General features: G+C 29.0%; 52 protein-coding genes, 6 tRNA genes, 1 riboswitch and 1 other annotated feature (2 of these 60 only partly in view). Of the genes, 53 read left to right on the top strand and 5 right to left on the bottom strand.

The genetic code is table 11. The features are described from left to right. The 4 genes from ARA19_RS14300 to ARA19_RS14285 form a co-directional block, all read left to right on the top strand. Positions 1-526 carry the 3' portion of a homoserine O-acetyltransferase/O-succinyltransferase family protein gene (locus ARA19_RS14300; protein ID WP_055071615.1) on the top strand. The gene continues 332 nt to the left of window position 1, outside the view, so the window shows 526 of its 858 coding nt (coding positions 333-858); the start codon falls outside the window, past its left edge; the stop codon is at positions 524-526. 183 nt (positions 527-709) lie between these two features. After that, on the top strand, positions 710-2,599 hold the full coding sequence (locus ARA19_RS14295) for a tetratricopeptide repeat protein (protein ID WP_055071614.1): 1,890 nt from the start codon (positions 710-712) through the stop codon (positions 2,597-2,599). A gap of 24 nt (positions 2,600-2,623) precedes the next feature. Continuing rightward, the gene (locus ARA19_RS14290; RefSeq protein WP_055071613.1) at positions 2,624-3,184 is read left to right on the top strand and encodes an RNA polymerase sigma factor; all 561 of its coding nucleotides are present in this window, start codon (positions 2,624-2,626) and stop codon (positions 3,182-3,184) included. Continuing rightward, positions 3,177-3,467, top strand: coding sequence for a hypothetical protein (locus ARA19_RS14285; RefSeq protein ID WP_055071612.1), 291 nt, complete (start codon positions 3,177-3,179; stop codon positions 3,465-3,467). Before ARA19_RS14290 ends, ARA19_RS14285 begins: the two co-directional genes overlap by 8 nt. Positions 3,468-3,689: 222 nt before the next feature. Here the strand turns inward: ARA19_RS14285 and thrS are convergent, their stop codons facing one another. Both thrS and ARA19_RS14275 read right to left on the bottom strand, forming a co-directional pair. Next, positions 3,690-5,621, bottom strand: a complete 1,932-nt coding sequence (thrS, locus tag ARA19_RS14280; protein WP_055071611.1) for a threonine--tRNA ligase — start codon at positions 5,619-5,621, stop codon at positions 3,690-3,692. A gap of 107 nt (positions 5,622-5,728) precedes the next feature. Next, positions 5,729-5,936, bottom strand: a binding site (T-box leader). Between the two features lie 135 nt (positions 5,937-6,071). Next, entirely contained in the window at positions 6,072-6,470 is a 399-nt protein-coding gene (locus ARA19_RS14275; RefSeq protein ID WP_055071610.1) for a hypothetical protein, read from the bottom strand. Between the two features lie 200 nt (positions 6,471-6,670). Here ARA19_RS14275 and ARA19_RS14270 point away from each other — a divergent pair, with 200 nt between their 5' ends. The 9 genes from ARA19_RS14270 (at position 6,671) to ARA19_RS14230 (ending at position 10,619) form a co-directional block, all read left to right on the top strand. Further along, positions 6,671-7,336 carry a hypothetical protein gene (locus tag ARA19_RS14270; protein WP_055071609.1) on the top strand — a complete coding sequence of 222 codons (666 nt, stop codon included), beginning with the start codon at positions 6,671-6,673 and terminating at the stop codon, positions 7,334-7,336. 144 nt (positions 7,337-7,480) lie between these two features. Further along, positions 7,481-7,557: transfer RNA gene (locus ARA19_RS14265), tRNA-Arg, on the top strand. Between the two features lie 3 nt (positions 7,558-7,560). Further along, positions 7,561-7,635 (top strand) — tRNA-Gln (locus ARA19_RS14260). 4 nt (positions 7,636-7,639) lie between these two features. Then, positions 7,640-7,713: transfer RNA gene (locus tag ARA19_RS14255), tRNA-Gly, on the top strand. Positions 7,714-7,740: 27 nt separating this feature from the next. Continuing rightward, positions 7,741-7,814 (top strand) — tRNA-Gly (locus tag ARA19_RS14250). Between the two features lie 25 nt (positions 7,815-7,839). Further along, positions 7,840-7,913: transfer RNA gene (locus ARA19_RS14245), tRNA-Gly, on the top strand. Between the two features lie 23 nt (positions 7,914-7,936). After that, positions 7,937-8,013: transfer RNA gene (locus tag ARA19_RS14240), tRNA-Lys, on the top strand. A gap of 75 nt (positions 8,014-8,088) precedes the next feature. Next, a complete protein-coding gene (locus ARA19_RS14235) occupies positions 8,089-8,928 on the top strand; it encodes a pyridoxamine kinase (RefSeq protein WP_055071608.1) in 840 nt (279 codons plus the stop codon). Positions 8,929-9,026: 98 nt separating this feature from the next. Continuing rightward, a riboswitch (SAM riboswitch) is annotated at positions 9,027-9,147 on the top strand. Positions 9,148-9,221: 74 nt separating this feature from the next. After that, complete coding sequence (locus tag ARA19_RS14230; RefSeq protein ID WP_278321702.1) at positions 9,222-10,619, top strand: Na+/H+ antiporter NhaC family protein; 1,398 nt, start codon at positions 9,222-9,224, stop codon at positions 10,617-10,619. An 88-nt stretch (positions 10,620-10,707) separates the two neighbouring features. Here the strand turns inward: ARA19_RS14230 and ispF are convergent, their stop codons facing one another. Further along, complete coding sequence (gene ispF, locus ARA19_RS14225) at positions 10,708-11,175, bottom strand: 2-C-methyl-D-erythritol 2,4-cyclodiphosphate synthase (protein WP_055071606.1); 468 nt, start codon at positions 11,173-11,175, stop codon at positions 10,708-10,710. A 302-nt stretch (positions 11,176-11,477) separates the two neighbouring features. Between ispF and ARA19_RS14220 the strand changes: the two genes are divergently transcribed. The 27 genes from ARA19_RS14220 (at position 11,478) to ARA19_RS14090 (ending at position 42,135) form a co-directional block, all read left to right on the top strand. Continuing rightward, positions 11,478-12,503, top strand: coding sequence for an anti-sigma-I factor RsgI family protein (locus ARA19_RS14220; protein ID WP_055071605.1), 1,026 nt, complete (start codon positions 11,478-11,480; stop codon positions 12,501-12,503). A 204-nt stretch (positions 12,504-12,707) separates the two neighbouring features. Further along, positions 12,708-13,415: a DUF3298 and DUF4163 domain-containing protein gene (locus tag ARA19_RS14215; protein ID WP_055071604.1), complete on the top strand. Its 708-nt coding sequence runs from the start codon at positions 12,708-12,710 to the stop codon at positions 13,413-13,415. A 159-nt stretch (positions 13,416-13,574) separates the two neighbouring features. After that, the gene (locus ARA19_RS14210) at positions 13,575-14,951 is read left to right on the top strand and encodes an aldehyde dehydrogenase (RefSeq protein WP_055071603.1); all 1,377 of its coding nucleotides are present in this window, start codon (positions 13,575-13,577) and stop codon (positions 14,949-14,951) included. Between the two features lie 210 nt (positions 14,952-15,161). Beyond that, positions 15,162-15,869: a GntR family transcriptional regulator gene (locus ARA19_RS14205; RefSeq protein ID WP_055071602.1), complete on the top strand. Its 708-nt coding sequence runs from the start codon at positions 15,162-15,164 to the stop codon at positions 15,867-15,869. A 645-nt stretch (positions 15,870-16,514) separates the two neighbouring features. Then, entirely contained in the window at positions 16,515-17,195 is a 681-nt protein-coding gene (locus tag ARA19_RS14200; protein ID WP_055071601.1) for a type 1 glutamine amidotransferase domain-containing protein, read from the top strand. Positions 17,196-17,427: 232 nt separating this feature from the next. Next, positions 17,428-18,228, top strand: coding sequence for a transglutaminase domain-containing protein (locus ARA19_RS14195; protein ID WP_055071600.1), 801 nt, complete (start codon positions 17,428-17,430; stop codon positions 18,226-18,228). A gap of 125 nt (positions 18,229-18,353) precedes the next feature. Continuing rightward, positions 18,354-19,421: a mannose-1-phosphate guanylyltransferase gene (locus tag ARA19_RS14190; RefSeq protein WP_055071599.1), complete on the top strand. Its 1,068-nt coding sequence runs from the start codon at positions 18,354-18,356 to the stop codon at positions 19,419-19,421. 396 nt (positions 19,422-19,817) lie between these two features. Next, positions 19,818-20,390 carry a DUF3867 domain-containing protein gene (locus ARA19_RS14185; protein WP_055071598.1) on the top strand — a complete coding sequence of 191 codons (573 nt, stop codon included), beginning with the start codon at positions 19,818-19,820 and terminating at the stop codon, positions 20,388-20,390. Between the two features lie 93 nt (positions 20,391-20,483). Beyond that, entirely contained in the window at positions 20,484-21,068 is a 585-nt protein-coding gene (locus ARA19_RS14180) for a zinc dependent phospholipase C family protein (RefSeq protein ID WP_055071597.1), read from the top strand. 13 nt (positions 21,069-21,081) lie between these two features. After that, the gene (locus ARA19_RS14175; RefSeq protein WP_055071596.1) at positions 21,082-21,738 is read left to right on the top strand and encodes a GntR family transcriptional regulator; all 657 of its coding nucleotides are present in this window, start codon (positions 21,082-21,084) and stop codon (positions 21,736-21,738) included. Between the two features lie 406 nt (positions 21,739-22,144). Beyond that, positions 22,145-22,507, top strand: coding sequence for an ArsR/SmtB family transcription factor (locus tag ARA19_RS14170; protein WP_055071595.1), 363 nt, complete (start codon positions 22,145-22,147; stop codon positions 22,505-22,507). A gap of 30 nt (positions 22,508-22,537) precedes the next feature. Beyond that, positions 22,538-25,303 (top strand): heavy metal translocating P-type ATPase, encoded by a 2,766-nt coding sequence (locus tag ARA19_RS14165; RefSeq protein WP_084764514.1) that lies wholly within the window; start codon positions 22,538-22,540, stop codon positions 25,301-25,303. Positions 25,304-25,761: 458 nt separating this feature from the next. Further along, positions 25,762-26,400 (top strand): redox-sensing transcriptional repressor Rex, encoded by a 639-nt coding sequence (locus ARA19_RS14160; RefSeq protein WP_055071594.1) that lies wholly within the window; start codon positions 25,762-25,764, stop codon positions 26,398-26,400. Positions 26,401-26,596: 196 nt separating this feature from the next. After that, a complete protein-coding gene (locus ARA19_RS14155) occupies positions 26,597-27,379 on the top strand; it encodes a short-chain-enoyl-CoA hydratase (RefSeq protein WP_055071593.1) in 783 nt (260 codons plus the stop codon). Positions 27,380-27,445: 66 nt separating this feature from the next. Further along, positions 27,446-28,585 (top strand): acyl-CoA dehydrogenase, encoded by a 1,140-nt coding sequence (locus ARA19_RS14150; RefSeq protein WP_055071592.1) that lies wholly within the window; start codon positions 27,446-27,448, stop codon positions 28,583-28,585. Between the two features lie 19 nt (positions 28,586-28,604). Beyond that, positions 28,605-29,384 carry an electron transfer flavoprotein subunit beta/FixA family protein gene (locus ARA19_RS14145; RefSeq protein ID WP_055071591.1) on the top strand — a complete coding sequence of 260 codons (780 nt, stop codon included), beginning with the start codon at positions 28,605-28,607 and terminating at the stop codon, positions 29,382-29,384. Positions 29,385-29,405: 21 nt separating this feature from the next. Beyond that, the gene (locus tag ARA19_RS14140) at positions 29,406-30,413 is read left to right on the top strand and encodes an electron transfer flavoprotein subunit alpha/FixB family protein (protein ID WP_055071590.1); all 1,008 of its coding nucleotides are present in this window, start codon (positions 29,406-29,408) and stop codon (positions 30,411-30,413) included. A 46-nt stretch (positions 30,414-30,459) separates the two neighbouring features. Further along, a complete protein-coding gene (locus tag ARA19_RS14135; RefSeq protein ID WP_055071589.1) occupies positions 30,460-31,302 on the top strand; it encodes a 3-hydroxybutyryl-CoA dehydrogenase in 843 nt (280 codons plus the stop codon). 370 nt (positions 31,303-31,672) lie between these two features. Further along, positions 31,673-32,260 (top strand): phosphatase PAP2 family protein, encoded by a 588-nt coding sequence (locus ARA19_RS14130; protein ID WP_055071588.1) that lies wholly within the window; start codon positions 31,673-31,675, stop codon positions 32,258-32,260. Between the two features lie 391 nt (positions 32,261-32,651). Continuing rightward, positions 32,652-34,865, top strand: a complete 2,214-nt coding sequence (locus ARA19_RS14125; protein WP_055071587.1) for a YhgE/Pip family protein — start codon at positions 32,652-32,654, stop codon at positions 34,863-34,865. A gap of 201 nt (positions 34,866-35,066) precedes the next feature. Continuing rightward, positions 35,067-35,957, top strand: coding sequence for a sulfide/dihydroorotate dehydrogenase-like FAD/NAD-binding protein (locus tag ARA19_RS14120; protein ID WP_055071586.1), 891 nt, complete (start codon positions 35,067-35,069; stop codon positions 35,955-35,957). Next, positions 35,957-37,342, top strand: a complete 1,386-nt coding sequence (gene gltA / locus ARA19_RS14115) for an NADPH-dependent glutamate synthase (RefSeq protein WP_055071585.1) — start codon at positions 35,957-35,959, stop codon at positions 37,340-37,342. Before ARA19_RS14120 ends, gltA begins: the two co-directional genes overlap by 1 nt. A 638-nt stretch (positions 37,343-37,980) precedes the next feature. Next, a complete protein-coding gene (locus ARA19_RS14110) occupies positions 37,981-38,430 on the top strand; it encodes an urease accessory protein UreE (protein ID WP_055071584.1) in 450 nt (149 codons plus the stop codon). Further along, the gene (locus ARA19_RS14105) at positions 38,408-39,118 is read left to right on the top strand and encodes an urease accessory protein UreF (RefSeq protein ID WP_055071583.1); all 711 of its coding nucleotides are present in this window, start codon (positions 38,408-38,410) and stop codon (positions 39,116-39,118) included. The genes ARA19_RS14110 and ARA19_RS14105 overlap by 23 nt, the downstream gene beginning before the upstream one ends. A gap of 319 nt (positions 39,119-39,437) precedes the next feature. After that, positions 39,438-40,649 carry an ammonium transporter gene (locus tag ARA19_RS14100; protein ID WP_055071582.1) on the top strand — a complete coding sequence of 404 codons (1,212 nt, stop codon included), beginning with the start codon at positions 39,438-39,440 and terminating at the stop codon, positions 40,647-40,649. Positions 40,650-40,747: 98 nt separating this feature from the next. Continuing rightward, complete coding sequence (locus tag ARA19_RS14095) at positions 40,748-41,158, top strand: C-GCAxxG-C-C family (seleno)protein (RefSeq protein ID WP_055071581.1); 411 nt, start codon at positions 40,748-40,750, stop codon at positions 41,156-41,158. Between the two features lie 44 nt (positions 41,159-41,202). Further along, entirely contained in the window at positions 41,203-42,135 is a 933-nt protein-coding gene (locus tag ARA19_RS14090) for a DNA-3-methyladenine glycosylase family protein (RefSeq protein ID WP_055071580.1), read from the top strand. A 101-nt stretch (positions 42,136-42,236) separates the two neighbouring features. Here the strand turns inward: ARA19_RS14090 and ARA19_RS14085 are convergent, their stop codons facing one another. After that, entirely contained in the window at positions 42,237-42,536 is a 300-nt protein-coding gene (locus ARA19_RS14085; RefSeq protein ID WP_055071579.1) for an HNH endonuclease, read from the bottom strand. 245 nt (positions 42,537-42,781) lie between these two features. Here ARA19_RS14085 and ARA19_RS14080 point away from each other — a divergent pair, with 245 nt between their 5' ends. After that, the gene (locus tag ARA19_RS14080) at positions 42,782-43,495 is read left to right on the top strand and encodes a TVP38/TMEM64 family protein (RefSeq protein ID WP_055071578.1); all 714 of its coding nucleotides are present in this window, start codon (positions 42,782-42,784) and stop codon (positions 43,493-43,495) included. Positions 43,496-43,539: 44 nt separating this feature from the next. Here ARA19_RS14080 and ARA19_RS18330 read toward each other — a convergent pair whose 3' ends face one another. Continuing rightward, positions 43,540-44,082 (bottom strand): TIGR01906 family membrane protein, encoded by a 543-nt coding sequence (locus ARA19_RS18330; protein ID WP_423230618.1) that lies wholly within the window; start codon positions 44,080-44,082, stop codon positions 43,540-43,542. Between ARA19_RS18330 and ARA19_RS18020 the strand changes: the two genes are divergently transcribed. The 12 genes from ARA19_RS18020 to ARA19_RS14020 all read left to right on the top strand — a co-directional run. Next, a complete protein-coding gene (locus ARA19_RS18020) occupies positions 44,012-44,197 on the top strand; it encodes a hypothetical protein (RefSeq protein WP_055071577.1) in 186 nt (61 codons plus the stop codon). The two genes, ARA19_RS18330 and ARA19_RS18020, sit on opposite strands and share 71 nt — an antisense overlap. Positions 44,198-44,555: 358 nt before the next feature. Further along, positions 44,556-44,840 carry a co-chaperone GroES gene (groES, locus tag ARA19_RS14070; protein WP_055071576.1) on the top strand — a complete coding sequence of 95 codons (285 nt, stop codon included), beginning with the start codon at positions 44,556-44,558 and terminating at the stop codon, positions 44,838-44,840. Between the two features lie 17 nt (positions 44,841-44,857). Further along, a complete protein-coding gene (gene groL, locus ARA19_RS14065) occupies positions 44,858-46,477 on the top strand; it encodes a chaperonin GroEL (protein ID WP_055071575.1) in 1,620 nt (539 codons plus the stop codon). A 237-nt stretch (positions 46,478-46,714) separates the two neighbouring features. Continuing rightward, complete coding sequence (locus ARA19_RS14060) at positions 46,715-47,482, top strand: prepilin peptidase (protein ID WP_055071574.1); 768 nt, start codon at positions 46,715-46,717, stop codon at positions 47,480-47,482. 189 nt (positions 47,483-47,671) lie between these two features. Then, a complete protein-coding gene (locus ARA19_RS14055; protein ID WP_055071573.1) occupies positions 47,672-49,366 on the top strand; it encodes a GspE/PulE family protein in 1,695 nt (564 codons plus the stop codon). A 58-nt stretch (positions 49,367-49,424) separates the two neighbouring features. Then, a complete protein-coding gene (locus ARA19_RS14050; RefSeq protein WP_055071572.1) occupies positions 49,425-50,636 on the top strand; it encodes a type II secretion system F family protein in 1,212 nt (403 codons plus the stop codon). Positions 50,637-50,691: 55 nt separating this feature from the next. After that, the gene (locus ARA19_RS14045; RefSeq protein WP_055071571.1) at positions 50,692-51,102 is read left to right on the top strand and encodes a pilus assembly FimT family protein; all 411 of its coding nucleotides are present in this window, start codon (positions 50,692-50,694) and stop codon (positions 51,100-51,102) included. Positions 51,103-51,372: 270 nt separating this feature from the next. Continuing rightward, on the top strand, positions 51,373-52,572 hold the full coding sequence (gene pilM, locus ARA19_RS14040; protein ID WP_055071570.1) for a pilus assembly protein PilM: 1,200 nt from the start codon (positions 51,373-51,375) through the stop codon (positions 52,570-52,572). Positions 52,573-52,586: 14 nt separating this feature from the next. After that, complete coding sequence (locus ARA19_RS14035; RefSeq protein WP_055071569.1) at positions 52,587-53,156, top strand: PilN domain-containing protein; 570 nt, start codon at positions 52,587-52,589, stop codon at positions 53,154-53,156. After that, positions 53,143-54,429 carry a type 4a pilus biogenesis protein PilO gene (pilO, locus tag ARA19_RS14030; protein ID WP_055071568.1) on the top strand — a complete coding sequence of 429 codons (1,287 nt, stop codon included), beginning with the start codon at positions 53,143-53,145 and terminating at the stop codon, positions 54,427-54,429. Before ARA19_RS14035 ends, pilO begins: the two co-directional genes overlap by 14 nt. Before the next feature lie 28 nt (positions 54,430-54,457). Next, positions 54,458-55,459: a prepilin-type N-terminal cleavage/methylation domain-containing protein gene (locus tag ARA19_RS14025; protein WP_055071567.1), complete on the top strand. Its 1,002-nt coding sequence runs from the start codon at positions 54,458-54,460 to the stop codon at positions 55,457-55,459. Between the two features lie 16 nt (positions 55,460-55,475). After that, a protein-coding gene (locus ARA19_RS14020; protein ID WP_055071566.1) for a hypothetical protein crosses the window boundary here: on the top strand, positions 55,476-57,671 show its 5' portion. Its footprint extends 159 nt past the window's final position; 2,196 of the gene's 2,355 nt are visible here — the first part of the coding sequence; the start codon lies at positions 55,476-55,478; its stop codon lies off the right edge, out of view.

The raw sequence follows: 57,671 nt of genomic DNA, 5'->3' as shown, positions 1-57,671 counted from the left end.
GGATGTTGATTATATAGATGAATTAAGAGAAGTTTTAGATTATACAAAAAATAATATAAAACACTCACTTCATATATGTTGGGGAGCACAGGTTGCATTAAATCATTTTTATTCCATAAGAAAAGAATTAAAAGAAGAAAAGATATTTGGATTATTTTCTAACGAAATATTAGAAAGAGATGAAATTTTAGATGGTATAGATAATGGATTTAAGGCACCACAGTCAAGGCATACATCTTTAAATAAAAATGATATAGAAAATTGTAAGGAATTAAAACTTTTAACAGTAACAGAAGAGGGAGAACAGCATCTTCTGAAAGGAAGTCATAATGATTATTACATTCTAGGTCATATAGAATATGATAAGGATACATTAAAAAAAGAATATTTAAGGGATTTAAATAAAGGTTTAAAAATAAATCTTCCTAAGGGATATTTCAAAAATAATAATGTAGAAGAAGGCGTTAATTATACTTGGCATGAAGATGGAGTTAAGTTATATAAAAATTGGGTAAAATCTCTTTAGAAATATGAAATTAGCTATCCATATGATTATATAGGTAAAAATAATTATCTATATAGCATATGGATAGATTTTTTTATTTAAAATTTATCCTTTTTTTGAAACTTATCTTAGATTTCGAATCTCTAATAAAATAAGAAGAGAATTTTAAAATAAGTTTATTTAAATAATTTTAGGGGGAATTTTATGAAGGGGTTGAAATTAGATAAGAAAGGTAAGTTTATTAGAATAAAAGTTAAGCATATTTTAATGGGTTTAGCTATTGTTTTTATTTTTATACCTAATTTAATAATTGGAATATCTTATACTATTTTTGATATGAATTGGAGAGTTACTAATAAAGAAATACCAGCAAGTTTTTTTACACAAGGATTTTTGAATATTTATGTTAAGATGCCTAAATTATCTCCCTTTGAAGATATTGCTTATTATATTATGGGAAAAAATTATTATAAGACAGATACAAATAATTTTATTATAACAAGAGAAGTATTCAAAAATATTGAACCACAATATAGTTCTTATAAAGGATTAGAAAATGCAATACTGTGCCATGAAAAAGCTATTAAGGGGAAAAATAGTGAAATTTATTACAATAAAAATGCTCAGGCATTAATTGAACTTTATCATATAAAAGGGGATATTGAAGGAGCTAAAGCAATTGTTGAACAAATGAAAAATTCAGCAAGTAGATACACAAAAAATTTAGGATATTTAAATGAATCTATATTATTTGTAAAGCTTCAAGACTATGATAAAGCTTTGTTTTCATTAAATAAGCTTGAGGAAGACTATAAAAAGAAAGGGAAATTTGATTTTTATAGATATTTAGGTCAGATATATATGTTGAAGGGCGAAGAAAAATTAGCAAAGGAAGCATTTTATAAATCCTTAAATTTTTCATATGGATTAGAAAACAGAAAAAGCATTTGGCAAGAATTAAATTATGAAAAAATTTATTTTAAAGATTTTTATTATAGGGATTATCTTATAAGAGATAATGAATATAAAAAATTATTAGAGAAAAGAAAAAAAGTAGTTTTAGAAAATATAGTTAGTGCTGAAAATAGAGGGGATGTAAAAGGATATTTTATTATTGATGGAATGCCTATGGAAGGTGCTTTAATTAAGTTAATTCCACAAGGAGGTGGGATTTATACAAATGATGATTCAAAAGAATATCCTTACGAAATAACAACTTTTTCTTATGTAGATAAAAAAGGTGAGTTTTATTTTAATAATGTTCCAGAAGGAATATATGAGGTTAATATAGTTTTACCTTACTATAAGGCATTAAATAGTGGATTAGAGTTAATAGATAATACAAAGCAAGGAAGAATGGTGTTTATAGCTAATTATTTAGAAGTAGTATCTAAAAAAAATCTTGAAGAAGGAAAAGAATATAACGAAAAATATATTGTTATTAGTGATAATAAAAAATACTTAAGAATTTCAGATAATAAAAATATATTTAATGAAAAGTATGATGAAGATGAAGAGGCAAATAAGGAGATTAAATTAAGAGAAGAAGGAAATAAAATTATTTTGAGTACTACGAGTAATCATAATTTCGAAAGAGATATTTTAGGTGTTGATGTTAGTAAATACTTTGCTAAAGGTCAAAGTGTAGAGCTATCTAAAAATTTTCTTTTAGAAGAATTTAATGTGGATACTTCAATAAGTTCTAAATTTAAGAGTGCTGTTAATTTAAATAACATTGTAAGCATTGCACAATACTTTATTGAAGAGATGGATGATTATAGCTCAATTAAAATTTCATATAATGAAAAGGAAAAAGAATATATAAAGAATGATGACTTTGAAGGTTTATTAAAATATTATGAGGGGCTTTATGAAAAAGGAAATAGAGATATAGATATGATGGAAAGACTTATAAAGTTATATGTGCTAGGAGTAGATAATTTAGGGAATGGAAAGAATGTAAATAAAGCTATAGAACTAAATGAGGAACTTAAAGAAATTACTAAAAGTGAAACTATATATACACAAATAAAAAGATATATTACTATTCATAATCAGATAGAATTTTATTTAGAAAAAGACTTAGGGTATTAGCTTGATGTAAAAGGGGGAAGCAGCTTGGATGAAAGGCAGTTAATCAATGGTTTGATAAATGGAGAGGATGAAGCCTTTGATAAATTAGTAGAGTTATATGGTAATGATATTTTAAGATTGTGTTATATAAGGACTTCTCAAATGGAAGTAGCAGAAGACTTAACACAAGAAACTTTATTAGGGGTTTTTAAGTATATAGGAAAATTTAAAAATAAGTGTTCACTTAAAACTTGGATTTATAAAATAGCTATAAATAATTGTAATAAGTATCAAGGAAAGCTATGTAAAGAAAAATCTACAGTGACCTATGTTGATTTTTCAGATGATAAAGAAAAGGATATAGCTTATGATGAATCTGGATTTGAGGAGTACTTAGGAGAATGTAACAAGAATATCATTCTAGATGGATTAAGTAAGATAAATAAAAAATATCAAGATGTCATTTATATGTTTTACTATGATGATATGTCTATTAAAGAAATTAGTAGTGTTTTAGAAAAAAGTGAGAACACTATAAAAACTTTTCTTAGAAGAGGAAGAATTGAGCTTTCAAAAAATATAAAAAAGGAGGATTTATATGCATAGTGACTTTGAAAATATAAAGATTAGCAGTAGTCTTAAGAATAGAATAAAAGAAGAATATAAAGAAGAGAAGAAAAAGCCACAATATAAGCTTAGAAAAGCATTAAATTATGAAATAGAAGTACCAAAAGTTATTATAGCTGCTCTCTTAATTGTTGCAGTAATGACTCCTGCTATAGAATCTGTAAATAAAATGAAAGATTTAACTTATTATAAGATAAAAACAACTGAGGTTGGAGAAAAACAAGATAATTTTTCAAGTAACAATAGTAGAAATGAAAATTGAATATGGGAAATTTGTATTAATTAAGAACCTGTAAAATATTTTGTGTAATTTAATTATATTAATGAAAAATTATAGTATAAGATTGGAATAGAAAAAATATTAGAGCTTCTTTACGTAGGAGAGTGGTCACAAGTGATGAATCTATATAGCTAGATAAAAGGAAGAGAGGATGTATCTAATTTGATACATCCTCTTTAGTATTTAATATAATATTATTTTGAATTATCTTTCTTTGTTAGCTATTTCAGTAGTAATTCTTTCGATGAAGCTATCTAGAGACATTGCTCCTTCTTCACCATTCTTTCTACTTCTTACAGAAACTTCTTTATTTTCAGCTTCTTTTTCACCAACAACTAGGATGTAAGGAGCTCTTTCTAATCTAGCTTCTCTTATTTTGTATCCTATTTTTTCAGTTCTGTGGTCAGCTTCAACTCTAACTCCTCTGTTTCTTAAGCTTCTAACAACTTCATCAGCGTAATCAGCATATTTATCTGATAGAGGAAGAACTTTAGCTTGAACTGGAGATATCCAAGTTGGAAGAGCACCAGCATATTTTTCTATAAGCATAGCAAGAGTTCTTTCGTAACATCCAATTGAACTTCTGTGGATGATGTAAGGTCTCTTCTTTTCTCCATCCTTGTCAACATAAGTCATATCAAATCTTTCAGCAAGAGCAAAGTCTATTTGAATAGTTATGATTGTATCTTCCTTTCCGTGAACATTCTTGAATTGGATATCAAGTTTTGGTCCGTAGAATGCTGCTTCATCATCAGCTTCTTTGAAGTCGACATTTAAGTGAACTAAGATTTCTCTCATTATATCTTGAGTTTTTTCCCAAGCTTCTGGGTTATCGATATATTTTTCTTTATTGTTAGGATCCCATTTTGAGAATCTGTATGAAATATCATCAGCGATTCCTAGAGTTTCCATAACATATTTTATTAAGTTAAGAGTTTCTTTAAATTCAGTTTCTAATTGTTCTGGAGTACAAACTATATGACCATCTGCAAGAGTAAATTGTCTAACTCTTATAAGTCCGTGCATTTCTCCTGAAGCTTCATTTCTGAATAGAGTAGAAGTTTCACCGTATCTTATTGGAAGATCTCTATAGCTGTGTTGTTCAGCATTGTATATTTGGTATTGGAATGGACAAGTCATTGGTCTTAAAGCAAATACTTCATCGTCCTTTTCTTCATCCCCTAAAACGAACATTCCATCTTTGTAGTGATCCCAGTGTCCTGAAACTTTATAAAGGTCACTTTTAGCCATTAAAGGAGTTTTAGTTAAAACATAACCTCTTTTTTCTTCTTCATCTTCTATCCATCTTTGAAGAGTTTGGATAACTCTAGCACCTTTAGGCATCATTAATGGAAGACCTTGACCTACTTTTTCATCAGTAGTGAATAATTTTAATTCTCTACCTAATTTGTTGTGGTCTCTTTTCTTAGCTTCTTCTAAAGCTTCTAAGTGAGCATCTAAATCAGCTTTCTTAAGGAATGCTGTTCCGTAAATTCTTGAAAGCATTTTATTTTTTTCGCTACCTTTCCAGTAAGCACCAGTAGCTTTTTGTAATTTAACAGCTTTCATTGGTTTTAATGACATTATATGTGGACCAGCACAAAGATCAACAAAATCACCTATTTGGTAGAATGAAATAACTTCATCTTCACCTAATTCTTCAATAAGTTCGATTTTATAAGGCTCATCTCTCATAAGCTCTTCAGCTTCATCTCTTGAAAGTGAGAAGTATTTTATTTCAGGGTTCTCTTTTATTATTTTTCTCATTTCATCTTCAAGCTTTTCAAGCTCAGCAGCTGAGAAAGAACCTTCTTTATCAAAGTCATAGTAGAAACCATCTTCTATAGCAGGTCCTATAGCTATTTTAGCCTCAGGGAATAATCTTTTAACAGCAGCAGCTAAAACGTGAGAAGCTGTATGTCTTAAAGCATCTTTACCTTCTTGAGAATCAAAAGTGCAGATTTCAAGCTCACAATCAGCATTTAATGGGAATCTTAAATCTTTAACTTCACCATTAACCTTTCCGCACATAGCATTTCTTGCAAGACCAGCACTTATTTCATTAGCAACATCTAAAATAGAGCTTCCTGCTTTAACTTCTTTAACTGAACCATCTTTTAAAGTAATTTTAATCATAGTAAAATCTCCTTCCTGTTTCTTATATATATATTAATGACAATTTGAATTCTAGGTACTGAGAACAAAATCGGATATAAAAAAACTCCCGTTCCTTTTCCTAGAAGAAAAGGGACGAGAGAGTATTCCCGTGGTTCCACCCAAATTGTGTAAAAAAATTTACACCACTTTAAAAACTTTAACGCAGTTTATACGGACTGGATTAGAGTCACTCAGAGGTAGTTTTCAGCTAATTCCATCTAAAAATGCTCTCAGCAAATTGCATTTCTCTCTGGTAGACTTATCAAAGCTTACTCGTCTCATCAACGTATTAAAATATTGTTAATGTAATTATAGAACTTTAAATATTCACTGTCAACAGAGTTTTTTTAGAAAAATAAAACCCAAAAACTATATAAATAATATTCAAAATACGTAAAAAGTTATTGGTAAGTTTAAAGAAAAGTATACTTAGTTCCAAACAGCATTTTGAAGTATCATGTCTTCTAGCATTTCTTCAGAGTAATGTTTATTTCCCATTAAGAAAAAAATTACATCTTCTTTCTTGTAGCCTTCTTTAAAAAGTTTAAGAGAGTTTTTTAGTTTCTTACTACCACTAACAGATAGTTCTAATATATATGTTAATTCCTTTAAGGAATAAAATTTCTTATCTAAAACTTCATATAAGTAATTTTGTAGTTCAAGCTTATATTGAGTATCGATGATTTTGTCTTTATGAGGACCACTAGGACCCCTATGATGTTTTTCACAAAGATATTTACAATTGAATTTAAAATCAACATTATAATTTTTTTTATTAACAATATGATGCAAATCAGCAGAAGCACCACAAACTTCACAGTAAAACAAAAACAACGCTCCTTTCAGATAAAATATTTACAATAAGTTGAACTAATCATAATAACTAGTTTATACAATTAAAATAACATGAAAGGAGAAGAGAATCAAATTGCTAAAAATTATTTGCATATTTTTAATGAGGTTATTGAGGAATATATATATATGTAATATAATGGAAATAATAGAGAGGGAAAAAGGAAGGAGTAATAATGAGAAGTCATATAAATTCTTTAAAGTATTGGACAGATTTAATAAATGATGATGAAGTTAATGAAAAAATGTTTTTAGAAGCACCTATAACTGAAGAAACTAAATTTTTGCATTATATAATATTTACTAAGAATTCTGGCATAGAAAATAGATGGATTGCTATGCCTAATAGTAAAAAGCTTTTAGGTTATATAAAGTACTGTTTTTTACCGGAAGCTTATTATAAGTGGGTTGAGGCAAGGGATAAATCAAATCGTGAAATACCTATAATAACTATTGAGCAAGTTCTTTTATCTATATGGAGTAGGCTGACAAAGGAAGAAAATGAAAAAATAATAAATGAGACAAATCATTTAAGAGAGTTATGGGAAGTAGAGGATGAAAAAATTATAGAAGGCTTAAAATCTCTAGAAAGAGAATTTAATAGAGATTGGAAGGGCAATGAAAATGTGTTTTTATATTTTAAAGTATTTAATGATGCAAGAGAATTAGGGGAATTTGTATTAGATGCAAATGAAATCATAGGAAAAAATGAAATATCTTATAATCAAGGTATTTTGAATCATGAACAGTGGTTAAGCCTTTGTAATAATGTTATAAAAGATAAAGAGGCGGCTGAGAGCTTTAAAAAAATTCTTATAAATGGGTTAACAGAGGTGATATAAGTAAATTTCAATTTAATATATTAAAGGATATTTTATTTAAGTAAATTTCTTGTTAGAAAATTTTAAATAAAATGTTGACAAAATAAAAGTCATTTAATATAATAATTTATGTACTTAGTGCTTAGCAACTAAATACATAAATGTGTATCTTTAGCTCAGCTGGATAGAGCAACGCCCTTCTAAGGCGTGGGTCTGGGGTTCGAATCCCTAAAGGTACACCATGTTGGGATATCGCCAAGCGGTAAGGCAACGCACTTTGACTGCGTCATGCGCAGGTTCGAATCCTGCTATCCCAGCCACACTGCGGGTGTAGTTCAATGGTAGAACACCAGCCTTCCAAGCTGGATACCCGGGTTCGATTCCCGGTACCCGCTCCATAAATTAAATAAAAATATAAACACCATGCGGGTGTAGTTCAATGGTAGAACACCAGCCTTCCAAGCTGGATACCCGGGTTCGATTCCCGGTACCCGCTCCATAAATTAAATAAAATATAAATCCATGCGGGTGTAGTTCAATGGTAGAACACCAGCCTTCCAAGCTGGATACCCGGGTTCGATTCCCGGTACCCGCTCCAATTAAAGAAATGAATCTTATTGAGCACCATTAGCTCAGTTGGTTAGAGCACCTGACTCTTAATCAGGGTGTCCAGGGTTCGAATCCCTGATGGCGTACCACAAAAGCAGTATTTTAATACTGCTTTTTTTATTTTAGTTAAAAGTTGAGAACTCTAATGAAAAGGAAGTGAAGATATGTATCCAATGAAAAAAGTAATGGCAATACATGATTTGTCTTGCTATGGAAGAGCTTCATTGACAACAATAATTCCAATAATGTCAGTTATGGAAGTACAGGTTTGTCCTATGCCAACAGCAATATTATCAACACATACAGGTGGTTTTGGAAAACCAGCAATGATAGATTTGAGCAACTTTTTAGATAAGTGTAGGGAACATTGGAAGGAAATTGATTTGGATGTTCAATGTATATATACAGGATATTTAGGGAATTCAGAACAAAGTGAAATAATTAAGCATATAGCAAAGGACTTTAAAAAGAAAGAAACACTTTTTATTGTAGATCCTGTTTTAGGTGATGATGGAGTATTATACAGTTCTTTAGATAATGACATGGTAAAGGCTATGAGGGAGTTGGTTAAAATAGCAGATTTAATAACACCAAATTTAACTGAAGTAGCCCTATTGTTAGGAAAAAGTTTTGAAGAAATTAATGACCCCATAAAAATAGAGGAATGTTTATATGACTTAGTGAAATTAGGAGCTAAGATGGTTGTAATAACAAGTGCTCCTAGTTTAAAAGGAAAGGATTACTTAGATACCATAAGCTATGATAGTGGTAAAAATGAATTTGCTAGAATTTCAATAAAAAAAATAAATAAATCTTATCCTGGAACGGGTGATGCTTTTGCTTCTGTTTTAATAGGTAAATTTATAAATGGAGTTTCTTTAGGAGAATCAGCTAAGTTTGCAAGCGAATATATAGGAAAGTCAGTGGAACTTAGTAGTAACTATGATTATGAAGCAAAAGAAGGGATACTTCTAGAAAAAACTTTAAAATTATTAATAAAATAAAAATTATAAAGAATAATTAGTATATTATAAAAATATATATTGAAATATAGAAATTTTGATGATAAAATAACATTAAATTTAAATAAGGATTTTCAATTATCTTATCAAGAGAGGCGGAGGGACTGGCCCTATGAAGCCCGGCAACCAATATATTTAAAGTGGTTTTTAAATATAAGAAGGTGCTAATTCCAGCAGTTATAAATAACTGATAGATAAGAAGGGTTAATAATGTATTTGTAATTAATAAGCTTCTGTCTATAGACAGGAGCTTTTTTATATTTAAAAAGAAGATAATGAAAAAAACTTTGTTTAAATATAGGAAAATACAAAAAGGGGGAAGCACAATGGAAAGAAATAAGGGAAAAGCAATAGGATTATTACCTTTAGTATTATTCGTTGTAATTTACTTGGGAGCATCAATGGCACTAAAAGACTTTTATGCAGTATCGGTTTTAGTACCTGGAATAATAGCTACACTTGTAGCGATAGGTATGGGAGGAAGAAAGAATTTTGATAAAAGCGTAAAAAGTTTTTGTGAGGGAGCGGGAAATAGTAATATAATGCTAATGTGTATTATATTCTTATTAGCAGGTGCTTTTGCTGGTATAGCAAAAGAAATGGGAGCAGTAGAATCAACAGTTAATCTAGGTCTGACTATCCTGCCAAATAATATATTAATAGCTGGGATATTTGTGATTTCATCATTTATAGCAATATCACTTGGAACATCTATGGGAACTATAGCAGCCTTAATTCCAATAGCACTTGGAATTGCAGAAAAAACATCTATAGAATTGGCTTTAATAGTAGGAGCTGTTGTTGGTGGAGCAATGTTTGGTGATAATTTATCAATGATTTCAGATACAACTATAGCAGCAACAAAAACACAAGATTGTGAAATGAATGCTAAGTTTAAGACAAATTTTAAGGTTGTTATGCCAGCTGCAATTATAGCCATAGTACTTTATGTAATATTAGGGCGAGGTGTTTCTGTAACATCTGCTACTTATAGCTACAATATAATAAAAATAATTCCTTATGTAGCCATATTAATAGCAGCTTTAATGGGTGTAAATGTAATTTTAGTGTTAACTGGGGGAATAGTGTTAGGAACATTAGTCGGATTTATAACAAAATCTTTGACTTTAGGAACATTGTTTTCATCAATTTCTACTGGAATATCAGGAATGAGCGAAACATTGATAATATCAATTATAATAGGTGGAATAGTTGAATTAGTACGAGTAAATGGGGGAATAGACTTCTTACTATATAATATAACTAAAAGAATAAAAACAAAAAGAGGGGCAGAATTAGGAATAGGAGCCTTAGTAAGTATAGCAGATATAGCTACTGCTAATAATACTATAGCAATATTAACAGTAGGACCAATAGCAAAAAAAATTTCAGATAAGTATAAGTTAGATTCAAGTAGAGTTGCAGGAATATTAGATATGTTTTCTTGTGTATTCCAAGGATTAATACCCTATGGAGCACAATTATTAACTGCAGCATCTTTAGCAGGTATTACTCCTTTTGCCATAATGAAAAATTTATTTTATCCATATTTAATGGGCATAAGTGCAGTAATATTTATAGTATTTTTTAATAAAGAAAGAGGAAAGAAAACTATAGAGAAAATGGATAAGATAGAAAAAGAGGATGAGAAAGATAAGGTTTTAATAAATTAATAAATAAAAAAATGACTGTTATAAAGAGGAATAAATCCTACCTTTATAGCGGTCATTTTATTTTTGGTATAAAGTTTTTGATAGTATATTAATTTAGTAGAGCTATACTTTGTGCAGCGATACCTTTCATTTCACCTGTGAAACCAAGTCCTTCTTCTGTAGTTGCTTTTACGTTAACTTGATTAATAGAAATGTTTAGTGCCTTGGCAATATTAACTCTCATTTTTTCTATGTGAGGAGACATTTTAGGTTTTTGAGCAATAATTGTTGCATCAATGTTACCAATAGAATAATTGTTTTCCTTTAATAAATTTCCTACATGAGCTAAAAGTTTTATGCTATCAGCTCCTTTATATCTTTCATCAGTATCAGGAAAATGTTTTCCAATATCTCCTAGTGCAGCAGCTCCTAAAAGTGAATCACTTATAGCATGGAGTAAAACATCAGCATCTGAATGTCCTAAAAGTCCTTTTTCAAATTCTATGTTAACTCCACCAATAATTAAATCTCTACCTTCAACTAGTTTGTGTACATCATAGCCCATTCCAATTCTCATGGAAAGTCCTCCTTTCATAAGTGAGACAATATAATTTAGATTTAAATTTACACTATAAAATTATATATTATATTTTATCATAGTTTAGATAATTAATTATAACTATGATTTATATCTGTTAACTAATGTCGAAGTATTTTAAACTTTTATAGATAGTAATTTTTAAAATTGAGATAGAATTAAAACTTTATCTAAATTAAGTGTTGGTTTGTGTTAGATATAAGAAAAGACTATGTTATAATTATACATATTAGTTATTAAAGTGAAATATATAGTAAATTAGTTTTAGGGGGGCATTTACTGTGGCTACAGAAGTATTTCAAAAAGATAGGTATATTTTTTCAACGAGAGTAAGAAAAAAAGAAATTTTAGATAAAAAAAAGTTGGTTAAAGAAATAGTAATTTATGAAGAACAACTTGAGGAGTTTAAGCTTAGTTTTAATTCTTTATGTAATGAGACGCCAAGAATAGATAAAAAAAATGTAATTTTAAATATAGCTAAGTACGTTTGTGAAAGAAAAAAATTAATAGAAAAAATTAAAAAGAAAAAGAAAATTCCCATTAGAGATATTGCATTTGAAACAAGGTTAAAAGAGGAGTTTATAAAGCAATATGAAAAATATATATTAGCTTATATTATTTTATTTTTAGATAAGAGGCTTAGTGAAATAAATAAATACTTAAGAATAGAAATTAGAGAATTAGATGAACTATCTTTAGTTCCTGTTGTTGATAATAGTGATGGAGATTTAAAGAAGGGAATAGCTTTAAGATATAAAAAACGCTATGGCAAGGTAATAATATTAACTAATCAAGGGGAGTTTTTTAGGATTATAGATAATAATAAATGGGAAGTAGGGGATGAAGTTGTTGGGAAGAAACACCAAGGTATAAAAAAATATTTTAATAAAATAGTCATTGCAGTAGTAATAGGGATAATAGTTTTAAAAGCTTGCAATATATTTTATAACTCGGTTTCTTCTACTATATTATTAAAAACAACTTCAGACATAAAAATTGAAGTTAATAAATTAGATAAAGTAGTTTCTGTATATTCGCCTACTGAAAAAGGTAAGGAACTTGTTAATAATCTTGAATTAAATAATAAGAATGTAGATAAAGTTGTTTCAGAAATACTCATTTATGCAGAAAAGAATAATATGATTCCCCAAAATGGAACTATTAGAGTAGCTGTAACTGGTGAACCTTTAGATTTTGAAAAATTAAAGGGATTAAAGGAAATAGTAGCTAATCAAGAAAATAAGAATGGAAAGTACATATTAGTATTTAATAATTCAGGAGAAGAATTTACTTTAAGGGCAAAGTGATTTAATGATAATTTATCCACAGCTTATATGTAATTTTGTGAATTTATCCACAGAATTACATATATAAATTGTGGATAATTTTTTTATTTTTATTTTGTGGATAATTTTTTACAATCATTGATTTTAACTAGGTTTTTATTTATACATAATTCTATATTCTGTGGAAACAATAACAACGTAGTATATAGAATGGAGTGATAAACTGTGAAAAAAAAATTAGCTATGATTTTTACAATAGCATTTTCTATCATAACATTAACTTTTTCCTTTGCCAAGGCACAAACTGGAGTTACTGTATATGATAGGAATATAAATAGGGAAACAAAACTTATAAAGGTATCATCACAACTACCAATAATAAGTACACCTGATAAGAAGATTGGAAATGAATTAAGTAATAGTATATTAAATAAGTTTGAAAATACAGTTGCTGATGTTACACAACTTGCTCAAATGGATAAAAACGATAATGAAAGTACTAGTTTTAAACCTTATGAGGTAAATTCTACTTATGAAGTTACCTTTAATAAAAATGATATATTGAGTTTTTTTATAATAACTTATCAATCAACAGGTGGTGCTCACGGATTAAGTACTTTAGATGCTTATAATATAAATTCTAAAACAGGAGAGAAGCTAACTTTAGCTAATATATTTAAACCAGGATTTGATTACAAAAAACTTATAAATGATAGTGTTAACAAAAAAATAGCATCAAATCCAAGTTTTTATTTCCAAGATGAAGAAAATAAATTTAAAGGAATTTCTGATAACCAAGAGTTTTATATAAATGATAAAGGTATAGTTATAGTATTTGAACTTTATGAAATAGCACCATATGCTTCTGGTATTCAAGAAATATTAATTCCAAAAGAAAGTATACAAAATAATATGGCAATTAAGATATGGTAGAAAAGGCCTAGTTAAGGATACTATTTTTTAATGATATAATAAAGAGAGGATTTTAAAAAGATAATTAGGATTATAGAAGATTGGAGTATTACAGATACTAGTCATTAAATAAATAAAATGGAATATTAATAATATTATTAATTGATAGCGAGGAGAGTTATGAGTAAGATTTTAGAAGTTTATAATAAGCAAAAGGAATTTTTTAAAGAGGGGAAAACTCTAGATATAGAATATCGCTTAAATGCTTTAAAAAAATTAAAAAGTGTTATTAAGAATAATGAAGAAGAAATACTTAAAGCTCTAAAAGAGGATTTAGGAAAGTCAGATTTTGAAGGATATATTACAGAAGTTTCATTAATTTACGAAGAAATAAATATAGCATTAAAAAAATTAAGAAGTTGGTCTAAAAATAAAAGGGCAAAAAGTCCTTTAGCATTATTTCCAGCAAAAAGTTATGTAAAATATGAGCCTTATGGAACTGTTCTTATAATAGGACCATTTAATTATCCATTTCAACTTAATTTAGCACCTTTAGTTGGTGCTATAGCTGCTGGAAATACTGCTATGATAAAACCGTCAGAATATGTAATGGCAACATCAAATATAATAAAAAAAGTATTAGAAGAAACTTTTGATGAGGAATATGTTGCATATATTGATCCTACAAGAGGAAAAGAAGTTGTAGAAGAATTACTGAAAATGAGATTTGATTATATTTTCTTTACTGGAAGTATAACTGTAGGAAAAATAATAATGAAAGCTGCCTCAGAATTTTTAACTCCTGTCACTTTAGAATTAGGAGGGAAAAGTCCTTGTATAGTAGATAGTGATGCAAAAATTGAATTAGCAGCAAAAAGAATTGTATGGGGAAAACTTATTAATTGTGGACAAACCTGTGTAGCACCAGATTATATATATGTTCATAAAGCTGTAAAATCAAAATTTTTAGAGGAGCTAAAGAAAGAAATTAACAAACAATATGGAGAAAATCCTAAAAATTCAGAGGACTATGGGAAAATTGTAAGTGAAAGAGAATTTAATAGACTTATGTCTTATATAGAAAAAGATAATTTAGAATTTGGTGGGAATTGTGATTTAGAGAAATTATATATAGAACCAACTATATTAAATAATATAACTTGGGAAAATAAAGTAATGAAATCAGAAATATTTGGACCTATTTTTCCAGTATTAGAATTTGAAAATTTAGATGATGTAATAAAAGAAGTAAATGATAGAGAAAAACCTTTAGCTTTATATTACTTTAGTAATGATAAAAAGAAAATAGAGAAGGTTTTAAAGTGCACAACCTCAGGTGGTATGGTTATAAATGATACTCTAATGCATGTATCAACAACATATCTTCCTTTTGGTGGAGTAGGAAATAGTGGGATAGGAAAATATCATGGAAAAAATAGTTTTTATACTTTTTCAAATGCAAAGGCAGTTGTTGATAGGGGAACTTGGTATGACGTTCCATTGAGATATGCCCCATTTAAAGGGAAATTAGGATTAGCAAAAAAAATAATGAAGTAAATTCATATAGATAAAATAAAATTACATTCAGATAAATTAAAAAATAATAGACAAATAATTAAATAAATTATAAAATATAATTGCAATGAATTGTAAAATAATGATAATAAAGGTATGATTATGTATAAATACTTACTTAAATTATGTGTAATTTAAAGTTTTATGATTTTGATAACTTAAGGAATAAAAGGGTAAAGAGGGGATAGAAAAATGTCAAAAGCATTAAAAATTGCATCTGATATAGAAAGAAAAATACATAAGGGCACTTATAAAGAAGGTGATAAGTTACCAACGGAAATGCAACTTTGTGAAATGTATGAAGTTAGCAGAATGACTATAAGAAAAGCATTGGAAAAGCTGATAGATAATGGGTGGTTATATAGAATTCAAGGTAGTGGAAATTATGTGAAAAAGGATGTAAGAAGAAGAGCTTATTCAGGAGATTGTAAGAGTTTTGGATTAACAAAATATCTTAAAGGTGCAAAGATTAAAAGTGAAATGATTGATTTTAAAATAATTGCAGCTGACAAAGAGTTAGCTAAAAAATTATATTGTAAAGAATATGATATAGTTTATTATGTAGAAAGATTAAGAATAGTAGATGATGAGGCATATGTTTTAGAATATAGTTATTTTTTAGAGAAATATGTTAAAGGTTTAAGTGAAAAAATAATAAAAGCTTCTATATATAAATATATAGAAGAGGAGTTAAATCATAAAATTCAACAATCAACTAATGAATTTAGAGCAGAATTAGCAAAAGAAAAGGTTGCACGGATTTTGGGGATAAAAGAAGGAGAAGCACTTCTTGTTAATGAATCTACTGTTTATTTAGATAATGGACAAGCTTTTGAATATTCCATAGATTTTCATATAGGAAAAAAAGAGAGATTTCTAGTAATAAGAAATAGACATTAATAAATGTATAATTTAGGGGCTGTATTAAATCATAGATATATTCTCTCTGCCTTTTATCTAGCTATATAGGTTCATCATTTGTGACCACTCACCTACGTAAAGAAGCTCTAATATTTTTTTCTACAACAGTTTCTAAAATTTCCAAACTCACTTTGTTCAAATAATGGAAATTTCTTCACGAAACTATTGTTAAAAAATAAAGAGCTTCTAGTACTAGTTCAATGGTCACAGCATTTTGTACCTATATAGCTATCTCGGCAGATGAAAAAATATATTTATAAAAATAATATAAATTAAGGGACTGTCTCAAGGTGGAATAAAATTCCTACTTAGAGACAATCCCTTTTTCTTTAAACAGTATGATATCATTTAAAATTCTCTATCTCTTGTTTGGATATAGAAAATAGTTCTATTATGAGACAGCACCTTTTTTATTTTATTTAATTGAAATTAAATATTAATTAATAACTAGAATCGTTGAAAATACTAAATACTTTACTTTTTGTAACTTAATAAATAAAAATTTCGTACTTGTACACTTATTAAAATTTAAATATAATAAAGTCAACAAAAAAAGAAATAATACATGTTGAATTGAAATAATACATATTGAATAAATTTATTTAAACAAAGGAGAAAAAGAGAATGAAAAAGATTTTAGTAGTAGTAACAAATGTTTCAAAGTATGATAACTATGAAAGACCAACAGGATTATGGTTAGGAGAAGCTGTTCACTTTGTTAATGAAGTAGAAAAAGCAGGATATAAAGTTGATTATGTAAGTCCTAAAGGGGGTTATACACCAATTGACCCACATAGCTTAGAGAATGATTTTATGACTGAAGTTGATTGGAATTACTATACTAACAAAGAATTTATGAATAAATTAGGTAATACATTATCAGCTGATGAAGTAAATGTTGAAGAGTATTCAGCAATATACTATACAGGTGGACATGGAGTTGTTTGGGACTTCCCAAATGATGAGAAATTAGCTAAAATAGCTATAGATATTTATAACAATAATGGTGTAGTAGCATCTGTTTGTCACGGTGCAGCTGGATTATTAAATATAAAAAATGAAGATGGAAGCTACTTAATAGCAGACAAAAAAGTAACTGGATTCTCAAATAGTGAAGAAAGAGCAGTTCAATTAGATAAACTTGTACCATACTTAACTGAAGATGAATTAGTTAAGAGAGGTGCAAAATACGAAAAAGCTGAAGATTGGGCACCATTTGCTATAACAGATCAACGTGTAGTTACAGGTCAAAACCCAGCTTCAGGAGCTGCTGTAGCACAACAAGTATTAGAGTTATTAAAATAATATATTAAAGTAAAATATTGATTAAAGGTACTAGTATAACTAGTGCCTTTTTATTTAATATTTTATTCTATTTATTTTACTTTTTTATGATTTTTATAAAATAAAGAAAAGAAAAAAGCCTTTTTATGAAAAGAATTTGATATCATTCTAATTAAAAAGTAATTATAATAAAATTAGATTTATACAATGCTTATTAGAGAAAAAAGAATAAAAGAATAAAGGAGGGAAACTTTTGAGGAAGAAAAAATTAAATTTTATGTTAGGTTTAATTTTGATAATTTTATTATTTCTTATATTTAAAGGTCATGGAAATTCTAATATATTTTCAAGTATTAATAATCAAATGAATAATTTAATAGAACCACAGGTACCTAAAAATATAGAAATATATTATGCTAAAGCAAACCCACCTACTGAAACTAAAACAATAGATAATATTATAGAAGATGGAACAAGTTTACCAGTAGCTATAGAATCTGATGAAGCTATAAATAAAATGGCTGATGAAATAACTAAAGGAGATACAACTGACCTTGAAAAAGCTGAATCTGTTTATAAATGGATAGCGTATAATATAAATTATGACCAAAAGGAAGATACAGCTCTTTCAAATGGAGCAACTTTGCCACCAGGAGAAATAAGTGCAATAAATACCTTCAAAAATAGAGAATCTGTTTGTGCAGGTTTTGCAGAATTATATGAGGCTATGATGATACATGAAAAAATACCAGTGAGACTAGTAGCGGGGAAGGGATATAGTGGTACTTTCTGGGGCAATCATATGTGGAATCAGGTTTACATAAAATCCTTAGGGGGATGGATAAATGTTGACACGACTTTTGCTAGTTCTTTTGCAGAGTCAGAAAAGGAAGATAATATTGCTTTAGACCCATATGGTATATTTGTTAATAAGACTGCTGTTTATACAAGTGAAAATGGGGACCAATGGAAGATATCTCCGGCAGATTATTTTGGTTCACAAAACTTTTCACAAAGCCATAAAGATGGAGAGATACTATCACAGTGGGCATAAGAAATAAGAGAGAAAGTTTCATAAATTTATTTTATTTGGGTAAAAAGCTTTATTAATTATTATTGCACATAGTTAAATAAATATCATAGAATAAACTATAAGCAATTTGTGGAGTTGAAGGAAGGGTGCTATATTCATTAATATTAGCAGGTGGAAAAGGCACAAGATTGTATCCTCTTTCAAGGAGTCAAGAACCCAAACAGTTCTTAAAGATTGTAAATGAAAAAAGCTTTTTGGTTAACACTGTGGAAAGAATAACTCCACTTATTCCAAGTGAGAATATTTATGTTGTTACCAATAAAGATTATGAAGATAAAATAAGAGCAGAACTTAAAGATATAAAGGCTGAAAATATCTTTACGGAACCAGCTAATAAAGAGACTGCAACATGTATAGGTTTATCAGCTGTTAAGTTATTAAAGAAAGATAAAGATGCTGTTATGGTAGTATTACCTTCTGATCATTATATAGAGGGATATAAAAATTATTTAGATACTTTAAAACAAGCAGTTGAAATAGCTAATAAAAAAAGAGCTATAGTAACTATGGGTATAGAGCCAACTAGACCTGAGACAGGCTATGGTTATATAGAAATGGGTGAAAGAGTTATAGGAAGTATTCCAACCTATAAGATAAAAAGATTCACAGAAAAACCAAATATAGAAGTAGCTAAGGACTTCTTACTAAAAGGAACTTATCTATGGAATAGTGGAATGTTTGTATTTAGAGCAGATATAATTCTTAAGGAAATTGAGCGTTATATTCCAGCTTTATATAAATGTCTCATGAATATTTACTATAAGGTAGGGGAACCGGATGAAGAAGAAGTTATAAAGGAACAATATGAACTTGTTGATGGTATTTCTATAGATTTTGGTGTTATGCAAAGAACGAGAAGAGCTTATACTATAAAGTGTGACTTTTCTTGGGATGATATTGGAAGCTTTACAGCTTTAAGTAGATTTCTAGATAAAGAAGAAAGTAATAGTAAAAGTAAAAATGTATATTTAGAAGAATGTGAAAATTGTTGTGTTTTTGGTAAGAAAAGCCTAGTTATAGGCTTTGGAGTAAAAGATTTAGTCATAGTAGATGCTGGAGATGTTTTACTTATCATGGATAAAAATAGAGATCAAGAAATAAAACATTTATTAAATTCAATTAATAAAAATGATGAATTTAAGGATTATTTATAAAGTTTGTTTAAAAAGATATGAAAGAGAAAAGCTTTCATATCTTTTTTCTATTATAGAAAGGTAGCAAAAATCTAATAAAATAAAAGCTAAATAATAGAATAAGCAATTATAAACATAGATTTTTAAAATATAATAAAAAAAGAAAAGGTTAATTATAAAAATTCATAAATTACAAAAGTTAATAGTAAATAAAGCTTATAAAAATGTTAATAATAACAAATGAAGTTCAATATATGATAAAATTAATATATAAAATTAGAATTGACTTCAAAGATGATTTGAATTTTTAATCAAATTTATACATAGCTAAAACAATATTTAACTAATATCTATATAATATAGAGATTAAATATTTAGCTAAGAAATAGATTTTCTTATTATGTTGGAGGGTTTATTATGGATGAAAGAATTGTAGATTTTAACGAATTGAAAAATAAAGCAAGAGATAAGGATATAGATAAATTTGAGAGTTACATGTATGATTTATATTTTCAAATGACTCAAGGCAGATTAAGTATGTTTGAGTTCAGTAAGAAAATACAAGAATACATGAATGAAAATAATATATCTCAAGAGAAATTTTTTAACATACAAAAAGAAATGTTAAATAGATATGGAATCAGTACTTCAGATATAGAAGGACAACTTAAAAATATGGGCTTTGATCCAAAAAGTTTTGGAGGAATGCCAACTGGAGATGATTATGAAAAAGTAAGAAAAACTTTAAGTTTCCAAGAAAAATATAAAGCAAGAATTGGAAATAAAGTAGTAACAACTTACAAAATAAAAAATGATTTAAATGACATAGAAATATATTTAGATGGAGAAAATATATTAATAAAGAGTTCTATAAATATAAATATGCAAGATAATGAATTGAATGAGTTTTTATGTTCATACAAAAAAACACTAGACAATAAAATATTAAATATAGAACTTTGTTCAAATACAAGTATGTACAATTATTAAAAAAGTGAAATGTATCTAAGTGTTTAGCTACATTTTACTTACTGAGTATCTTATACTTTAAAGTTTTTTACGAAAGAAGTGGCATTTAAAATTATGTTAGTTAATACTCATATACTTTTAGCACAGCATATATATGATAATTTAGAATTAGAGGAAAAAAGAATTATAAATTACAATAGTTTTGTATATGGAAATATAAAACCAGATATGGTTTCAACTTATAAGCTTAAGAAACATTATATGGATGAGTCATTAGAAATGATATTAGTAAAAATAAAAAATTTAAGTGCATTAACTGAAAACGACATAAATAAGTGGATATCTATAAGTAAGTTTAGTCAAGAAGTAGGGGTAATATGTCATTTTCTATGTGATTTTTTTTGTATTCCACATAGTGAAAGATGGGAATTTAAGCATAGTATGAATAAGCATGTTAGATATGAGAAAGATCTAGCAAATGCAGCGAAAACAGTAGTGTTACCTAAAAAAAGAACAGATATTTTTGGGAAGTACGATGTTAAGTATTTCATATTAAAAGCTCATGAGATATATGAAAGGGAAAATTCTTATGAAAATGATATAATTTTTGCTTCATATGTATGTAATAGCATAGTAGATTATATAATTCAATGTATTGAATTTAACAGTGCTGTATCTCAGAGTTTAATTAGTATTTAGAAGAGGAGTTAAAATGGAAAATAAAATGAGTTCGGAGCCGGTATATAAAAAAATTGCCTTAGATATTGCAAGTAGAATATATAACGAGGATCTTAAAGTTGGAGAAAAGATTTCAGGAAGATCAACCTTAGCAAGCAACTATAATGTTTCTCCAGAAACAGTTAGAAAATCTATAAAATTATTAGAGGATATGGAAGTTGTTGTTTCAACAAGAGGAAGTGGCGTAAATATAACATCAAAGGAAAATGCCTATGAATTTATAAATAGATTCCATTCCATAGAAAGTATAACAACCTTAAAGCAAGATATAGATACATTATTTCAAGAAAAGCATGAAATAGAAAAAAATATAAATGATATGATAGGAAAAATAGTAGATTATTCTAATAGATTAAAATATACAAATCCATTAACGCCTATAGAGATAGAAATACCAGAAGGCTCTAGTATATTAGGTAAAAGTATTTCAGAAGTTAAGTTTTGGCAAAATACAGGTGCTACAATAGTAGGAATAAGAAGACAAGGAGACCTTATAATATCTCCAGGCCCTTATTTAACTTTTGAAAATAATGATGTTATATTAGTAGTTGGGAATGAAGGGATACTTGATTCAATAAACAAGTACATGGAATTAACAATACAACAAGATATTTCCAATAAAAATAAATAATAAAAGGCTTTAAATTTAAAAGGGGGATATCAGAATTATAAATTTTGATATCCTTATTTTTATATTAAGATTAGTATCAATAATACTTAAATGTTCATAAGCTAGAGATAAAGAAGTATAGATACTAGATAACTTAAAATCTTATGTGAATTTTAGTGGATATTTCGAGAGAATAAAAGTGATTTTAAGTGCTAAAATTGTTGACAATTTATTGGATTTTGCATATAATACAAGTGAACATATGAATATATACTCATATGTTTATCTGATGACTAGTGTCTGTAATATTTCAATCTTCTATAAGCTGGAGATAAACCGACACACGTCACTAGATGACGACTACTAAAATTCAGCTAGAGTAAAAGCTTTATTTGAATTAAGTCTTAATTTATGTGGAGGTTTTAATATGGAAGAAAAGAAGGTTATTGAAGATTGTAGTTGCACTATAATTCATAGAGACACATTAGAAGAGGTAAAAGAAAAATTACCTAAAGAAGAAACTTTATATGATTTAGCAGAAATATTTAAGGTTTTTGGAGATACAACTAGAATAAAAATTTTATGTTCTCTTTTTGAACATGAAATGTGCGTTTGTGATATGGCTGCTCTTTTAAATATAACTCAATCAGCAGTGTCACATCAACTTAGAGTGCTTAAACAAGCCAGGTTAGTTAAATTTAGAAGAGAAGGAAAAGTTGTATACTACTCCTTAGATGATGATCATGTAAAGAATATATTTAATGAAGGTTTAAATCACGTTATGGAGTAGAATTATTTTAATGAATGGAGATGAAATCAAATGGGTGAGGTAAGAAACAAATTAAATCATAGCCATGAAAATTGTAATTGTGGTGGAAAACATCACGACCATGAAAAGGCTAATTTAAAATCAACTCATGATCACGGTGGCTGTGAATGTGGACATGATCATGGAGAGAAAAAATCTAAATCTAATGAGAGCCATGAAAATTGTGGCTGTGAATCTAAATCAGATTCGGATGATGAAGGTGACCCCGAGGGGCATGGACACAAACATGAACATGGAGATGACTGTGGATGTGGAGAAGATCATCATCATGAGAAACCTAAGGCAAGAAACTTATCAGACAATGGTAAGCAATTTAGATTGTCATTAGAAGGCTTAGATTGTGCAGGTTGTGCAGGAAAGATTGAAGAGAGAACTAATAAACTTGATAAAGTTGAGGATGCAAACTTAAACTTTACAACTAAAACATTAGTAGTAAATTTAAAAAATACAAATGAAAAGGCTCAAGCTATTAGTGAAATAAAGGCAATAGTTAAGAAGTTAGAACCAGATGTAGTTGTAAAGGAAAAAGCCAAGGCGAAAAAGAATAGTCCAAATAGATTAAAATTAACTTTAGAAGGTTTAGATTGTGCAGGTTGTGCAGGAAAAATCGAAGAAAGAGTAAATAAATTAGATGATGTAAGTGAAGGAAACTTAAACTTCGCTTCAAAATTTATAACTATAGAAGTAAAAGACCCTAGTAAAAAAGACAAAGTTGAAGCAGAAGTAAAAGCAATAGTTAAAAAGCTTGAACCAGATGTAATAGTCAACAGAGTAGAAGAACAAAAAAGTGGTTATAAAGAAATAAAAGAAAATGAAACAAAGAAAAAAGTAAGATTTGATGAAGTCCCAAGAAATAAAGTGATTAAATTTATTATAGCAATAATAATTTATGGTCTAGGACAATGGGGTGGATTTTCAGAAGGAATTAGCATTTCACTATTCGTAATAGCTTATTTATTATTAGCTTACCCAGTATTAACAAAAGCAGTTAAGAATATAAGTAAAGGTGAAATCTTTGATGAAAACTTCCTTATGTCTATAGCAACAATTGGAGCTTTTGCAACAGGTGAACACCCAGAAGCTGTTGCAGTTATGTTATTCTATGAAATAGGAGAAATGTTCCAAGGATATGCTTTAAATAAATCAAGAAACTCAATAACTGAATTAATGGATATAAAACCAGATTACGCAAGAATTGAAATCAATGGAGAAGAGAAAAAAGTTTCTCCAGAGTCAGTAAGTTTAGGTGACACAATTATAGTTAGAGCTGGTGAAAGAATACCACTAGATGGTGTTGTTTTATCAGGAACAGGTAGCGTAGATACATCTGCATTAACAGGTGAGTCAATGCCAAGAGATATAAAAACAGGTGATGAAGTTCTTGGTGGATGTATAAACTTAAGTGGAGTTTTAAAATTAAGAGTTATAACAGAGTTCGAAGAATCAACATTATCAAAAATTCTTGAACTTGTTGAAAATGCAGGAAATAAAAAAGCTCCAACTGAAAAATTTATAACAAAATTCTCAAGATACTATACACCAGTAGTTGTATTTACAGCACTTGCTTTATTTATAATACCACCACTTGTTATACCAGGTGCTACTTTCACAGAGTGGTTACAAAGAGCATTAATTTTCTTAGTTGTATCTTGTCCATGTGCTTTAGTTGTTTCTATTCCTTTAGGATTCTTTGGTGGAATCGGATTAGCTTCAAAGGAAGGTATATTAGTTAAAGGTGGAAACTACTTAGAAGCATTAAATACTGTTAAAGCAGTAGTATTTGATAAGACTGGTACTTTAACTGAAGGTAAATTTAGTGTAAGAAAAGTAGTTAGTGACAAGTTAAAAGAAGATGAATTTATAGAACTTGCAGCATATAGTGAATTTTTCTCAAATCACCCTATTGCTGAATCAATAAAGGAAGCTTATAACGGAAAAGTAAATAAAGAATTAATTGAAGATTATTCAGAAATAGCTGGTAAAGGTGTAAGTCTTTCATTAGAAGGAAAGAAAATATTAGCAGGTAATACTAAATTAATGAAAGAAAATAATATTTCATATAAAGAAGTTAATGAAATAGGAACAGCTATACATTTTGCTATGGACAATGAATATATGGGATATATATTAATTGGAGATAATGTGAAAGAAACTTCAAAAGAGACTATTTCTATGCTTAAGAAACATGGTATAAAAACTGTTATGTTAACAGGTGATAATAAAAAGGTTGCAGATACTATAGGACAAAGATTAGGACTAGATGTAGTATGCAGTGAATTACTTCCTCAAAATAAGGTTGAAGAACTTGAAAAAGTTATGGCAGATTTAGGAGAGAAAGAAAATGTTGTTTTTGTTGGTGATGGAATAAATGATGCTCCAGTTTTAGCAAGAGCTGATATAGGTGTTGCTATGGGTGGTGTAGGATCAGATGCAGCAATAGAAGCAGCAGACGTTGTTATAATGAACGATGAACCTGAAAAAATAATAGAAGCAATTGATATTGCGAAGAAAACAAAAACTATCGTATGGCAAAATATTATATTTGCATTAGGCGTTAAAGTTATTATATTAATAGCTGGTGCATTTGGATATGCTACTATGTGGGAAGCTGTATTTGGAGATGTTGGTGTTGCAACAATAGCAATATTAAACTCAATGAGAATATTAATGTCTAATAAGAAAAAAGAAAAAAATACTATAAATCCCAAGAGTGGAAATTCAATAGCAAAAAACAAGCCAATTGAAGCAAAAATGTAGAAAATACCATAAAAAAATAATTGACAGTGAAGTTTTTATTAAATATAATAGGTTAAGTAAGAATACGTTCAGGCAATACAGGGTAGAAGTTTAGAAAACTTTATCTTTAGAATAAGGCTTATGTGTAGTTAGCTCTATACATAGGCCTTATTTCTATATTACAATAAACTTATATAATAGCTAAAATAGAAATACATAAATTTAAGACTTAATTCAGATAGAGTTTTGACCTTGGCTGAATTCTAGTAATTTTCATATAGGGACTTGTGTCTATTTATCTTTGACATATAGAAGAGAGGAGTATTACAGTCTTTAACTATGAGAAAAATTAAGGATTACTTAGTATACATATTAGGAAAATTTTAAAAAAGCTATATATATAATAGAGAAATATGTTAATATATAAGAAGTATGTTATATATTTAACAAGAACGAGCGTTAAGAAGAGGTGATATTTAATGGAAAAGAGAAAAAATATATCTATGGCGGTAATAAAGAGATTACCTAAGTACCATAGATATTTGAATGAAATTATGAAGAATGATATTGATAGAATCTCATCAAAGGAATTAAGTGAAAAGATAGGCTTTACAGCATCACAAATACGTCAAGATTTAAATTGTTTTGGTGATTTTGGTCAACAAGGGTATGGTTACAATGTTAAAGCGTTATATAATGAAATAAGTAATATATTAGGCTTAAATAAAAGCTATAAATCAGTAATAATAGGAGCTGGAAATATAGGGCAAGCAATTGCTAATTATACGCAATTTACTAGATTAGGAGTAAGCATAGATGGTATATTTGATGCAAATCCTAAGCTTTTAGGAATAAAAATAAAAGATGTAGAAATACAAGATATAGATGAATTAGAAAAATTCTTATCAGAAAATTATATTGATATAGGAATAATTTGTGTACCTAAAATAAATGCTCAAAAAGTTTGTAATAAACTTGTAAAAAACGGTGTAAAAGGTATTTGGAACTTTGCTCCTGTAGATTTAAGTGTTCCAGAGGACGTTACAGTTGAAAATGTTCATTTAAGTGAAAGTATGTTAACATTAATTTACTTATTAAATGAAAAGAGTGAACAATAAGCCAAATTGAAATAAAATATATATTTAAATTAAATAAATGTATATTTTTTCTATATAAGTTAAAAATATATTGCAAATGAAATAAATAACATTTATAATTTAATTGAAGCTTGAATAAGGCTTCAATTATTTTTTTATCTAATTGTTAAGTTTATAACAATTAATTGTAATCTAGAGGGTATTGAGGAGGAGCAATATGGAATTAAAGAACATATTAGTTGAGAAAAATGGTCATGTTGCCATAGTAACATTGAACAGACCTAAAGCTTTAAATGCATTAAATTCAGAGACTTTAGAAGACTTAAATAAGGCTTTAGATTACTTAAAAGAAGAAAATGATATTTATTCTGTTATATTAACAGGAGCTGGTGGGAAGGCTTTTGTTGCTGGTGCAGATATATCAGAAATGAAAGATTTAAATGAAGAGCAAGGAAAAGAATTTGGTATATTAGGAAATAAGGTTTTTAGAAAATTAGAAAATTTAAATAAGCCAGTTATAGCAGCTATACCAGGCTTTGCATTAGGAGGAGGTTGTGAACTTGCTATGGCTTGTGACATAAGAATAGCTAGTGAAAAGGCTAAATTTGGACAACCAGAAGCAGGATTAGGAATAACTCCAGGATTTGGTGGAACTCAAAGGTTACCAAGATTAGTTGGTGAAGGAAAGGCTAAAGAACTTATTTATACAGGAACAGTAATAAAAGCTGATGAGGCTTTAAGAATAGGTCTTGTAAATAAAGTGGTGGAACATGATTCATTATTAGAGGAAGCTATGAAAATGGCAAAATTAATAAGTGCAAATGCTCCAATAGCAATAACTTTATGCAAAGATGCTATAAATAGAGGAATGCAAGTTGACATAGATAAAGCTATAAACATAGAAGCAGAAGACTTCGGTAAATGCTTCAATACAGAGGATCAAAAGGAAGGTATGACAGCATTCTTAGAAAGAAGAGAGAAAAACTTCATAAATAAATAAATTTGTTATTAATTATTTAAATAAAATCTAAGTTTTGAGTAGAAGGAAATAGTGGGGGTATAGGAAATGGATTTTCAATTAACTAGAGAACAAGAACTAGTACAACAAATGGTTAGAGAGTTTGCTATTAATGAAGTTAAACCAATAGCAGCTGAGATTGACGAAACAGAAAGATTTCCAATGGAAAATGTAAAGAAAATGGCTAAACTAGGAATGATGGGGATTCCTTTTTCAGATCAATACGGTGGATCTAATGGAGACACTTTATCTTATATAATTGCTGTTGAAGAATTATCAAAGGTTTGTGCAACAACAGGGGTTATCTTATCAGCACATACTTCATTATGCGCATCTTTAATAAATGAATTTGGTACTCCAGCTCAAAAGGAAAAGTATTTAATACCACTGGCTAAGGGAGAGAAAATAGGTGCTTTTGGATTAACTGAGCCAGGTGCTGGAACAGATGCAGCAGGTCAACAAACTACTGCAAGATTAGAAGGGGATAACTACATCTTAAATGGAAGCAAAATCTTTATAACAAATGGTGGAGTTGCTGAAACATTTATAATATTTGCAATGACTGATAAGAGTCAAGGTACTAGAGGAATTTCAGCATTTATAGTTGAAAAATCATTTCCAGGATTCTCAATAGGTAAGTTAGAAGATAAATTAGGAATAAGAGCTTCTTCAACAACTGAGCTTATTATGGAAAACTGCGTAGTACCAAAGGAAAATCTTATTGGGAAAGAAGGTAAAGGCTTTGGCATAGCAATGAAAACTCTTGATGGAGGAAGAATTGGTATAGCAGCTCAAGCTTTAGGTATAGCAGAGGGAGCTTTAGAAGAAGCAGTTGCATATATGAAAGAAAGAAAACAATTTGGTAGACCACTTTCAGCTTTCCAAGGATTACAATGGATGATAGCAGAAATGGATACTAAGGTAGAAGCAGCTAAATACTTAGTATATAAAGCAGCTTGCTTAAAGGAAGCAAAAATGCCTTATTCAGTAGAAGCAGCTAGAGCTAAATTATTTGCAGCAGAGGTTGCTATGGAAGTTACAACTAAAGCTGTTCAAATCTTTGGTGGATATGGATACACTAAAGAATATCCAGTAGAAAGAATGATGAGAGATGCTAAGATAACTGAGATTTATGAAGGAACTTCAGAGGTTCAAAAAATGGTTATCGCAGGAAGCAAATTAAGATAATTTAGGAGGGCATTGAGAGATGAAAATAGTAGTTTGTTTAAAGCAAGTACCAGATACTGCAGCTGTTAAAATAGATCCAAAAACAGGAACATTAATAAGAGATGGTGTTCCATCAATTATAAATCCTGAAGATAAACATGCTTTAGAGGAAGCATTAAATTTAAAAGATAATCATGGAGCTGAGGTTACAGTTATAAGCATGGGACCTCCACAAGCTAAAAATGCTTTAAGAGAAGCTTTATGTATGGGAGCTGATAAAGCTATTCTTATAACAGATAGAGCATTTGCAGGAGCTGATACTTTAGCTACATCAAAGGCTTTAGCAGGAGCAATTAAGAAATTAGAATACGATATAATTTTTGCAGGAAGACAAGCTATAGATGGAGATACTGCACAGGTAGGACCAGAAATAGCTGAGCATTTAAATATACCACAAGTAACTTATGTTCAAGGTGTTGAAATTAAGGAAGATTCTTTATTAATCAATAGAGCATTAGAAGATGGTCACGAAATAATAGAAGTTAAAGGACCAGTTCTTTTAACTGCTATAAAAGAGTTGAATGGACCAAGATATATGAATGTTAAACATATATTTGGAACTAAGAATACAGAAGTAGCTATGTGGTCAGCAGATGATATAGATGTAGATAAGGCAGAACTAGGGTTAAAAGGTTCTCCAACTAAGGTTAAGAAGTCAATGACTAAAGAAGCTAAGGGGGCTGGTGAATTAGTAAATAAAAGTGCTGATGAAGCAGTTGCTTATGTGCTTTCAAAATTAAAAGAAAAACACTACATCTAGATTTTATGGGAGGTATTTAAAATGAATTTAGCAGATTTTAGTGGAGTATGGGTTTTTGCAGAGCAAAGAGAGGGTGTTTTGCAAAAGGTTTCTTTAGAGATATTAGGTGAAGGTAGAAAAATTGCTGATAAATTAGGAGTAAAATTAACAGCATTACTTTTAGGTCATGATGTTAAAGATTTAGCTAATGACTTAGGAAAGCATGGTGCTGATGAGGTTTTAGTTATAGATAATCCATTATTAAAAAATTATACAACTGATGGTTATACAAAAGCTATTTGTGAAGTTGCTACAGAAAGAAAACCAGGAATATTATTTATAGGAGCTACTTTTATAGGAAGAGACTTAGGTCCTAGAGTGGCAGCTAGATTAAGTACTGGTTTAACAGCTGACTGTACAATTTTAGATGTTGATGTTGAAAAAGGAGATTTATTAGCTACAAGACCAGCTTTTGGTGGAAACTTAATGGCTACAATAGCATGTCCAGACCATAGACCTCAAATGGCTACAATTAGACCAGGGGTATTCTCAAAGCTTCCAGTAGAAGATAGAGAATTTAAAGTTGAAGAAGTTAATGTTAATTTACAAGAAAATGATATAAGAACAAAAATAATTGAAATAATAAAAGAGCACAAGGATATAATTGATATATCAGAAGCTAAAATATTAGTTGCTGGTGGCAGAGGTGTGGGCTCAAAAGAAAACTTTACATTATTAGAAGATTTAGCTTCAGTTTTAGGTGGAACAGTAGCAGCTTCAAGAGCAGCAGTTGAAAAAGGTTGGATAGACAAAGAGTATCAAGTTGGACAAACTGGTAAGACAGTAAGACCTACTATATATGTTGCTTGTGGTATTTCAGGGGCAATTCAACACGTAGCAGGAATGCAAGATTCAGAGGTTATAATAGCTATTAATAAAGATGAGAGTGCTCCAATAATGAAAGTTGCAGATTATGCTATGGTTGGAGATATAAATAAGGTATTACCTGAATTTATAAGTCAAATTAGAAGAATGAAAGAAGAACAATAATTAGTTTTATTGATGTTAAATTTGAGAGGTTAAGGGGGATTTTAATATGGAAAAGATTTTTGTGTTAGGTGCTGGTACTATGGGAGCTGGAATTGTTCAAGCTTTCGCACAAAAAGGGTATGAAGTTATAGTAAGAGATATTAAGCAAGAGTTTGTTGATAGAGGACTTGCAGGTATAAATAAAAATTTAAGTAAATTAGTTGCTAAAGAAAAAATAACTGAGGAAGTTAAAGAAGAAGTTCTTTCAAGGATTACTGGAACTACTGATATGAATCTAGCTGCTGATTGTGATTTAGTTGTTGAAGCAGCTGTTGAGAATATGGAAATCAAAAAACAAATATTTGCTGAGTTAGATGGTATATGTAAAGAAGATACAATTTTAGCTTCTAACACATCATCATTATCTATAACAGAAGTGGCAGCAGCTACAAAGAGAGCGGATAAAGTTATAGGAATGCATTTCTTTAATCCAGCTCCAGTTATGAAGCTTGTTGAAGTTATAAGAGGAATGGCTACATCTCAAGAAACTTTTGATAAGGTAAAAGAATTATCAGAGAGTATTGGTAAAACTCCAGTAGAGGTTGCAGAAGCACCAGGATTTGTGGTAAATAGAATCCTTATTCCAATGATAAATGAAGCGGCAGAAATATTATCAGAAGGAATAGCATCAGCAGAAGATATAGATACATCAATGAAACTTGGAGCTAACCATCCAATGGGACCTTTAGCTTTAGGAGATTTAATAGGATTAGATGTATGTCTTGCAATTATGGATGTTTTATATAAAGAAACTGGAGATAGCAAATACAGAGCAAGTACACTTTTAAGAAAGTATGTTAGAGCTGGATGGCTTGGAAGAAAATCAGGAAGAGGATTCCATCAATATTAATTAATGAATTTAATGATTGAAGCAGTGAAGAAAGGAGCTATTTTAGCTCCTTTTTATTATTTTAAGAAATGCAGGTAAAGTAGTATTAAGAAGAAATTACATAGAAGAAAGAGAAATGTATAGAGAATTATTAAAAAGAGAAAAATTCCATAGTAAATTAAATGATATATAAAATAAAACCTAATATAGATAGAGTTAAAAAGGGATTCTAAGTTTTTACAGAAAAACTAATTATTAATATTGCTTGTACTTGTGGACAAGTTATCAAAAATAATATAATATTATTAATAGTGAGTTTGAAATATTAATACTATTTTAATATTAAAGGTGAAATAATTAATCAAAAGATTAAAATTTTAGGAGGATCCTTATGCATTTTATACAACAGATGAATGCGGACACACTGTACTTTGTCCAAGCTAATTTACAATTTAGCTGGTTAAATCCTATAATGAAATTCTTTACTGATATAGGTAAAGAAGGGCTTATATGGATACTTATAGGAATTGTGATGCTAATATTTAAGAAGACTAGAAGAGGCGGATTTATGGTATTTTTCGCTTCATTTATAAATTTAATTGTGGTAGAAATTATAAAACATATTGTTAAAGAGCCTAGACCATGGCAAACTCTACCTAATCTGCATATGATAATAACGCCACCTACATCATATTCATTCCCATCAGGGCATACAGCGGCGTCATTTGCAGCAGCTTTTGCAATAGCTTATTTTGCAAGAAAATGGGGATTATGGGCATTTATATTAGCAGCTTTAATAAGTATATCAAGAATATACTTACTAGCTCATTATCCAACAGATGTAATAGCGGGAGCTATAGTAGGAACAATATGTTTCTATATTGCTTTAATAATATATAGAGCAGGACTTTATAAAATTGTAGACCCTATATTACGAATACCACCTAGAACAAAAAAGAAGGGTTATTATTCTTATTAATAAATTCCATAAGAACTGTTTTAAGATAGGATTTAATTCTATCTTAAAGCAGTTTTTTTATTTAGAATTTTTAATTGTGAAAGAAACTATATATTTACATATCATTAATATATGGCTATATGTCAAGATTTTTTATTCATAAATGTTACAATAACTTTATATATAGATATAAATATATATGTATATAATATATATATATTTTAAATTATATAACTTTAGAGCTATAATAAATATAGCACTAATAAACATAAATTATTTTATTTTTGATTAAAATAATTAAAAAAATTAAGAAATTGAAAAATACATAAAATATAGTTTAAGTGAGGTAAACCATAAATTCATAAAATTTAAAAGGAGGGGTGCTTGTAATAATATATTACAAGAAGTGAAAATGGAAGAACAAAAGAAAAAAGCAAACAGTAAAAAAATATGGCTTATCGTAATTTTAGTTAGTATTTTATTTATTCCATCTTTCTATGGTTTTATGTATTTAAAATCTTATTGGAATAATGGAACAGCAATTAATAAAGTACCAATAGCAGTAGTAGATTTAGACCAACCTTATACTAAGGATGGAACAACCTATGATGTTGGAAAAACAATAATAAATAATTTAAAAAATAATAAAGCTCTTAATTGGCAATTTGTTAATTATGATGATGGAAAATCTGGGGTATATGGAAATAAATATTATGCAATGATAGTTATACCTAAAGATTTTTCAGAGAAAGTTGCTAATGCATCAACAGATGGTTTTATAAAACCTCAAATTGACTTTTATCAAAATCAAGGAAAGAACTATGTTTTCTCACAAGTATCTAAAAGTGGAGTAAATAGTATAAAAGAATCAGTAGCACAATCTATTTCTAAAAGTGTTTCTGATGTATTAGTGCAAACTATTTATAAAACAAAGGACGGATTTAAGACAGCATCTAGTGGAGCAGATCAACTAAAATCAGGTATAAATCAATTAGCAAATGGATCTGGTTCTTTAGTTACAGGAATGAACAAGCTTCAAGGTGGAGCAGAACAACTTTCAACAGGTGTAGGCAAGCTTCAAAATGGTTCAGATCAACTTGTAAATGGAGTTAATAAGCTTCAAAATGGTTCAAGTCAGCTTACAACTGGAATTGATAAACTTCAAAATGGTTCAAGTAAACTTACTGGAGGTATAAATCAATTACATGAAGGTTCAAAATCACTTGTTACAGGTATGGAAAAACTTCAAGGTGGAACTGCAAGTTTACAATCTGGAGTTAATAAACTACAAGGTGGAGCTTCAAATTTATCAGCTGGAATTGAAAAGTTACAAAATGGTTCAAAAGGACTTGTAGCTGGACAAACAGGTATAACAGAGGAATTACAAGAATTAAATGCATTAATAGCTAAAGGAGATACTGCTGGAGCTAAAGCTTTAGCTGAAAAAATCTCTCAACAAAGTAATGCTATTAAAAACGGAATGGAATCTTTAAATGAGGGCTTAGGTAGTGTAAGTAGTGGAGCACAAGCTATAAATGCAGGTTTAGGCTCATTAGGAAATGGAGTAAGTTCATTAAGTAATGGTGTTAACGAAGCAACAGCAGGTGCAAGTAAATTAAATAACGGACTTGGTACTGTTTCAACAGGAATGAATTCATTAAATAGTGGATTAAATTCAGCAGCTGTAGGAGCTAATGCTTTAAATGATGGAATAGGCAGTGTATCTACAGGAGCAGGTGCATTAAGCAATGGAATTAGTTCAGTTTCAGGTGGAATAAATTCATTAAGTAATGGACTTCAATCAGCAAAATCAGGAGCAAGTAAAATTGATAGTGGATTAGAATCAGCTAATAGTGGAGCTGAAAAGCTAAGCTCAGGACTTAGCAGTGGTTATAAAAACTTAAATGATAATGTTACATTCTCAGCAGCAGACATGAGTAGTTTCATTTCTGATCCAATAACATTAAATACAATAGTTATAAACCCTGTATCTTCTTATGGAGAAGGATTTGCACCTTACTTTATGTGCATAGGCCTATGGGTTGGTGCGATGTATACTTACTTTGTAATAAGTGCATTATCAAGAAAATTTGAAGGTAGCTTCCAAAAGAGATTTGCAAAGGGATACTTAATAGGAACAGCTATATGTATAATTCAAGCAATCTTTATGAGTACTATTTTATACTTTGGATTAGGATTACATCCAAAGAATTTAGCGTGGTTCTATGGAGTTAATATATTAACAACAATGGCAGTTTATAGTATGATGAATGGATTACATTATGTTATTACTCCTATAATGAAGGGAGCACTTATGGTAATAATGGTTTTACAATTCACATCATGTGGAGGATCTTATCCTGTAGCTGTGTTACCACCATTCTTTAAATTTGTAAGTAATTTTGCTACATTAACTTATGGAGTAAGTTCTATGAGAATGGCTATAAGTGGAATTGATTATAATGCATTTTATAAAGATATTATTATGTTAATAGTATTCATAGTATTCTTCTTAATTTTAGGATTTGTAGTTGGATACTTTAGAAATCATATAACACATAAAAGAGTTCTAAGAGAAAAATCAGAGCTTATAGCTGAAAAAGAAACTTTTAATCAATATGTGTAAGCAATTTAAAAAATAATAACAAAGTATTTTATTAAGAAAATTTTAAGAGGAGTTAACCCCAATAAAGGGGCTTAACTCCTTTTTTATTTTTGAATAAAGTGTTACAAAAGATATTTTCAATAAATGTAAGTAAAGCAATATATATTAAATTAAAGAAAAAAATGGTATAATTTATAATTATGGATTATGGGGGGAATTGCAATGTATATTGTGAAAAGAAAAGAGCTTTTAGCAGAAAATATATACTTGATGGATGTTTATGCACCGAGAGTTGCAAAATCATCTAAACCAGGACAATTTGTTATAGTTAAAATTGATGAAAAGGGTGAAAGAGTTCCATTAACTATTTGTGATTATAATAAAGAAGAAGGAACTGTTACCATTGTATTTCAAGTATTAGGTAGCTCTACAAAAAAGATGGCTGCTTTAGAAGTAGGTCAAAGCTTTATGGACTTTGTAGGACCTTTAGGGAAAGAATCTGAACTTTTACATGAGGAAATTTCAGAACTTAAAAATAAGAAGATATTATTTGTAGCTGGTGGAGTTGGAACAGCTCCTGTATATCCACAAGTAAAATGGTTAAGCGAAAATAACATAAAGGCAGAGGTTATAATTGGAGCTAAAACAAAAGATATGATTATACTAAAAGAACCTATGGAGAAGGTTAGTAGTGAGCTTTATATTGCTACTGATGATGGTTCTTTTGGTGCTAAGGGCTTAGTTACAGACCTAATTAAGGATTTAGTTAATAATAAAGGGAAGAACTATGATTTAATTATAGCTATAGGTCCAATGATAATGATGAAATTTGTATGCTTATTAACTAAGGAATTAGGAATACGTACTGTTGTTAGTTTAAACCCTATAATGGTAGATGGAACAGGAATGTGTGGAGCATGTAGAGTAACTGTTGGCGATGAAGTTAAATTTGCTTGTGTTGATGGACCTGAATTTGATGGTCATTTAGTTAACTTTGATGAAGCTATGAGAAGGCAAACAATATACAGAACAGAAGAGGGTAGAAAAGCATTAAAAGCCTTAGAAGGAAATACTCACAGTGGTGGATGTGGACTTTGTGGAGGTGATAAATAATGGATAGAATGAAAAGAATTAAGGTAAGAGAACAAAACCCTTTAGAAAGGGCAAGAAACTTTAAAGAGGTTTCTATGGGTTATGATTTAGAATCAGCTAAGTTAGAAGCAAGTAGATGTTTAAATTGTAAGAATCCTAGATGTGTTGGAAAATGTCCAGTATCAATTAGTATTCCAGAATTTATAGCCTATGTAAAGGATGGGAAAATAAAAGAAGCAGCAGAAGTAATAGCAAAGGCTTCAGCTTTACCAGCTGTATGTGGAAGAGTTTGTCCACAGGAAAATCAATGTGAAGGACAGTGTGTTTTAGGAATAAAGGGAGAGGCTGTTGCCATTGGAGCTTTAGAAAGATTTGTTGCTGACTATGTTAGAGAGAATAATATAGATGTTAATATAGAAATAAATAAAAATGGTAGAAAGGTAGCAGTTATAGGAAGTGGACCAGCTGGATTAACCTGTGCAGGGGATTTAGCTAAACTTGGATATGATGTTACTATTTTCGAAGCATTACATGAAGCTGGTGGTGTTCTTGTTTATGGAATACCAGAATTCAGATTACCAAAAGAAACTGTAGTTAGAGCAGAAATTGAGAATGTTAAAAAGTTAGGTGTTAAAATAGAAACTAATACCATAGTAGGAAGAACTATAACTATAGATGAATTATTAGAAGATGGATTTGAAGCTGTATTTATAGGTTCAGGAGCTGGACTTCCTAAGTTTATGGGTATAAAAGGAGAAAATGCTAATGGAGTATTTTCAGCAAATGAACTTTTAACTAGAAGTAATTTAATGAAGGCCATCAATGATGATTATGATACTCCTATAAATATAGGGAAGAAAGTAGCCATTATAGGTGGTGGAAATGTTGCTATGGATGCAGCTAGAACTTCATTAAGATTAGGTTCAGAGGTACATGTTGTTTATAGAAGAAGCGAAGCTGAGTTACCAGCAAGACTTGAAGAGGTTCATCATGCGAAAGAAGAGGGAATAATTTTTGATGTTTTAACTAACCCTGTTGAAATATTAGAAGATGAAAAAGGTTGGGTTAAAGGAATGAAATGTGTGAAAATGGAGCTTGGAGAACCTGATGCCTCTGGAAGAAGAAGACCTGTTGAAATAAAAGGTTCAGAATTTGTTATGGATGTTGATACTGTAATAATGTCTCTTGGAACATCACCTAATCCATTAATAAGTTCTACAACAAAAGGATTAGAATTAAATAAAAGAAAATGTATAGTTATTAATGAAGACAATGGATTAACAACAAAAAAAGCTGTATTTGCAGGAGGAGATGCTGTTACAGGAGCTGCAACAGTTATATTGGCAATGGGAGCAGGGAAAAAGGCTGCTAAGGGAATAGATGAATATTTAAAGGCAATTAAGTAAAAACTATATTATATTTAAAAAGTAGGGGATGTATCAAATTATATACATCCTTTTTGTTTATTAGCTAGTTATATAACCACCTCACCAGGTGAAGAGATACATTTATATAAGTAATAGAAAATAAGATATTAATTTCATAAAAGTCCATTTTTTACTGAGTAAATTAATAGTTTAAATGGAAAAGAGTATCTTTAATTTTAGGGGAAATCATGTATTATATTAAGGATTTAAGAGATAAAAGAATATTAATAAAAAGTTAAAAATCTATTAATAAATTTGAATTTTATGATGGTAACAACTTCATTTTTACCATTAGCTAATATTAACAATTAAATTTTAATAAAAAAGCAAAATGCTATGTCTTTTAATAAAAAACTATTAATTAGATAAGTTGACATAATCAATTTCAAAGTATAAATTGAATAAAGGAAGATAAAAATATTCAAAACATATATTACATATTCACAAACTTAACAAAAAGTTTAATTAATAGAGATTATAATTTCAACTATAACATATTGAATTGAAGATTAGGATGAATAATTTGTAAAAAGTGAGAGATGATATTAATAAAAATCACTATAAGCAATTTTTACAAATTATTTAGAATTAAAGCCGAAAAAAGGAGGACTTTCTATATGCTTTTTGAAAAAATACTAGGAAACGTAGAAGACTTAGAAAATAAAGAACATTATCATGCAGAAAAAATATACTTGGATAGTGATGATTTATTAAAAAGAATAATAAGAGTAACTTCAGATCACGGAAATGAGCATGGAATATCTTTAGAAAAGGGAGCTAAATTAAGAGATGGAGACATTCTTTACAAAGAAGGTCATAACTTAATTATAGTAAAGGTAAATAGTGAAGATGTATTAATTATAAAACCTAAAGATGTTACAGAAATGGGTTATATAGCACATAAATTAGGAAATAAACATTTACCAGCACAATTTGAAGGCGAAACAATGATAGTTCAATATGACTACTTAGTTGAAGATGAACTAAAAAAAGAACATATAGATTTTACAAGAGAAAATATAGAATTAAAGAGGGCGTTTAGACATGTTAACTTCATCAACAACTAATAAAACATTAGAAGTTTTAAGATTATTACAATTATGTGATTCAAACTTTCCAATAGGTTCATTTAACCACTCATATGGTATGGAAACTTATTTAAGAAATAACCAAATTACCGATACAGAAAGCTTTGGTAAGTGGGTAGATATGTATTTAACTCATCAATTTATAACATCTGATGGATTAGCTATAAGAATGTTATATGATGCTTTAGAAAATAATAATATGGATGCAGTTTGGGAGTTAGACCATTTATTAATAGCACAAAGCGTTGCTAGAGAAACAAGAAATGCTGCAAAATTAGTTGCAAGCAGAATGTTAAGTATTTACTTAGATTTATATGATATAGAATCATTAAAAGAATACAGAAAAAAAGTATATGCTAAGGAAGTTTATGGGCATCCAGCAGTAGTATTTGGATTATTAATGTACGAATTTGGAATGACAGAGGAAGAAGCAATTAAATTCCATATGTATAGTACAACATCAACATTAATACAAAATGCTGTTAGAGCTATACCATTAGGACAAAAAGATGGTCAATTATTAGTTCAAAGATTCTCAGATAAATTTGATGAATTATACAAAGAAATAGAAAAACTTGATTATGATTCATTTGGGGCTAATACTCCTGGAATAGAGTTATCTCAAATAAATCACGAAACACAAGTATTTAGATTATTTATGTCATAATTACCAGCTATCAAAGCTATGCTTTGGTAGCCAATTATGCTATGAATACTAAAAATTTTAAAATAAAATATAAGAAATTAGATTTTATCTATTGCTTTAGTATATTTAAAATAAAATATGTTAAAGCAATAGATAAAATTGTAAGAAATAAAATATAAATAAAAAAATTATCTTATATTTTGTTTATATCACAATCAATATAGTAAGAATGTCTTTGATTCTGTAGAAATTATAAAGTACATATATTATCAGAACATTAAATTTGGAATTAAAGACTTTCAATAAATAAAACTTAAAAACAAATGAGGAGGAATAAGAAATGTTACCAGTAATAAACCACGGTGACGTGGCATTTATGGTCATTGCAACAGTTCTTGTTGCAGTAATGACTCCAGGATTAGCATTTTTCTATGGCGGATTAGTTGAGAAGAAAAACTCATTAACAATGATGTTCCAATCATTCGTAGCTATCGGTATAGTAACAATAATGTGGATCTTTGGAGGATTCAGTTTAGTATTCGGAAATGATATAGGAGGAGTTATAGGAAATCCAGCTCAATTCTTCGCTTTCCGTGGAATGGATTTCTTAGTAAACCCTAACTATGGTAGTCATATACCATTTTTAATGTTCTTTATGTATCAATTAATGTTCGCAATAATCACTGCTCCATTAATGACAGGTGCTTTTGCTAACAGAATAAACATCGGTGGATGGATAAAAGTATTAGTTCTTTGGATGATATTTGTTTACTTCCCAGTAGCTCACTGGATTTGGGGTGGCGGATTCTTAGCTAAATTAGGATTCGTTGACTATGCTGGTGGTACAGTTATTCATATAACAGCTGGATTTGCTGGATTAGTAGGTGTTTGGTTCTTCGGACCAAGACTTGTTAAAGGTAAAAAAGGCCCTGGTAACTTAACTTTAGTTGCTATTGGTACAGGATTATTATTATTTGGATGGTTTGGATTTAACTCAGGTGGAGCATTAGCAAGTGGTAAAACTGCTGCAATAGCTTTCACAAATACTGGAGTAGCTGCTGGAGTAGCTATGGTAGTTTGGATGATAATAGCTTACTTAGAGCATAAGAGATTCTCATTCTTAGAGCTTGTAACTGGAGCTATAGCTGGATGTGCAACAATCACTCCATGTGCTGGATATGTAACTCCATTATCATCAGTTGCTATTGGTATAATAGCTGCTATAGTATGTTTCTTCTGCGTTGTATTCGCTAAGAAAATGAAGTGGGACGATGCTTTAGATGTATGGGGAGTTCACGGTATGGGTGGATTAACTGGTACATTATTAATAGGTATCTTCGCTAACAAAGCAGTTAACGGAACACAAGCTAGTGTACACCAATTCTTAATTCAATTATTAGGAGTTGTAATAGTTGGTGTTTGGACAATAGTTATAACATACATCATATTCAAAGTATGTGACTTAACAGGTTCAATCAGAACAACTAAAGAACAACAAGAACAAGGATTAGATATTGCTTTACTTGGAGAATATTCAGAAGCAGATGAATAATTGATAATATAAGACATGCTTGAAAAAGCATGTCTTTTTTTGTAAAATTAAAGTAGAGTATTTTTGTAAGGAATAAGAAAATGATAGGAGTGAAGTTTATGTTAAAAAATAAAGCTGTTGAAATGTGGGATGTTAGTCATGACTTAAATTGTGCAGAAACAATATTATATGCAGCTAATGATTTTTATAATTTAAACTTAAGCAAGGACACATTAAAAGTAATGTCATCCTTTGGTGGAGGTTTTGCCATAGGAGAAACTTGTGGAGCAGCAGCAGGAGCTGTAGCAGTTATAGGAATAATGTTTACTGAAACAAGAGGACATCAAAGTCCTAAAACAAGAGAATTAACAAAGCTATTTATGAATAAATTTTATGATAAATTAGGAACTTATAAATGTACGGAATTAAAGGAAAAATACAAATATAACGATTCTAGAAGATGTTTAATAATGATAGAAACAGCAGCAGATGCATTAGAAGAAGTTATTAAATTGGAAAAAGAAAACTAGAAAATATAAAGTAAGCGTAATCAATTTAGGAAGGAAGAATAAAAATGGACCGTGGAGCTATAGAATTCCAAGAAAATAAAGTAATTATAAGGGCAGCAAAAAATTTTAATATAAAACAAACCTTTGAGTGTGGTCAATGTTTTAGATGGGAAAAAATAAATGATAATAATTTTATTGGTGTTGCATATGGAAGAGTATTAGAGGTAATTCAAGAAGGGGATGACATAATATTAGAGAATACCAATAAGGAAGATTTTGAGAATATATGGAGAAACTATTTTGATTTAGATAGAGATTATAGTACTATTAAAAAAGAACTTGCAAAGGATAAAATTTTAAGGGAAGCAGTAGAATTTGGTTATGGAATAAGAGTATTAAATCAAGAACCTTTTGAACTTGTAATTTCATTTATAATATCAGCAAGAAACAGTATTCCTGTAATAAGCAGAACTATAAATGAAATATCAAAAAGATGGGGAGAAAAAATAGAATACAAAGGTAAAGAATATTATGCTTTTCCAACTGTAGAAAAGTTAGCGGGATTAACAGAAGCGGAAGTAAAAGAAGCTGGAGGGTCATTTAGAAGTAAGTATATAGTAGATACATCAAAAAAGATAAATGATGCAATAAAAATAAAAGAAGGAAAGTTAGAAGTAGAAAATAAAGAAGAGTTTTTAGAAAACTATGACCTAGAGAGAATAGTAAATTTAGAGGATGATGCTTGCCACAAAGCCTTACAAAACTATGCTGGTATAGGAGCAAAGGTAGCAGATTGTATAATGTTATTTTCAATGGGGAAAACTTCTGCTTTTCCAGTAGATAGATGGGTACAAAGAGCAATGGTGTATTTTTATAATGCAGAAGAAGGATCTTTAAATAAAATAAGAGATTTTGCAAGAGATAGATTTAAGAAGTTTTCAGGATTTGTACAACAGTATTTATTCTATTATGTCAGAGAGAAAGGAATAAAACTATAAGCATAGAGTTTATTTTAGGATATTAGTATATAGTTATTTTAAAATAAAGAAAACCCATTCTATTATAAAGATAGCATGGGCTTTTTTCTATATTTAAAGTTTTAATAGCGACCTTTTTTCCTAACATATCTTGACCTTTTTATAGGAATTTCTATATCAGGATTCTTGTCTTTTATAAAGTTCAGATAAGGTTTAATTCTTTCTTGTTCTTTAATTTTATTTATACTATTAAATTTATAGGATAATTCACGGTTAGTAAATAAAGCATGTAGTTGATTGTGACAATTAATACATAATAAAACTACAGGTGAATTTTTTCCACCACATTGTTTTGGTATAAGGTGGTGTTCTGATAAGGTTTTTGACTCTTTTCCACAGAGTTCACAAATTTTTTTAGTCAATGTATTAGGCCACCTTTCTATGTTTTTAGTAAAATTTTAATTTTATATGTAAGAAAAATGTAATTATTTTACTTTATAATTTAAAGCAAGGAAAATAATTAAAAACTTAATTTACATATATTTTTAAGTAAATAAGTTATTTGTAATATAGTATCAAATTAAATTATATTTATAATTAAGGAGATTATCAACTAAAAAGAATTGTATAAAATATTTGATTTTAACGTTAAGGGGGATAATAACCTATGAATAAAATGGGAAGAAGGATTTTGGTTATAGTTTCAAGTATTTTAGCTTTAATAATATTATTAATTATGATGAAATATGGTTTTAATCATAAATCAATGTTTACTAATATAGAACAATTTAAAACAACTGTAAATTCTTATGGTAGTTTTTCTTTTTTAGTATTTTTATTTATTCAAATAATTCAAATAGTATTTTTCTTTATTCCAGGTGAAGTAGTACAAGTTGCTGGAGGTTATATTTTTGGACCCTATATAAGTTTTCTATTATGTATGGTTGGTGCTGTTATTGGAAGTGCTATGGCATTTTTAATAACTAGAAAACTTGGGAAACCTTTTTTACAAAAAATTTGTGGGAAAAATAATTTATGGTTAGTTAAGAAACTAGATAAAAATAAGATTGGTGAAAGAACAAATAGAGATCCTAGAAAGCTTATTTTTATTTTATACTTAATTCCAGGCATACCAAAAGATTTGCTAGCTTATATTTGTGGAGTTGCAGATATTAGTTTAAAGGAGTTTTTAATAATATCAACTATTGGTAGAGCACCTGCATTATTTTTTTCTTGTATGTTTGGAGACCAAGTATCAACTAAAAATTGGACTTACATAATTTTTTTAACTGCAATTTTTATATTAATATTTGGTGCTTTATTTTTAGTAACAAGAAAGCATATAAACAAAATAAAAAGCGAAGCAGAAAGAGAGAGTTAGTTACAATATAAACAGAGATTAGTTATGAAATAAAACTTTAATAATTAATTTTTTAAAGAAACCATAATAAAAAAGTTTTCTATTAAGAGAAGAATTAAAATTATAACTGCATTAAGTAAAAAAAAGCTTTCGGGAAGAACAGTGATTATAGAATCTGTTATAGGGTCAAAAATCCAGTAATCATTATTAAAAAAGAGTTTATGAAATAAAGTAAAAATGTGGTTAAAATCTATTATAAATGAGCATAATAATCCTATAAAAAAACATATAGTAATAAAAGATAAATATTTTAAGGAGCTTTTTAATAAAGCTCTTTTTTTTATGAATAAAAAGATAAAAAATATTACTGATAAAGCAAGGAAAAAATAAATAAATAAAAAAATATTTTTAACTTCTAAAAAATGAATTCTTCCAAAGTTACTTAAAGTAAAATAATCAAAGGATAAATTTTTTATAAAGGGATTCCTAAGATAAGAAATCATATTTTTATAATCAGCTAAAATTTTATTAAGGGGGATGGAGAGTGTAGAAGGAATATTTGTTTTAATCATATATAGTTTAAAAATAAAAGTTGAATTTAATAATATAATGGCATTAAATAAAATTAATGATAGTAATATTATAAATGATAATAATAAAGAAATTGATTTTTTTAGCATAATAAATCTCCTAAGAATATTAAATAAAATTATATTTATTTGAATTTTAGTCAAGGTTTATAATGAGAATTAATGATATTTAAATTATGGCCAAATAAGGTTTATTAAAAACAAAAAAGTGAATAAATTATAAATCTTAGAAAAATAAAGAAAAATCAAGAATTAAATAGATAATTTAGAATAAGAAAGAATAATATTAAAAAAAGGAATAAAATAAAAACAATTAATCATTGAATTTACTTGCAAATTTGTCTATTATAATAAGTGTTAGCACTCTGAGTTAATGAGTGCTAAAGATTTAACGTACTTAAAGAAAAAGGTTTTACCAGTGAATTAAAAAGCATTAAAGATAGACTAATTTGAATTTAAAATCAGTAATATAAATACAAGGAGGGGTTTGAATGAATATTAAACCATTAGGAAACAGAGTAGTTTTAAAAAGACTAGAAGCTGAGGAAAAAACAGCTAGTGGAATTATTCTAACAGGAGCAGCAAAAGAAAGACCACAGGAAGCTGAAGTAGTAGCTGTAGGACCAGGAGAAATGGTTGAAGGAAAAAGAATTCCTTTAGAAGTTAAACTTGGAGATAAGGTTTTATATACTAAATATGCAGGTATAGATGTTAAGGTTTCAGGAGAAGAATACATTATACTTAAAGAAGAAGATATTTTAGCAATAGTTGATTAATTTAGGAGGTTTTGATTATGGCAAAAACATTAATGTTTGGTGAAGAAGCAAGAAGAGCAATGCAAGCAGGTGTTGATAAATTAGCAGATACTGTTAAGGTTACTTTAGGACCTAAAGGAAGAAATGTTGTTTTAGATAAAAAATTCGCTACACCACTTATTACTAACGATGGTGTATCTATAGCTAGAGAAATTGAACTTGAGGACCCTTATGAAAATATGGGAGCACAACTTGTTAAAGAAGTTGCAACTAAGACTAATGATGTAGCAGGTGACGGAACTACTACAGCAACTCTTTTAGCTCAAGCTATTATAAGAGAAGGGCTTAAAAATGTAACAGCAGGGGCTAATCCTATGCTTGTTAGAAATGGTATTAAATTAGCTGTTGATAAGGCTGTTGATGAAATTCAAAAGATTTCTAAGCCTGTTAATGGAAAAGAAGATATAACTAGAGTTGCAGCTATTTCTGCGGCAGATGAGCAAATAGGTAAGCTTATTGCTGATGCTATGGAGAGAGTTGGAAATGAGGGAGTTATAACTGTAGAAGAATCAAAATCTATGGGAACTGAACTTGATGTAGTTGAAGGTATGCAATTTGATAGAGGATATGTTTCAGCTTATATGGTAACAGATACAGAAAAAATGGAAGCTGTTTTAGATAATCCATATATATTAATTACTGATAAGAAAATAAGTAATATTCAAGAAATATTACCTATATTAGAACAAATAGTTCAAGGCGGAAGAAAACTTCTTATTATTGCTGAAGACATTGAGGGAGAAGCTATGGCTACTTTAGTAGTTAATAAGTTAAGAGGAACATTTACTTGTGTTGCTGTTAAGGCTCCAGGCTTTGGTGATAGAAGAAAAGATATGCTTCAAGATATAGCTATTTTAACAGGTGGTACAGTAATTTCAGAGGAATTAGGAAGAGATCTTAAAGAAGTTACTTTAGATATGTTAGGACAATCAGAAACAGTTAAAATATCTAAAGAAAATACCACTATAGTAAATGGTAGAGGTAGCAAGGACGAAATTAAACATAGAGTATCTCAAATAAAAGCACAATTTGAAGAAAGTACTTCAGAATTTGATAGAGAAAAACTTCAAGAAAGATTAGCTAAATTAGCTGGAGGAGTTGCTGTAATTAAGGTTGGGGCAGCTACAGAAACTGAGCTTAAAGAAAGAAAATTAAGAATAGAAGATGCTTTAAATGCAACTAAAGCTGCTGTAGAAGAAGGTATAGTTGCTGGTGGTGGTACTGCTTATGTTAATGTTATAAATGAAGTTAGTAAAGTAACTTCAGATGTAGCAGATGAGCAAGTTGGTATTAATATCATAGTTAGAGCTTTAGAAGAGCCAATGAGACAAATTGCTTATAATGCAGGAGTTGAAGGTTCAGTAATAATAGAAAAAGTTAAGAGCAGCGAAGCTGGAATGGGTTATGATGCTTTAAAAGGTGAATATAAAAACATGATATCAGCAGGAATTGTTGATCCAACTAAGGTTACAAGAAGTGCTCTTCAAAATGCAGCTTCTGTAGGAGCAACTTTCTTAACAACTGAAGCAGCAGTAGTAGAAATACCTCAAAAAGAAAATCCAATGGCACCAGGTGCAGGAATGGAAGGTATGTACTAAAATTTAAAAATAAATATATAAGATAAATATTAAAAAGAATCTGTAGAATAGCAAATAAAAAGCTTGTTCTATAAGATTCTTTTTTTGTTAATTATAATTAATTGTTAAATGGTTTATTAGCCTACAAAAAGTGATAAAGTAATATTAAAAATTAAAAGAATATAGTCAAAAATTTTTTTTAAAAAGAAGGAGGAAAAGTAAAGTATTGGTAGAATAATATAGGGGAGAGGTGATGGAATGACATTTATAGTTTTTATCTATGGTATTGTAATTGGTAGCTTTTTAAATGTATGCATTTATAGAATACCAGCTGAAAGATCTATAGTAAGGCCAGCATCTTCCTGTGGAAGTTGTGGCACAACTTTAAAGTGGAAAGATTTAATACCGATATTTAGTTATTTATCTTTAGGGGGAAAATGTAGATACTGCAAAGAAAAAGTTTCTATGAGATATCCCTTAGTAGAGTTTATGACAGGAACTTTAGTAACTTTACTTTATTTAAGATATGGACTAACATATAGCTTTTTTAAGTTTTCTTTATTAACCATAGTATTAATAGTTATTGCTTTAATAGACTTTGATACTACTGATGTATATAGTATGACAACAATACCATTTATTTTTTTAATGATTGTTTTTATCTTAGTAGAAAACAGAGGAATATCAGTTGGATTATTAGAATATATTAAAAATGTAATTAGAGGATGTAGTGGTGGAATTGTAGGAACATTAGTAATTGGGGCAATTTGCTATTTAACAGGAGCTATGGGTGAAGGCGATATAGAAATAGCAACTTTAATAGGTTTAGTTATTGGATTTAAATTAACTATTTTTATGATTTTAGCTTCATTTATCATAGGTGGAATATATGGAGGTGCTTTGATTATAAGTAAGAAAAAATCTAGAAATGATTACATAGCTTTTGGACCAAGTCTCGCTATGGCAGCTTATTTATCAATGATTATTGGCAATAATATTATAAGCAAATATCTATTGAATTTTTAAAAGTATATTATTTACAAGTGTAGAAAAAGGGTTTTAAAATGAATTTTAAAAAGGTTTATAAAGCAATAAAAAAATATAGAAGAGCTGTCGAAAAAAAACGTATTATTTATCTTGTTTTATGACAATAGACGACTTATAATATTATTGTTTAAGAAAAAATATTCAAGTAATAACAAAAAGAGGTAATTTATGAGGGATAGACTTAGGATAGGTGATTTGTTAGTTACACATGGGAAAATAACAGAGGAGCAACTAAATAATGCCTTAAAAATTCAAAGAACTGAGGGCAAGAGATTAGGTGAGATTTTAATATCTCAAGAAATCATTTCTCAGGAAGACATAATAATGATTTTACAAGAGCAGTTAGATATAGAACGTATAGAACTTAGAACTATAGAAGTTGATCCAAAGGCAGTAAAATTATTGAGTGAAGGTCTTTGTAGAACACATAATGTTTTTCCTTTTGGTTTTGAAGAAGATAAATTTGAATATGAAACCAGATTGAAGGTGGTCTTTTCAGATCCATTAAATCTTTTTGCTTTAGATGATATAAGTTTTACTGGGTATAAGATAAAACAATATATTTCAACTGAGGAAGACATAAAGAGTACTATAGATAGATACTATTCAGGAAGCCATGTTAAAAGTGCTGCAAAGGAACTTTCAAAAGAGAGAGAAAAGTTAGGGCAAGCTAAGAAGCAAGAAATAGAATTAGATGATATAAAAAATGCCCCTGCGGTAAAAATGGTAGACCAAATCTTAGAGGATGCTGTTAAACAAAGAGCATCAGACATACATATAGAGCCATACGAAGATACTATAAGAATAAGGTACAGAGTTGATGGCACCTTAAAGACACTTCTAAATTTAGATATAGAATCCCTAGGCGCATTAATTACAAGAATAAAAATTTTATCAAATATGAATATAGCAGAAAAAAGAGTACCTCAAGACGGAAGAATAGTAACAACTATTGGAGATAGACCTGTAGATATGAGGGTATCTATCATTCCTTTAATTACTGGTGAAAAGGTAGTTATAAGAATACTTGATAAAGGAAACTACAAAATAGGAAAGAAAAAACTAGGAATGAGTGAGAGGGATTTAGAACTTTTAGATAATATAATTAAATCACCTTATGGAATAATCTTAGTAACAGGTCCTACAGGAAGTGGTAAAAGTACAACACTTTATACAGTTCTAAATGAACTTAATGATGGGAATAAGAATATAACAACAATTGAAGATCCAGTGGAATATACAGTTGGTGGAATAAACCAAGTAAATGTTAACTCAAAAGCTGGACTAACCTTTGCAGCAGGTCTTAGATCTATGCTAAGACAGGATCCAGACATAATAATGATAGGAGAAATGAGAGACGGTGAAACAGCTCAAATAGGAATAAGAGCTGCAATCACAGGTCACTTAGTTTTAAGTACACTTCACACCAATGATGCTGCATCCTCAGTATTAAGACTTATAGATATGGGCATAGAGCCTTACTTGGTATCAACTTCATTAAAAGGAGTTATAGCACAAAGACTTGTAAGAAAGATTTGTCCAAATTGTAGAAAAGCTTATGAAGCTAATGAAAAAGAAAAAGAAATATTAGGGATAAATAAATATGAAGATTTAATTCTTTATAAAGGAGAGGGATGTATTGCCTGTGGACATACAGGGTATACAGGAAGAATAGGGGTTTATGAAATACTTCAAATAGATAGAGAGTTAAAAGATAAAATAATAACATCAAAGAATTCAGATGAATTAAAGGATATGGCAGTGGCTAAGGGAATGAAAACCCTAGCAAAAAGCTGTGAAGAATTGGTTTTAGGTGGACAAACTACCATGGAAGAGTTAGTATCTTTACTTTTCCTTGGATAGTAAAGTTTAAAAATTAAGAATTAATTAAGGGGTTGGATTATATAAAGGGGGGAGAGGTTTGCCTAAGTTTAAATACAGAGCACTTAGTAAAACTGGTGAGATTAATGAGCAGAAAGATTATGAAGCAGAATCTGAACAGGATTTGCGTTCCATGCTCTTATCTAATGGTTTATCACCTTTGTCTATTGAAGAACTTAGTACAAGTAAAGAGATAAATTTTAACTTTACTTCTAAAGTTGGAACAAAGGATATTGCTATTTTTTGTAGACAATTTTCTACTATGATTGAGGCAGGAGTAACTATTAATACAGCTATTGATATGTTAGCAGAACAGTTACCTTGTAAAAAGCTTAGAGGAGTTCTAGGGGAAATTAGTGAAGATATTAAAAAAGGTGTGACTCTTTCAGAGGCCATGGGGAAAAAACAAGATTATTTTCCACCTTTACTAGTTAATATGGTAGAAGTTGGAGAAATGAGTGGTACCTTAGATTCTATATTAAATAGAATGGCAACTTATTATGAGAAAGAAAATAAGATGAATGGAAAAATAAGAAATGCTATGATATATCCAGTTATATTAGCATTAACAACAGTATTTGTAATTGGATTTATATTAATGTTTGTTATGCCAATGTTTATAGACATGTTTGCACAGGAAGGAGCAGAACTTCCTGGAATGACAAAAATAACTTTAGGACTTGGGAATTTCTTAAGTAATTATTGGTATATAGTTTTTTTAGCTGTAGTTGCAGCAGCAGGTGGATTTTTTTATTACACTCGAAAAACAGAGCAAGGAGAATATAGCTATAATAAATACAAGTTAAAATATGCTCTTTTAAAGAGTATACATCAAAAAATAGTAGTATCAAGATTTACAAGAAGTTTATCCACTATATTAAGTGCAGGGGTTACAATCAATAATTCTTTAGATGTTGTAGGTGGAGTTCTTGGAAATAAATTTGCAAAGGTAGAAATAACAAAGGTTAAAGAAAGAGTATTAAAAGGGGAAAGTTTGTCAGAACCTATAAGGGATGTTGGCATATTTCCACTAATGTTGAGTTCCATGATAAAAATTGGAGAAGAATCAGGTTCCTTAGATGGAATTCTAGAAAAAACAGCAGATTTTTATGATGAAGAATTAGATAGAACCATAGAGGCATTATCAACAATAATTGAACCAATAATGCTTATAGTGATGGGAATAATAGTTGGTTTCTTAATAATTTCAATATTACTACCAATGTTTGAAATGTATAACGTAATGATGTAGTTATTAATTACGAAAGGTAATTGATATAAATTAAAAAATAAGGGGGAGTTTTTTTATGTTAAAGACAAAAAAACAAAATAAAAAGAAAAAAGGGTTTACTCTTATTGAGTTAATAGTTGTTTTAGCAGTATTGGCAATTATAGCGCTTATAGCTATTCCTAACTTTAATAAGATAAGAGAAAATTCAAAAATTAAATCAGATGAAAGTAGTAGCAATCATATTGATCAAGCAGTAACATTATTAGTTCAAAGTGGTGATATAAAAGAGGATGGGACTTATGAATATAATGGAAGTACAGTAGCTAAAGCAACTGGTTCAACAGGTACTAATGATTATTCAAATGTTATAAGTGGAGTTTTAGGTACTACATCTAATCCACCACAAGAAAATGGAAAAACTCACTATGAAATAAAAATAGAGAATGCAACTACTGCAAATCCAACGGTTAAGGTTGAAACAAAGTAATGAAATTACTCAACAATAAGTGAGTTGAGTTTAAGAATGTAAACTCAGTCATTTTGACTGAGTTTATTGTTTTAGTTAACAATTTGAGTGTGGGCTTATTTTTATTTAGTGAATAATATTTTATTAAGTATATAAAACTTAAGTTTTATGGGAAAATATACGAAATTTTAATAATATAGATTATCTTACTCCTGCAAGGATTATGGTAGGAGGTTAATTTTAAAAAATATATAAAAATAAATTTCTGAAAATCTTTTAAGGGGTGAGGGTATGAATAATGGGTTAGATGTAGAAAAGCTAGCTGAGGAAAAGTTAGGTATTAAAGAAATTGATAAAGATATTAAGGTTAAGAAAAAGAAAAAAATTAGTTTTGCTAAGAAGAAACCTACTAAAAAGGAGCCTAAATTAAGAAAGGTTAAGGATAATAAATTTATTTCTATTGATGTAGGAACTAGTTTTATTAAGGTTGTTGAAGGGCGTAAAAGAAAGGATAAGATTCAAATTTTAAATGCAGCTAAAATAGAATCTTCTTCTGAATATGTTAAAAATGGTGACTTGCATAGTTTACCAAACATAGTTAATTTGTTAAAAACTAATTTTGCTCAAAAAAATATGAATACTAAAGATTTAGTTTTTGTAATGGGTGGAAATCAAATAATAAGTAGGGAAATCTCTGTAATTTATAATAGTGAAATAAGTGAGAAGGAATTTAGAATATTAATAGCTAATGAACTTGCTCAATACTTACCTATTAATATGGAAGATTATGATATTCAATATAAAGAAATAGAGAAGTTTAATGTTGATGGGCAACCTAGAATAAAGGTTTTAGTGGTTGTTTGTCCAAGGTCAATTGTTAAGGGATTTTTAAAAGTTGCTGAGGATATAGGTGAGAAAAAGAAGCCTTATGCCTTGGATATAACTAATAATGCTATAACAAAGATTTATAACCATGTAAATACTATTAATGGAACTAAGATAAATAAAAAAGAAGCAGCTATGTTTATAGATATGGGAGCTGCAAGCTTTAATATTTCTATTTTAAATGAAGGTGTTCTTGAATTTATGAGATCAATTCAAGGAAGTGGTTTTGAAATTGATAGAAACATAGCATTAGGAATTGGTGTTCATGTCAAAGAGGCAGAGGATTTAAAAATAGAGAAGTGTAACATTGGAGAACATAATGAAAGTGAAGCTAATAATTTTGCAAGAGAAATTGTTGCGCAATGGACAGATGAAATTGAAAGAATAATTAATTTTTATGGGAATAAAAGAAAGAAAAGGATAGATAGAATATATATTTATGGTGGTACATCTAAGTTAAAAGGCTTGGGTGAGTATATAAAAAATAGGGTAAATATAGAAGTGGTAAAAATAGAAACAGTTGATAATATAGAAATATCAAAATCAGTAGCTATAAATAATATAGACCAATATTTAAATGCTATTGGTACATTATTAAGACTTTAGGGGGAGGAACTATTATGACAGATATTAATTTTTTTGAACCGTATATTTTAGAAAAAGAAAAAAGTAGTAGTTCGAATAATGTTATTTTAGTAGCTAGTTGTGTAGCAGTAACCTTAGCAGCAGGGTCATTAGGATATAATACCTATACTATGGCAAAGCATAATAAGGCTATAGAGACTTTAACTAATGAGTTAAATGATGCTGCTTTTAAAGAAAAGTATATTGAGGCAACGGCTATAGCTAAAGAAAAGGACATCCTAACAACTTATGATAGTACTTTAAGGGATATTTATACTTCCATGAAGAATAGGGCTATGGTGAAAGAGGAATTAATGACATCAATTTATGGAACTGTGCCTGGAGGAGTATTATTTAAAAATATTTCAATAAATGGTGGAAAAATAACTATAGCAGGGGAATCTAGTTCAGAAAATGCTATAGCAGAGCTCCAATATAACATTAATAATTTAGAATTTATTAAGGGTAGTCATGTGCCATCTATTACATCAGATTTAGAGGCTTCTGAAACATTTACTTTTACAATTAATTGTGAAATGGAGGAGGAATATTATGAAAATAAGTAATAAGGAAAAAACTCTTTTAGCTATAGTTGGGATTGTAGCTTTAAGTGTTGGATATTACCAATTTGTATTTGTTCCTCAAAGGGAAAAGGTGAAGGAAGTTGAAAGTAAGTATACTGCATTACAAAGTGACTATGATAATAAAAAGTTGGCTATATCAAGTATAGATAAGAATAAGGAAGCTATAGTAGCTTTAAAAAGCTCTATAGATGATGTATCTAATTTTATTTACCCAGAGATATGGCAAGAAAAAATAACTAAGGAAATTAGTGCTATAAAGAGTAAAACAGGGCTAAAGGGATCTTTAAGCTTTGAAAAGCCAAGTTACATGCCTATAGCAGCCTATTTTGAAGCAAAGCAAGAAGAAGAAAATACTCAAAAAACCTTAGATGATTTAATGAAGGATTACAATGGGGTTGCATTAAAGGAGCAGAATCAAGACGGAAAGACAGAAGATGATGCAAAGAAAGAGGAAGTAAAAAATAAACTAGAGCAAACAAAGAAACTTGGAGAAGAACAAAGAGAAAAGGCGAAAGTTGAGCCAACTCCAGAGGAACAAAAATTTGCTGTAAAGCAAATGAAGGTTACTATGAATTTTAGTGGAACTCACGCACAACTTGTTTCTTTTATAAAGGAAGTTGATAAATATGAAAGATTAGTTGCTGTTCCTAATATAACTATAGCAGCAAGTGGAGAAGGATCAACAGAGGTAACAGGAAATCTATCACTTGAATTCTATGCAGTACCTAAGGTTGGAGATGAAGATTTAGATTATTTTGATTGGGATGGCTCAAGAGTTTCAGGTAAGGAAAATCCATTTAATGATTTATATACAAGTAAACCAAATGGAACACAAAGCTCTGAAACAGCTGTAATGATTAATTTAAGACCAGCAGCTTCTGATTTGCCAAGCATAATGATAGGAAGACCAGGAGATAATGAGAAGAAGACATATATAGAAACATCAGGAAATAAAAAGGAAACTATAGAGGTAGAATTCACAAGTTCAGGTGGAAAGTATTATATAAGTTATAAAACTGGAGATAAGAAATATCCAGCTACAGGTGGAGAGGAAATAAAGGTAGCAGGTATGGTAATTCCTATGGATGTAAATTCAGCACCAAGACAAGATGCTACAGATAAGGTTGCAGCACAAATTATTGTTAAGAATAAAACTGATAAAAAGGTTGCAGTATCCATAAGAGGGGATGACAAAGAAAATCCAAGAGTAGTAGTAATACCAGAAGGTGATGTACAGTATACTAACGTGCAATAGTTTTGAGTATTAATAAGGAGGGGAAATTTTGCTAAAATGCAATAAAAAAATCCTTAAAAAGCTTAAACAAAAGAAAAAAGGTTTTACTTTACTCGAAATAGTAGTTGCATTAGCTGTAATAGGAATTATGATAGTACCTCTAGGTGGTGCGTTACTTACATCAGTAAAAACAAATAAAATGGGTGAAATAAAACAAGAATCAAAACTGATTTCCCAGGAAATTATCGAAAAAATTCGAAGTTTTGGAGATATTAAAGATTCTATGACTTTTAATGTAGGAAAGGAACAAGGAGATTCTATTAGTATAACTAAAAATTCTTCTAATAATAAACTTTATAATGTTACAGGTTCATTAACTGATAGTGAAGGAGCAACAATGGTTGAAGGAGAGATAATTGAACAGGGAGATTTAAAAGAGGACTTTGGTAGTAAGAAGTATTTAAGTGAGAAATTTGGTCTTTTTATATATATTCAAAATCATAAAGAGAATAATAAAATAAGCATTTATAAAAGTAGCGGCAAAACTATAGATGAGTATTTAAATGATACTCCAAATACTGTCATAGAAAATAGTATGGATTTAAAAATAGAAATAGGAGATACAAATAATAAAAATAAATTGCTTGTTAACGGAAAAGATATGGGATCATTAGTAAGTACTGATATTACTAGAGGAAATATTGGAGAAATAGCTATTTATGTAGAGGAACCAAGAGAAGTAAATGATTTAGTGAGTTTACATTTGAATAATAAAAACACTAAAAAAGATGATAAAGTTCAATTGTATTTTTTTAATAATAAGCTTCATGATATATCACATGATGAAACAAATGACCCTAGAACAGATTCTTTTAAAAGAGATAGGTATATAAATGGTGAGTTTGAAATCTTTGATAATATAACTTATTACAAGGAAACTGAAAGGTTAAACAAAGGATTATATACTATTACTTTAGAATTTAGAAAGAAGATTCCAAATGGAACTACAGTAACAGAAAAAACACAAAGTGAGTTCATGGTAGATAATTAGTTTGGAGGGGGGAAATATGGTTAATAGAAAGAAAAAAAGGGGATCATCAATATTGATTACAGTAGGCATGTTTGCCATACTTTCTATATTGATAATGTCAGTTTTAGCTATGACAACCTCAGGCTATTCATTAAGGATAAAAAATAATAAAAGGATAGAAAACTTTTATGCTGCTGATTCAGGTTTAGAAATAAGTCAAAAGGTACTTCATGATTATTTAGGGAAAGTTGTTAAGTCTTCCTTAAATAAGGTAGATGAATATGTCCAAAGTAAACCTGATGGAAAGCTTTCTCAAAGTGAAAAAGAAGAAAAGTTTCAGGAATTTTTTAAAGATATTATTTTAAATGGTGGAGAACTAAAGGATGATACAGGGAATGTTGTAGAGCAATTAAGAAGTGCAAAGGATGAAGTTGAACTACCAAGTAATTATGATAGTTTCAAAAGAGATGGTAAAAATATTGAAATACAATCAAAATTAAAATCTTTAAAGAAAGATGGAACAGAAATTATAACACCAGCAGTTTCTTATAAGGATATTAATAAGTTTTCTTTAAATGTAAAATCTAATTTTAAAGATAAGGATAATAAAGATAGAGAAGTAGAAGTGGATTTTGATATATTAATACCTGAGTATGGAAAACTTTTAGTGAGAGCAAAAAATAGTAAAGCTCCAAATATACTTAACTACATTGTTGGGGTTGATGGAGATTATACAATAACTACTGATACAACAACTAGTGTTTTAGGTGATATGTGGGTTAAAGGTAATAGCCCTAATGATAGAGACGTTAATTCTGAAAATAAATATGATGGAGGAATAGTAGTTAGACAACCAGAAGGTTCTGCTTATTCAGCGCCAGAAGTAAGATGGGATGGAACCATTGCAACTAATGGAACTTTAAATATTAGTAATATTATATTTAAATCAGGGATTAAAGGACAAAGCGGAGAAGAAAATATTTTTGCTAGAAATATAAAAATAGATAATAGTAAAGACAAAACAGGAGATTCATCACTTTTTGGAGATGAAACAAATCTTCATGTATATAATGATTTTCTTCTTGAGGGTATAAAAAATAAGATAGTATTAAAGAATTTTTATGGCTTAAATGATATAAATGACTATGAAAAGAATTGGGAAAATAAAAAATTGAAGAATGCACAAAAATCTAGTTCAATGATAATTAATTCTGAAGATTTTGGAAAGGATTCATCTATTGATATAAAAAATGATTTATATATTTTAGGAACATCCTATTTAGATTTAAAAGGTGATGATTATCAAACTGGACAATCTACAATAATGAATAATATTTCACGACCTTATACTATGAGATATGATGATTATCTTTATCAATATAAAAGATATGGAGATAGTGGAATCCATATAGCTACTAAAGACAAGGATGGTAAGGAACTTTCACTTAGTGGGGAACAAAGTAAGGTAGCATTAGCAGAACAGTTTTATAAAACTAATACAAGCTATTTTAAGGATGGTTTAACAGTTCCTGAAGATAATATAGCTAGTACTGGTGTTATTTTAGCTAATAATCAGTCCATAGCTAGAACTCCTAGAGTAGAACAAATTGAAAAAGCAAAGAAAAAACAAGGTGAATTCGCTAAGGAAGTTTTTTATATGGGGAATAATGAAGGAAATTATGGTCAGAAAGAATTTTGGAACAATAAAGTTAATGAAACAGTTAATAGTTCCTTCAATTGGAATGGTATAAGTGATATTGCACAAAAGGATCATAATGGAGATTCTTCATCAAGTATTATAGACCTTGGTGGGAACAATAGAGATTTTATACACATAACTAGTAAAAAAACACTTAATGAAATAATGGTTGAAGCAAAGAATGATGGACATGAGCTTGGTAAGTATGGAAATAGATGGGCAACTACAACTAGTGCTGTACCTCATATAATACTTAGTAATACTAATAAGGAATTAGTATTAAGGAATACAGGAACTGGTAAGCCTAAACTAGAAAAGGAAACTGATACTCAAATTATTTACAATGTTAATATAGGTAATGGAGCAGATGCACCACCACTTCTTGTTATAGCAAAGGGAAAAATTACCTTTGAACCTTTCAATGGATATAATCACATAATGCTTATTAGTGCTGATAATGCTGAAATAAAAGTTCCATATGGTGTTCCAGCAGTTATAGGAAATTATGATTCTGGAACATCAGAAGGAAAACAA

The sequence above is a fragment of the Clostridium massiliamazoniense genome, assembly GCF_001403635.1.
In the GTDB taxonomy this organism is placed as follows: Bacteria; Bacillota; Clostridia; order Clostridiales; family Clostridiaceae; genus Sarcina; species Sarcina massiliamazoniense.
Note: the sequence above shows the minus strand (reverse complement) of the source record. Positions and strands in the feature narration are given on the sequence as shown.

Bases quoted from the DNA above. Each gene is read 5' to 3' on its own strand.
- ARA19_RS14295 (WP_055071614.1), top strand. From the start codon at position 710: ATGAAGGGGTTGAAATTAGATAAGAAAGGTAAGTTTATTAGAATAAAA.
- ARA19_RS14285 (WP_055071612.1), top strand. From the start codon at position 3,177: ATGCATAGTGACTTTGAAAATATAAAGATTAGCAGTAGTCTTAAGAAT.
- thrS (WP_055071611.1), bottom strand. From the start codon at position 5,621: ATGATTAAAATTACTTTAAAAGATGGTTCAGTTAAAGAAGTTAAAGCA.
- ARA19_RS14270 (WP_055071609.1), top strand. From the start codon at position 6,671: ATGAGAAGTCATATAAATTCTTTAAAGTATTGGACAGATTTAATAAAT.
- ARA19_RS14235 (WP_055071608.1), top strand. From the start codon at position 8,089: ATGTATCCAATGAAAAAAGTAATGGCAATACATGATTTGTCTTGCTAT.
- ARA19_RS14230 (WP_278321702.1), top strand. From the start codon at position 9,222: ATGAAAAAAACTTTGTTTAAATATAGGAAAATACAAAAAGGGGGAAGC.
- ispF (WP_055071606.1), bottom strand. From the start codon at position 11,175: ATGAGAATTGGAATGGGCTATGATGTACACAAACTAGTTGAAGGTAGA.
- ARA19_RS14210 (WP_055071603.1), top strand. From the start codon at position 13,575: ATGAGTAAGATTTTAGAAGTTTATAATAAGCAAAAGGAATTTTTTAAA.
- ARA19_RS14205 (WP_055071602.1), top strand. From the start codon at position 15,162: ATGTCAAAAGCATTAAAAATTGCATCTGATATAGAAAGAAAAATACAT.
- ARA19_RS14200 (WP_055071601.1), top strand. From the start codon at position 16,515: ATGAAAAAGATTTTAGTAGTAGTAACAAATGTTTCAAAGTATGATAAC.
- ARA19_RS14185 (WP_055071598.1), top strand. From the start codon at position 19,818: ATGGATGAAAGAATTGTAGATTTTAACGAATTGAAAAATAAAGCAAGA.
- ARA19_RS14180 (WP_055071597.1), top strand. From the start codon at position 20,484: ATGTTAGTTAATACTCATATACTTTTAGCACAGCATATATATGATAAT.
- ARA19_RS14175 (WP_055071596.1), top strand. From the start codon at position 21,082: ATGGAAAATAAAATGAGTTCGGAGCCGGTATATAAAAAAATTGCCTTA.
- ARA19_RS14170 (WP_055071595.1), top strand. From the start codon at position 22,145: ATGGAAGAAAAGAAGGTTATTGAAGATTGTAGTTGCACTATAATTCAT.
- ARA19_RS14165 (WP_084764514.1), top strand. From the start codon at position 22,538: ATGGGTGAGGTAAGAAACAAATTAAATCATAGCCATGAAAATTGTAAT.
- ARA19_RS14160 (WP_055071594.1), top strand. From the start codon at position 25,762: ATGGAAAAGAGAAAAAATATATCTATGGCGGTAATAAAGAGATTACCT.
- ARA19_RS14155 (WP_055071593.1), top strand. From the start codon at position 26,597: ATGGAATTAAAGAACATATTAGTTGAGAAAAATGGTCATGTTGCCATA.
- ARA19_RS14150 (WP_055071592.1), top strand. From the start codon at position 27,446: ATGGATTTTCAATTAACTAGAGAACAAGAACTAGTACAACAAATGGTT.
- ARA19_RS14145 (WP_055071591.1), top strand. From the start codon at position 28,605: ATGAAAATAGTAGTTTGTTTAAAGCAAGTACCAGATACTGCAGCTGTT.
- ARA19_RS14140 (WP_055071590.1), top strand. From the start codon at position 29,406: ATGAATTTAGCAGATTTTAGTGGAGTATGGGTTTTTGCAGAGCAAAGA.
- ARA19_RS14135 (WP_055071589.1), top strand. From the start codon at position 30,460: ATGGAAAAGATTTTTGTGTTAGGTGCTGGTACTATGGGAGCTGGAATT.
- ARA19_RS14130 (WP_055071588.1), top strand. From the start codon at position 31,673: ATGCATTTTATACAACAGATGAATGCGGACACACTGTACTTTGTCCAA.
- ARA19_RS14125 (WP_055071587.1), top strand. From the start codon at position 32,652: ATGGAAGAACAAAAGAAAAAAGCAAACAGTAAAAAAATATGGCTTATC.
- ARA19_RS14120 (WP_055071586.1), top strand. From the start codon at position 35,067: ATGTATATTGTGAAAAGAAAAGAGCTTTTAGCAGAAAATATATACTTG.
- gltA (WP_055071585.1), top strand. From the start codon at position 35,957: ATGGATAGAATGAAAAGAATTAAGGTAAGAGAACAAAACCCTTTAGAA.
- ARA19_RS14110 (WP_055071584.1), top strand. From the start codon at position 37,981: ATGCTTTTTGAAAAAATACTAGGAAACGTAGAAGACTTAGAAAATAAA.
- ARA19_RS14105 (WP_055071583.1), top strand. From the start codon at position 38,408: ATGTTAACTTCATCAACAACTAATAAAACATTAGAAGTTTTAAGATTA.
- ARA19_RS14100 (WP_055071582.1), top strand. From the start codon at position 39,438: ATGTTACCAGTAATAAACCACGGTGACGTGGCATTTATGGTCATTGCA.
- ARA19_RS14095 (WP_055071581.1), top strand. From the start codon at position 40,748: ATGTTAAAAAATAAAGCTGTTGAAATGTGGGATGTTAGTCATGACTTA.
- ARA19_RS14090 (WP_055071580.1), top strand. From the start codon at position 41,203: ATGGACCGTGGAGCTATAGAATTCCAAGAAAATAAAGTAATTATAAGG.
- ARA19_RS14080 (WP_055071578.1), top strand. From the start codon at position 42,782: ATGAATAAAATGGGAAGAAGGATTTTGGTTATAGTTTCAAGTATTTTA.
- ARA19_RS18020 (WP_055071577.1), top strand. From the start codon at position 44,012: ATGGAGAGTGTAGAAGGAATATTTGTTTTAATCATATATAGTTTAAAA.
- groES (WP_055071576.1), top strand. From the start codon at position 44,556: ATGAATATTAAACCATTAGGAAACAGAGTAGTTTTAAAAAGACTAGAA.
- groL (WP_055071575.1), top strand. From the start codon at position 44,858: ATGGCAAAAACATTAATGTTTGGTGAAGAAGCAAGAAGAGCAATGCAA.
- ARA19_RS14060 (WP_055071574.1), top strand. From the start codon at position 46,715: ATGACATTTATAGTTTTTATCTATGGTATTGTAATTGGTAGCTTTTTA.
- ARA19_RS14055 (WP_055071573.1), top strand. From the start codon at position 47,672: ATGAGGGATAGACTTAGGATAGGTGATTTGTTAGTTACACATGGGAAA.
- ARA19_RS14045 (WP_055071571.1), top strand. From the start codon at position 50,692: ATGTTAAAGACAAAAAAACAAAATAAAAAGAAAAAAGGGTTTACTCTT.
- pilM (WP_055071570.1), top strand. From the start codon at position 51,373: ATGAATAATGGGTTAGATGTAGAAAAGCTAGCTGAGGAAAAGTTAGGT.
- ARA19_RS14035 (WP_055071569.1), top strand. From the start codon at position 52,587: ATGACAGATATTAATTTTTTTGAACCGTATATTTTAGAAAAAGAAAAA.
- pilO (WP_055071568.1), top strand. From the start codon at position 53,143: ATGAAAATAAGTAATAAGGAAAAAACTCTTTTAGCTATAGTTGGGATT.